Genomic DNA, 56,973 nt, shown 5'->3' with positions numbered 1-56,973 from the left:
GCGGAGAGTTTCAGCCCGCTTGTGGTGACCCAGCGGACGTCGGCGTGTAGGTCAAGCAGCACCGAGCGGACGGTGATCGGCAGCGTTCCTGGGTGACCGGAGTCGACGGGCGTTCCATTGGCGTTGGTGTCGTGCCGGTTGAGTGCGAGCGTGTCACCGGCGAGGTTGGCGCCGTCGATGTTCTCGATGGCGAGTTTCACGTCGTCGGCTTGGAAGGGCTGTCCGTCAGGTTTGGTTTCCACTCGCAGTACGTAGTCGCCGATGGGGGTGTCGACCTTTCCTGAGCCGCACAAGCCGCTCGAGCGCACCCCGGACAGGCCGACGACCACCACGGTGTGTTTCTCGCCGTCCTGGGTCTCGAAGAACCGCGGAAAGGCCCCGTAGCCGGTGGCGGTCATCTCGTTGATCTTGATCTTGATTCGCTGCTGACCCTCGGTGGCGATGGCGATCGGCAACGTGCCGTTGAGTACCCCGATGACCATCAGGACAACGACGACGAGTGTCGGGGTCAGTAGCCCGAGGAAGCGGCGCCACCGCGTATGTCCGGCTGTGACGGTCGTGCCCGCCGTGGTCGGATTCCCGGTCGTCATCGCGGCGCACCTTCCTCCACGCAAACGCGAGCGCGCGTGTCAACGCATCCACCTCGACAGGACCCAAACCTGGTGGTTCGATACTGCTAGTCTCGCACAGAGACTAGTGGTTCACAATCTAGGTCTGGTCGTGGGTGTTGGCGGCGACGAAGTCGTTGACGATGCGGGCGCAGAACGCTTCGTCGATCGGCTGGTCGGTGACCAAGCGGTTGAAGATGAGCGGTCCGACGAGCTGGGCCAAGGCGGTTCCGGGGTCCAGGTCGGAGCGCAGCGTCGCGCGCGCGTCGTCGCTGGTGAGGATGGCATCGAAGGGCTGCCTGTATTGCTCGATGATTCGGCGTCGCAGCAAACGCAGCCGTGGTCGCTCCTCGTCTTGCCCGCCAGCGCCGGGCTCGCTCTCGACCGAGCCCCGCAGACTCAGCCCCAGCCAGGACAGTACCGTGAGCTGGAGTGGCGCGTTTTCGATCAACTTCGCCTGACTGGTCAACAGTGTTAGTAACTGCTCGCGCACCGGGCCCTGCGGTGGAGCGGGCGGTACCGGTGGGATGAGGCGTTCAAAGGCCGCTGCGAGCAGTTCGGTACCGGTGCCGAAGTGTCTATACAGCGTTGCTCGCGCGACGCCCGCGGTTCGGGTCACCGCGTCGATGGTGACCGCGTCGATCCCGCCTTCGCCCAACAGCCTGGTCGCCGCGTCGATGAGCATGGCGCGAGACCGGGCGGGCCGCGGATCCTCGCCGGGACCCGCTGTTTCCGGTGTTGAGGGCATTGCGGCGTTTGGCGGCATTTCGTCCCCTCCTGGTGGAATTGTTGGCGGGTGGAAGCCCAGGGTGGCTCGGTCGTCCTGGTGTCCGCAGCTTATGAACGATCAGTCTATGACAGAGACTGACGGTCTCATATCAGCCAGTCTGGGCGTCCGATGAGAATGGCGGATTGCGAACCTCGTTTTGATCCCAGGTGCGAATCGCCGAACTTGTGGTCTACCGGGCCGGTCACCGTCGAATACGGCCGCGGCGGCGTAACCCCGTCGGCGGCACCAACGGCTACACCCTCGATCACCTCGTCGACGCACTCAGGCGCCGACCTCCACAGTCAGGGGCCTGAGTTGTTTCCGGATCAGTCCTCGTCAGCGAGTCGGTGCAGGACGAAGATGCCGCCGAACACGGGTTGGTCGCGGCGGGCTTCCTCAGTCTCGACGTACTCATCAAGGATCGCGCAGATTCGGCGATCCAACTCAGCGATATCCTCGGGCGAGAGGTGCAGCATGAACCGCGCGTAGGTCTGGACGGAGTCTGGACCCGCCTCCCGCAGTTCGTCCTGAAAGGCCTCGATAGGAGCTAGCGCGCCTTCGGCCTCCGTCTTCATTCGGGGAGCGGATAACCACCAGGTATTGGTCGCTGACCGGTAGGGCTTTTCCAAGGCGCCGCTGTCGCCGCTTCGTACCGGCGCTTGTTCCAAGAAGCCCGCGTCGACGAGTTGGCGGACGTGGTAAAGGACAGTCCCCGGGTCACGATCCAGCCGATCAGCCAGCTGCTTGTTCGTCAGTTCGCGCTGCCGGCATAGTCGCAAGATCCGTAGACGGAGCGGATGCCCCAGGGCCTTAGCCTCTTCCGCCGTTACCTCACGTCGCTCCCGTAGTTCAGGCACGACTCGCGTCGACGACTGCCGCTCACTGCCCTGATCGTCCATGCCCGCAGGATAGTACGGATCGATGGAGACATCATATCGATGGAATTTTCTCAATCGATGTGCGATTATCGATCAGCGTGATGGATGACGGTCTTATCGCCGGGAATGCTCCAACCGCGCCCCGGCCGGGACGAACGGTCTTGGGAACCAACTACTGGCGGTTGTGGACGTCGTCCGGCCTGTCCAACCTCGCCGATGGGATCATTTCGGTCGCGCTTCCCCTGGTAGCCATACAGTTCACGCGGTCGCCCACGCTGATCGCTGGGCTGACGGTCGCGGTGACGCTGCCGTGGCTGCTTTTCGCACTTCCCGCGGGTGCACTCGCCGACCGACTCGACCGCCGTAGGGCAATGCTCGGCGCCAACAGTGTCCGGGCCCTGTTGATCGCGGTGCTGGGACTAGCTGTCATCCTTGACGCCGGTTCGATTTGGGGGCTGTATGCCATCGCGCTCGGCCTTGGCGTGGCCGAGACGATCTATGACACGTCGGCCCAGTCGATCATGCCGCAGGTGGTGCCTCCTGACCTGCTACCGCGGGCGAATGGGCGCCTGTATGCGGCGGAGTTGACCGCCAACGAGTTCATGGGCCGCCCCTTGGCCGGTTTTCTGGTGGCGACAGGGACTGCTATCGCCTTCGCGGCTCCGGTAGCGCTGTGGGGCCTCGCGGTGGTGGCGCTGGTGTTCCTGCGTGGTTCGTTCCGGGTCGAGCGATCCCAGCGCACGAGCATGCGTCATGACATCGCGGAAGGGTTGCGCTTCCTATGGCGTCACCGGCTGCTCCGGACGTTTGCTGTCATGACCGGCCTGTTCAACTTCGCGACCAGCGCGATGTTCGCTGTCTTCGTGCTGTACGCGGTCGGGCCGAGTTCCGCGATGGGGTTGTCTGAGCAGGCGTTCGGCGTGCTGTTGGCGGCCGTCGCCGGGGGCAGTCTGTTTGGATCGTTCGTCGCCGAGTCAGTCGGCCGGGTGCTCGGTCGGGCCCGCGCGCTGGCACTGTCGATCTTCCTTGGAGCCCTGCTTGTCGGTATCCCGGCCGTGACGGCGAACCTCTTCGTCATTGGCGCCGCCTTCTTCTTGGGAGGTACCGGCATCGTGATCTGGAACGTCACCGTGGTGTCGCTGCGGCAGCGGATCACGCCCAACGGGCTGCTAGGCCGTGTCAACAGCGGCTATCGGCTCGTCGCATGGGGAACCAAGCCACTCGGAGCGCTCGCGGGTGGACTACTGGCGCAGCTGCTCGGACTGCCGCCCACGTTCGCGATCATGGCGCTGTTGGTGTTCACCATGCTTGTTGGCATGGCGATCGCGACTGACGACAGGATGGACGCCGCCGAACGTGCGGTCGCATGAGCCTAGCTCCACTCATACTGATCTCACTCAAGGTGAGCGAGCACGTTGATGATCGTGCCGCTCGGATCTTTCACGAAGAAGCGACGCACTCCCCATGGCTCGTCTGTCAGTGGGTAGACGACCGACAGGCCGCGTTCGACCGCCGCGGCGTGTGCGGCGTCCACCGCGGCCGGGTCACCGACGTCGACGCCGAAACGCGGTTGCGGGTTGTCCATGCCTGGTGGCGGGATGATGACCTGTGCTGTCGGATTGGTCGGCGAGGTCAACCCGAGCACCGGCTCGTGCATGGCGACCTGAAGTCCGAGCACCTCGACGTAGAACTCCCGGGAACCGTCGATGTCGGTTCCGTCGGCATACGGCACGATCCTGCTTGCTGACACGTGAGCGACCTCCTGGGTTGGTCTGGCTATGCGTTGGCGCCGTCGGTAACGAGACAGTGCTGGCCCGCCTGCCATGGTGATGACTAGACCTCGCGCGGGTCTTGGACAGATACGAAACGGCTTACGGGCGGTAAAGGCACGTGATTGAGCCGTTCGCCTCGGTGGCGCAGATACGTGGTGGGCGTGAGACCGCAGTGGGCGCGGAACTCCCGGATGAGGTGCGCCTGGTCGGAGTATCCGTGCTGCGATGCGAACGTTGACCAGCCGAGCCACGCGGCGTCGTCGATGCGCCTGAGCGCTGAGCGGAAGCGTTGCAGTCGCTGATAGGCCTTCGGTGACAGTCCCACATCGGCGCGGAAGACTTGCTCAATGCGACGTGGCGTGTACCCGAACCGCTCGCCAAGCTGGCCGACACCGTGCTGCGTTGGCGTGCCGGACAGGTAAGCGGTCGCAACGGCAGCTAACGGGTGTGCGACTCGTGTGGAATTGGTGAGTCGGTAGCTCAATGCGGATTCGAGTGTGCGGAGCCGCGTTGATGCGTCGGGCGCGGCGACCAGTTGCTCGCGCAGCCGATCGGCGTCGGCGCCCCATAGATCGTCCAACGCGACATGGCGATCGCGCAACTCGTGCACGGACACGCCAAGCAATGGCCGCGCTCCACCTGGATGGCACACCACCCCGAGAACACTCGACTGCTGAGCCGTGTCCAACACGTACGGGCGCTGGTATGGCCCTGCTACGACCGCGCTTGGACAAGTTCGGAGCGCCGGTTCTTTGCCAGGAAGCCTGAAGAAGTCCTCACGCAGGTTGAACAGGATCTCGACCGCACCCGTCGGGAGGCGCAACTCTTCCCGGGGTGCCGTGGTTTCACCCACGCAGTCACCCTCGAAAAGCCAGATCGACTTCACGGAGGTGGCAGTGGGGGCGCGGGGCACCAGCGATGTGAACATCGTGCTGGCCACGTTAGCGCTGATTCGTGGCCGGGACGAGCGACGGTCCGTGTTAGTAGCTTGGTGTCGCGGCTACGCCCGCGCCGCTGGCGGCAGTTCCGACGTGCTGGCGACATCCCAGTCGCGTGGATCGTCCGACAGTTCGCTGAGCGCGACGACCTGTTCATAGCACCACGGGGAGATGGTGAGCTCACCGCTGAGGACGCCCGAGACGAAGGTGTCCCACGGCAACCAAAGGGTGTCCGAGACCTCAGTCGGCTCGGGCCGTGGCATGTCGTCCGCGCGCACCCGAAAGACCGGGCAGATCTCGTTCTCGACGACGCCGTTGGGCATTTCTGCGCGATAGCGGAACGTCGGCAGCACAAGGTCGACCGCCGTGCTTGCCAACCCAAGTTCGTCCTGGAGCCGCCGGACTACGGCGTCGGGGAGTCCCTCGTTCGGTAGAGGGTGACCACAACAGCTGTTGGTCCAGGCGTGGGGCCAGGTTTTCTTCGTCGCGGCGCGGCGGGTGATCAGAAACTCACCACGTGCATTGAAGACGTACGCGGAGAAGGCCAAGTGCAGCGGAGTCTCGCGGTGGTGGACGGTGGCCTTGTCGGCGGTGCCGATCCGGTTGCCCTCGTCGTCGACGAGTACGACGTCCTCCACTGTCAGCTCCCTGCGTTCCGATCGACGTGGCCAACGGCCACGAACCGCCATCCATTGATGCCGTTGGTGCGCACGTGCGACTCCTGTGGGCTGCCGAGCGGACTCGGGATGGAACTCGAACAGACCAAGATACCGGGTGGCCGCGGGAAGGCACATGCCACGCGACATGCCAGGCGCATGTGCCGTCCCACCCCCTGGCATGCGAGCCGTGCGTGTTTCACGTGAAGCATCGCGTTGGGTGGGGTGCGCGACACTTAGGCAGCGACAGGCGGTAGCATCGGGCAAGTTCGGCGTAGTGCGGAGGAGGCGAAGCGGTCATGAAGAAGCTGCTGGTGCTGGCTGGTATAGCAGGCGTGCTCTTCGTGCTGAAGCGGAACAAGGACGCGAAGTCCGAGGCGGACCTCTGGCGTGAGGCGACCGCCCCGTCCGAGACACCGCTTGGTTCGGCTAGCACGAACGGCTCGGCTCCCGCGAAGAGCGCGCAGGGGGCGTCCGGCCAGAACTGATCCATCCGTGAGCGCACCGCTCACGGCGAGGGGCCGTAGCTCAATTGGTAGAGCGCCGCTTTTGCAAGGCGGAGGTCAGGGGTTCGATTCCCCTCGGCTCCACATTGTGTTACCTGGGGAAACGTGCCGATTGGTGGGCGAATCGCATCGAACGCCGGGAGCACGCCTGCATGTTCGGCGCCACCCGGGCGAGTTCAGCCGATTTGCGGTCTTCTCGTTTACGTCAACCGCAACAGAATAGGTTGTCGCAGGTCTGCCCAACTTCGCTGCCATAGGCCACGAAGTGTCGAATTGGCGCCAGGGCTTTCGCGGTGGTCTGGGAATCGAGCACCGGGTTGCTCTTCTTGATGGCTGACTGGCCCCACGCGGAGGGGGTCTCGTCCAGGTCGAAGCGTCTATCGCCATCTACGAACAAGGTCCACATCGGGTGGTCTGGGAAGGCGTTGAGGCGCAGGACCCACCACTGACCATCAACGAGCGCCGCGTGAGGGAAGTATGCGTCGCCCGTCCGGCACCACCGGGGTCGCTTGGACGGTTCCGGTTCATGGCCGAGGTGCCGCTGATCCATCAGCTCAGTGTGGCGTAGACGCAGTCCGGCAGACTGTGCGGCGGCTCACAATACCCCTTCCGCCGTTCGGACGCAGTTCACTCTAACGACGTAACGTCTGCTGCGTCGCGCGACGATACATCCCGATGGGCCGGGATGACCGCTTCTAAGGGGTTAACACGATTGGGTAAAGTGCGGGGTCGCGCGCGGACGAAGTGTGCTCGCTGCGGGGGGATCCGTAGCTGCCGGGGAGGAGTGTCAGAGGGTGCGACGCGTTCGACGACGCGGAGCGTCGCAGCGTGCCGTGACGAGCGCGGTTGAAGCTAGTGAGTTCCGGAAGCAGATTCCACAGGCGGGATTTCCCAGCGGCGTAGCCGTGCCAAGCGCCATCGCGCTGATTCTGCTCTTGGTGCTGGCAGGAGGCGGATGGCTGCTGGTCGGCGCCGATCGTTCCGATGAAGTGGTGGCCACGGCCGTTGTGGACTCTCAGATGGGTCTGACCCGTGACCTCGCGGATATGTTCACCGAGCAGGCGCAGGATGCGGTAACGGAGTTGCGGGCTGCGGTTGACGCGGCTGAAGACGCGCACTTTGCCCAGCCGGCACGGCTGGTTAAGAACGTGGCGCGCGGCGCTCAGTGGCACGGCGTCGCACTGTTCGGCCGCGAACGCGGGAAGCTGCGAGCCGGCCACGGCGCGCCGGTACCGCTCCCGCCATCGACGGCGCGGTCGCTTGACCGCCCGGCCATCATCCCGGCCGCCACTGGCGGATCCGCGGTGGATTTCGTTGTGGCTATGCCGCTCGATCGTCGCGCCGACTCGTCGCTGCTAGCAGCGATCACTCGTATCGACGTGACTTCCGACGCCCGATTGGTCGGCGAGGACCGCACGATGCTGCTTGTTTCCGAAGGTGAGGTGTTCGCCGCATCCGGGCTTACGCGTAAGCCCAGTGTGTCCGACCGAGCAGCGGGCCGCGTGCGTACCGCCGCGACGCGTGGGTCCGCGGGCAGCTTCGTCACCCCGTTGCGGGAAGGTGCACCGCCGGGGGACGCCGAGGACACAGGGGATGCGCCCGGCGAGCGCGCTCGGGTGACAACCTATGCAGCATTGGGTGACGCCGAGACCGCGGCGATCCATGTCGTGCTCATGGGTGACGTCGAAGCCCAGCGAGCACGCCAAGATGGCGACGCTGCCGCCGTGCTCGCGGTCCTGGCCGGCCTCGCGGTAGCGGGTTTCCTGGCCCTCCGGCTGTGCATCGTGCGGCCCGTGCGGAGGCTGCGGGCAGACTCACTTGTGGTCGCGGTTGGTGGGCTTGGCAACGCGATCCGTCGCTCCCGCATACGCGAGATCGACAAGCTCACCGGTGTGCTTGACCGGGTGCGCCTTGGGTTGGGTGGGACCGAGCGAACTCGTGATATGCGCTTTCCCTGGGTCCGGATATCCGCGAGTACGGTTGTCGTCGGCTTCGTCGTGGCCGCGCTCGGGTGGTCTTGCTACGTCTTGGTGGCGTTCGGTCGCGACCCGGGTGTCCCCGAGCGGTTGGTGACCGACACCGCCGATGAGGTGCGACGACTAAGTGCGTCCGTCTCTGACGTGCTCGATCGCGGGGTCGCGGACCTGCGCGACATCGCGGGGACTGACGCCGCCGCGCCGGACGACGTCGATGCTCCGTTGCGCGAACTGTCGCGCATGTCGCGATACCGATCGGTATCGGTGGTCGCCGACGAGGGCGACGTCGTTTCGGTGTGGGGTCAGCGGCCACGCTTCGCCGTGGACGAGGTACCCGAGGGCGACGGCGTCCGGCAAGCCAACACCAGTGGTCGTGTGCCGATCGTCTACGCGCACGCCTCGCTCGGAGACTCCGGACACGTGCTGGTAGCCGAATTCGATGTCTCGTATCTGCTCCACCTGGTACGGGAACGGCATGGTCACGTCCGGCTGGTCGACGCGGGTGAGCGCGTCATCGCTGACACGGATGGCTTCATCGCGTTCGAGCGGGTCACCAACGATGGCGTCGAGTCCCTGCTGGCCGAAGTAGCCGGCAGCCCCGTGGCGGCCGGTGTCTACGGCACCGGCATCGACGCCGAGATCATCGCTGTCGCGCCGATCGCCGATGGCGGCGCCGCCGAGCTGGGGTGGAGAGCGGTAGCGCAGAAGCCCATCGTGGAGTTGGCGCTGCCCGCCATCGAACAGCGCCGTGCGGCGTTGACCATCGCACTGCTCGTCGCGCTCGTCGCCGTCATCATCGGCGGCTGGCACTTCTTCGTGTTCGTCAGACCGTTGCAGGAGCTCGGTGCGTCGGCCGAAACGATGCTGCGGTCGCCGAGGGATATCGTGCTGTACCCGCAGCGGCACGATGAGATCGGTGCGGTCGCGGTTTGCCTCGAGGTATGTCGCCGAGCCCTGCTCCGCGGACCGGACCAGCTCGGCACGCTGCGCCAACTCGGGCCAGCGGAATTGCGTACCCGCCAGCTGCGACCGGTGCGGCCAGTGCGGCCGCGTGCTGACGCTGCCCCACGCCAGCAGGTGCCTCGCCCCGGCTATCCGCAGCCCCCGAGTCGCCAGCCCGCTGGCCCCGGAGCGTCCGCACCGCGTTCCGGGAGGTCACCCGCACCACCACCCCGTCGCCCCATGCGTGTTCCGCCCCGTGACGCGGGCGATCAAGGACGGGGATAGCCGAGATGTTGTTCCTCTACGTCGTGCTCCTTTCCGTGTCGGCCTGTCTGCTCGTCGCGGGCATCGTCGAGCAGCGCAGGCATTACACCCACCTTGAGTCGATTCCGCACCGCGTGCTCGTCAACGGCATCCGAGGCAAGAGCTCCATCACGCGATTGTGCGCGGGTGCCCTGCGCGGCGGTGGTATGACGACCGTCGCCAAGACGACAGGCACCGCGGCTCGCTTCATCTATCCGGACGCCAGTGAGGTGCCGGTGTATCGCAAGTTCGGCATCGCCAATGTCGTCGAACAAATCGGGATCGTCCGCAACGCCGCCGCGTACCGGCCAGCGGCGCTCGTCATCGAGTGCATGGCTGTCAACCCGGCATTGCAGGAAGTCAACCAGGAGAAGCTCATTCGCTCCACGATCGGTGTGTTGTGCAACGTACGGGAAGACCACCTGGACGAGATGGGCCCGACGTTGGACGATGTCGCCCGCTCGCTGAGCCGCTCGATGCCGATCGGTGGTGTCTGTGTCACCGCGGAACGTGAGCGGCTGCCGATCCTGCGCGAAGAGGCTAACGCCCGCGACTGCCAGCTGATCGCGGTGGATCCGGAATCGGTATCAGACGACGAGATGCGCGGTTTTCGCTCCATCATGTTCAAGGAAAACGTCGCTATCGCGCTGAAGGTGGCCGAGCTGCTTGGTGTCAGCAGGCGCGACGCGCTCATCGGCATGATCGCGGCGCCGCCGGATCCTGGTGCGCTGAGTGTCGAGGAGTACACCGTGCACGGCACGTCGCTGCGATTCGCCAACGTGTTCGCCGCGAACGATCCGGAATCCACGCTGATGAACATCCGACGGCTCCTCGCGCAGCGGGCCATCGCACGGCCGCTGCACGTCGTGATCAATTGCAGGCCCGACCGCATGGAGCGTAACCAGCAGATGGGCTCTCTCATCGCCGATATTGACCCAGACGGTGTGGTGCTGATCGGAGAGCCGGTCCGCAGCGCACGGAGCACCATCCCGAGCGGGTGGCAGGACCGTGTACTCGATCGCGGTGACAACCCAGACATCGACGCGGTGCTGGCTGACGTCGCGAACAGCCTCGGGTCGGCCGGGTCCCTCGTGGCGATCGGCAATATCCACGGGCAAGGCGAAGTACTGATTGAACGGCTGGCGGCGTCGAAGACCGTGGGAGAGCCGGTGCGGACGGGGGTGCTGCGGTGATCTCGGGGTCGCTCAGCCCGGAGGTAGCGACCTTGGGGCTGGCCATCGGGCTGGTGTTCTCGCTGGTGTGCTACCTGACGACCAACCTCTCGCCGGGAGGGATGATCACACCTGGCTGGCTAGGGCTGACCATGGTCGAGGACCTGCGCAAGATCGCGATCATCGTCCTGGTCACCGCGCTGACCTACGCCGGGACCCGCGTCTTGCAGCGGTTGGTGATCCTCTACGGTAAGCGGCTCTTCGCCGCCGTCGTGCTGCTCGGCGTGGTGTTGCAGACGACGTTCTTCATGATCGTGCAACAGGATTTTCCGTTGGTCTTCGCGCATCAGACGCTTGGCTTCGTAGTGCCAGGACTGATCGCGTACCAACTGGTAAGGCAGCCACCGGTCGCGACTCTGGCTGCCACGGCCACGGTCAGCCTCGCCGGGTACGGCGTGCTGGCTAGCGGAGTGCTTGTAGGCGTCCTGCCGACATTGTGATGCCGGCGGTGACGAGAAAGAAGGGAGAGCGGGACGTGCGTCGAGCGCGACGAGGCGGGGGCAAAGCCGCCGAGATCACGGTACTCGCGGTTGTCATCGCCGTTTCAGGCGTGGTGGTGACCATGCTGGGCGACGACGAGGAGCCCCAGCAGACGGCTGCGGTAATGGCCCCAGAAGGGCTGACGGTGAACCGGCAGCCGCAAGCCGAGTTCGCGGCGGCGAATGTGAGCGCGGGCGACTTCACCTACGAGCGGATCGCCGATCCGGCCAGGACGGTCGTGCGCGACGCCGATGGGAGAGTGCGCGCGACGTTGACTGACGGGGCGCGCACCGTAGTGACGTATGGCGCGCGGCGCAGGCTGGCGGAGGACCAGTTCCCTGGTGCGGCGGTCAACACGACCGCATACGTGCACCTGCTGCCGCGACCCTGGCAGCAGGGAATGCGATCCGAGCCGTGGTTTGGCGATTGGCTGCGGAAGAAGATGTCTGGTCGCCAGCCAGACTTGCTGGCTATCGGCATGCAGTACGTCGACGGCGTCCCCGACAAGCGCGATGCCAACGGCGTACGGACGCGGGGTGATGCCTCGTTCGGGCCGCTCAATCCGGAGAGCAGGATCGGTCGTGACCAGCAGAACGACTTCTACGACTACCTCGGCATCAGCTGGGACTTCGGTGCTGAAGGGGTGCAGTACCCGGAACGGCGTCGTTACGGCGCGGTGGACTGCTCAGGTTACGTTCGGCTGGTCTATGGCTACCGGGGCGGTTACCCGTTGTCATCCACCGCGACGGCCACGGCCGCGTTGCCGCGGCGGGCTCACGAGATCGGTACCGTCGGCCCCGGGATTCAGATCATCCCCGACCGGCAGGTCAAAGCCACCGCCTATGGCAGGCTTCAGCCGGGCGACCTGCTGTTCTTCGATAACGATCCCACCACAGGCCCTCGGCTGGACCACGTGGGCATCTATCTCGGCATCGACACCGAGGGGCATCACCGTTTCCTGTCCAGTCGCGCCAAGGTCGACGGACCTACCATGAGCGACGTCGGTGGGGCCTCGTTGCTTGACAGCGGTGGTTTGTATTCTCGCGCGTTCCGTTCGGCGAAACGGCTGTGAACGCCCTCCCCACGTGACCGCTGTTCCGACGCCGCCGAGGGCGGCATACGGCGTAGTCGCTCAGGCGATCGGAGTAACGATCTTCTGGTGAGAACGACATACGGGGTGAAGCGATCAAATCGATCAGCCCGGATCGTCGGGAGGAATCATGAGGAGCTCGGTCATGAGGGGCGCCGCGCGCGTCGCCGCTGTGTCCGCCACGGCCATCGTCCTCACCTTTGGTTTCGTGGCCGCGGGAGCGGGCGCGGAGCCAAGTGGCAACGGCAACGGCGCGGAGGCCTCGGCCTCAGCGCAGGGTAAGCCCGACGACACCGGCAAGCCCGACGAGAAGGGCAAGCCACGGTCCAATCGCGGTAAGGGGCAGTCACCGCAAGGCACGTCGTCCCAGGGCAAGCCGTCCAGCGAGGACACCAATAGCCCGCAGCCGCCGTCGAACGCCGACTACTCCGGTAATGGCGCCAATACCCACGGCCCGTATGACTCCACCCGCGACGGCTCGCCGTCGCGAAACGGCAACGGCGACGGCAAGGCGAAGGGCAAGCCCTGTGCTGGCTGCGTCGGTAAGGCCGACAACAAGAACCCGCCGGGGCAGATGCCAGGCGGCTCCGACCCGAACGCGGGCTACGAGTGCGACACCAACAGCGGAATCGGCAAGAGCAACCCCGCGCACACCTCGTGCCAGGAGCAGCCACCCACGACGCCGCCGGAAACCACGCCGCCGGAAACCACTCCACCGGAGACGACACCACCGGAAGGCACACCGACGACAACGACGGAACCACCCACCACGACGGACACAACGCCGCCTGAGACGTCGACTCCGCCAGCGCCAACGCCGCCGGGGGAAACCCAGCCGCCAGCAGGCGGGGAAGCGCCTGAGGCGGCTCCTGAGACGTTGCCGACGACGGGTGTGAACGCGACCCTGCCGGTGCTTGGTGGGCTGGCCGCCGTGCTCATCGGCGGTATCCTGCTGCTACTCGGCAGGCGCTGGGCGAGCGCTCGACAGCGCTAACGACACCACCTGATCGAGCCAACTAGCATGTCGCGAGCCCAGTAACGTACTACACACGCACGGTGACCGCGGCTGGGTACCCGCTTCGGGCGAGTTGGAGCCCTGTACTAGGTTGTCCCGCGCGCTCACACACTCGTGTGAGTTACCCCTCGTATAGCTTGTCAGCATCGGAAGGCGGGAATCCGTGACTCAAACGCTCAAGGCAGCATTGCTCGACTCGTCGAAGCGACCCCAGGTCGTCGCCGACTTCGCTCAGATGATCGACGACGAGGTCGACGACAAGGGCATCGCCATCAAGAGCGGCTACGGCGTCGTGAAGAAGCTCAAGCCGGGCATCATCTCGGACGCCGTTGACTCGCTGCTCGACGAATTCACCGAGAAGCTGGAGCCGTTCTACGCCGAGTACGCCGCATCGGGCAGCGGCTCGCTCGGTGACTACTTCAGCTCGCGTTCGGACGAGGTGGCGGACGCGCTGCTCTCCGTCACCGACGCGCGTGCCGAGCGCTCCAGCCGTGAGTCGATCAAGAAGGTCTACGACAAGCTGCGTCCGAGTGGGAAGAAGAACGTCGAGGAGGCGCTTCCCCGGCTCGGCGCGGTCATCGAGAAGCACACTGCCTGAGCGGCCCAAGTAGCACAGCCGCATCAGGCAACGCACAGAAAAGGGGCGGGAACCAACGTCGTTTCCCGCCCCTTTCGTATGCCGTCAGGACTGCTTGCCGGTCGACGCCTCCGTGTCCTGCTGGCCGTTGCGTTGCTGCGGCGCCTGCTGCGCACCGCTAGACGACGTGGCGCCGGACGTGCCTGTCGCCCCGTCGTCCGACCTCGGCGGCACCAGCGAGAGTGGTGGCTCTGACTTGGGCCGCATCGCGTAGGCCGCGCCAGCGGCGACAGCGCCGAGTCCGATGACGAGCGGCCAGCGGCGCTTCTTCGCGCCCTTGCCGGACGCCGCATCCTGGCCCTTCTTCGCCGCCTTGGCGGCCGCCTTCAGCTCCTTGGCCGCCGACTTGGCCTCTGACCTGCTCATCTCGTGTTCCTTGCGGCGCTTCTTCTGCTCCGCGGCTTGCTTCTTCAGGTCCTTGTAGGCCTTCTTGCGGTCCTTGCGGGACTTCGGCTGGGAGTCCTCCTGCTGCTTCCTGGCCTTCTTGCGGTCCTTACGGGAGCGCTTCTCGGCCTCCTCCTGCCATGCCGTCTTGCGGGTGTCCCACTCTTCCTGGAGCTGCTCACGTGCCTGGTGCGCCGCTTCCATCACGTCGGCCCTGATCTTCTCCGTGTCCTCCTTCGCGGCTTTCCTAGCCTTCTTGGCGCTGGTGGCGAGGTCCTTCTTGGTCTGCTTCGCCGCCTTCTTGAACTGCTTGCGAGCGCGGCGAGTCGTCTTTCCGGCCTCGTCACGCACCGATTCGGCGCCAGACGAGATAGTGCCGGCCAGTTTCTCCGTGGCCGTCGTCATGGCCTTCACCTCAACAATCGGTTGTCACGACGTATCTGCCAGTACCCATCCTGCCCGTTGACACGCTTCTTCGCTCGTGATGGCACGATGATTGGGTGACTGAAAGCAATCAATCGCCCGGCCGAGCGGTCAAGGCAACGCTGCATACCACTCTCGGCGACATCAACCTGAAGCTCTTTCCGGATCATGCGCCGAAAACGGTCGCGAACTTCGCAGGCCTCGCGGACGGCACGAAGTACTACTCGCAGCCGAATGCTAAAAATGAGACCGAAGGCCCGTTCTACGACGGTTCGATCTTTCACCGGGTCATCGAGGGCTTCATGATCCAGGGCGGCGACCCGACCGGCACGGGGCGCGGCGGTCCCGGTTACCGCTTCGGCGATGAGTTCCATCCCGAGCTGCAGTTCGACCGGCCCTACCTGCTGGCGATGGCCAACGCGGGCCCCGGTACGAACGGCTCGCAGTTCTTCATCACGGTCGCGCGCACGCCGCACCTGAACTTCAAGCACACGATCTTCGGAGAGGTCGCCGACCAGGAGTCCCGCGACGTCGTCGACTCGATCGCCACCACGGCGACCGGCACGGCGGACCGGCCTCTCGAAGACATCGTGATCGAGCGCGTCTCCATCGAGTACGAGGACTGACACGGCGGTGTCCGAGCAGGCGGAGCAGCACACGATGAACACCTGCTGGTGGCACCCGGATCGGCAGACCGGGCTGCGCTGTGCGCGGTGCGAGCGTCCAGCGTGCCCGGAATGCCTGCGGGAAGCGTCGGTCGGCTACCACTGTGTCGACTGCGTTCACTCGGCTCGTAAGCAGGCCAAAGCGCGGGCCGCGTCGTACCGCAAGGCTGGTTTCGGATATCGAACCGTCGCTGGCGCACGGGCGTCCTCCCGCGTCGTCGTGACGCCGGTGCTGATCGCGATCAACGCCATCGTGTTCGTCGTGACGGCGGCACAGGCGCAAAGCGTGATGGCCAACCAGGCGTCGCCGTTGTTCGCCGAGGGCACGCTGTTCACACCAGCCATCGCCGTCAACGGTGAGTGGTGGCGGCTGGTCACGTCGGGTTTTCTGCACTTCGGACTGCTCCACCTCGCGGTGAACATGCTGATGCTGTGGCTACTCGGCAGGGACCTCGAGCTGCTGCTCGGCAAGATCCGTTACACGGTCGTCTACCTGCTGTCACTGCTCGGCGGCAGTGTCGCGGTGTTCACGTTCGAGAGCCTGCTGAAATCGACGGCGGGCGCGTCCGGCGCGCTCTATGGGGTGCTGGGCGGGATGCTCGTCGCCGTGTTGCGGTTGAAGCTGAACGCGACGCCGGTCATCGGCGTCATCGCCATCAACCTGTTCATCAGCGTGCAGATCGAGGCGATCTCGCTGCTCGGCCACCTCGGTGGCCTCGTGATCGGCGCGTTGGCGACGGCGGCGATGGTCTACGCGCCGGAGCGGCGCAGGGTGGCGATGCAGACGACGGTGGCGGTGCTGCTGCTCGCCGCGATGGTCGGCATCGTGCTGACCCGCGACGCTCAGCTCACCACGGACTACATCTGTTCCCAGGTGAACTGCTTCGCGCCCGGCACTAACGCCTGAGTCGGTTGAGGTCGTCGAGGACGTCGTCTGGATCGGCGCCGAGATCGAGCCAGCCGAGGACGATGAGCCTCGGCTCCTCACTGACGTCGTCGAACTCCAACTCCAGGGTGGTGCCGTCCCTGCCGAGCCTGCGGGTGGTCACAAGGCGCGCGTGTACCGCGGGCCATGGGGCGAAGTCCGTTCCGGTGAGGGTGCGGACACGCACGCCGTCGGCGTCGGCGCGCAGCCGGGGACGCACCAGGGCGCCGTAGCCGGTCGCCATCGCAGAGGCGACAGCGAACACGCCGATCAGCAGCGCGCTCTGCGGGTCAGCGGTGGTCGCGAACCACACGGTCGCGGCCGCCGCGCACACCGTCAGAGCGGCCCCGACGCCAAGGAGTGATGGTTTCGGTCCCCAGGATGACCCTGGGTTATCCACATGGGTTCCCTGATCAGGGTGGTTATCCACAGGGCTTATCCACAGTGGGGATTCGACACAGTGGTGTAATTCACACTTCTCAGCGCCATCGCATGGTCATCAGCAACCCGGTGATCATCAGCGCGAAACCGATCGCGAAGTTCCAGTTGCCGAGTTCCGCCATGAAGTCGATCTTGTGGCCGGCCAGGTAGTTCACCACGATCCAGACGAGCCCGAGCAGCATCAGGCCAAACATCACGGCCAGGTAGACCGGGTGCGACGGACCCTGCGCGCGAACTTTGACCGCCGTGTTCTTGTTCGCGGGCGGTGTGTACGCCGTCTTCTTGCGTACCTTGGACTTAGGCATGCTCGTCAGTCTCCTTCACGCTTGACGGTGGGATGCTCGCACTCGTGCCAGTGGAAACTTTTCGCAGGTGCGCCCGCAACCGTCGTCTACCACCACGTTAACGTAACCGCGACGTTCCGAGAACGGGGGAGCCGAGGAGGAGAGGCCGTGGGAAGCAGGCAGCGGCAGCGAACCAGCGCCCTCGTCGTCGTGGTGCGGACGTTTGGCGAGCTCATGATCACCTTGGGCATCGTCGTGCTGCTCTTCGTCGTATACACGCTGTACGTCACCGACGTCATCGCGGCGAAGAAACAGGACAGCATCAACGACGAACTGGAGCAGTCCTGGACGGGCCCGGTCGCGGAGCAGCCGAGCCAACCCAAAAAGCAGGCGAAGCGTCCAGCGAAACCCCAGCAGGGTAGCGGCTTCGCGCGGATCTACATCCCCAGCTTCGGCACGGACTTCCAGTTCGTCATCGTCGAGGGTGTGGGGTCGGACGAGCTCGAGGTCGGGCCGGGGCACTATCCGGACACCGCGCTACCAGGGCAGCCCGGCAACGTCGGCATCGCTGGTCACCGGATCGGCAAGGGAGCGCCGTTCAACGACCTCGACAAGCTGAACTCATGCGACGCCATCGTGCTGGAGACCGAGACGGACTTCTTCGTCTACCGCGTCATGCCGATGCCTGAAGAAGTCGCCGACTGGAACACCGTCAAGCGACGTGACCCCAGGTGCGCCCGCGTGCCGTCGCTGCGCCAGCCGAACCAGCCGGAGGGCGGGCCGTACAGCCGGACGGTCGGCCGCCGGATCGTCACGCCCGACAGGGGCGACGCCGTCGCGCCGGTGCCGTACCGTCCGGATAACCCGCTGCCGAAGGCGCAGCAGGCGTCGCTGGTAACCCTGACGACCTGTCACCCCGAGTACGGCAACAGCGAGCGGATGATCGTCCACGGTGCGCTGGTGAACCAGGTGCCGAAGCAACAGGCGGGCAGCTACCAGACGCTGCTCGGGATGATCGGGGAGCCAGTATGACGGCTCGCGACGGCGCGGTCGCCCCGCCTTGGCATGCCGGTGTGAGCATCCGCGGCGATCTGTCGAAGGGAGCCTGATGTACGGCTGGATCTGGCGTCATCTGCCCGGGCCGCTCGTGGTCCGGTTGTTCACCGCGATCGCGCTGATCATCACGATCGTCGCGGTGCTGTTGTTCGTCGTCTTCCCGTGGCTTGAGCCGCAGCTGCCCTTCAACGACGTCTCGGTGTAGAGCGCGGCAGCCCCAACGTGGTCTCCGGCAGGCGCTCACGCGCGGGAGACGCGCACCATCTCCTCGCGCTCGACGACCTTCTTCCGCTCGCGGCCCTCGGCCTCGCCCAGCGAGCGCTCGTGCGCGTCGAGCTGGTACCAGCCGTCCCACGTCGTGTACTCGACGCCACGCTGCTCAAGGAACTCCAGCACCGCGTCCTCGTCCGGCTGGACGGCTGGGGTGAGCGAGTCGATGTCGGCGAGCAAACTGCGGATCGTCTCCTGCGCGTCGCCCTTGGTGTGGCCGATCAGCCCGACAGGGCCGCGCTTGATCCAGCCGGTGACGTACACGCCGGGCACCTGGTCGCCGTCGATGTCGAGCACGCGGCCCGCTTCGTGCGGCACGGTGCCGGTCTGGTGGTCGAACGGCACCTCGGGCAGCGGGGACGACAGGTAGCCCACCGCGCGGTAGACGGCCTGAACGTCCCAGTCGTGGTGCTCGCCGGTGCCGCGCACGTTCCCGTCGCCTGTCAGCTCGGTGCGCTCGGTCCGCAGTCCGGTGACCGAGCCATCGCCGAGCACCTCGACGGGCGAGTGGAAGAAGTGTAGGTGCAGCCGCTTGGGCCGGTCGCCCTCGTCGCGGATGGCCCACTCCTGCAGTGTCTTGACGACCATGTCGACCTGCTTGTGTGCGCGCATCTCGGCGATCGAGCCCTCGTCGAACTCGATGTCCTCCGGGTACACGATGACCTCGACGTTCGGCGAGTGGTCCAGCTCCCGCAACTCCTGCGGCGTGAACTTCGCCTGCGCGGGGCCGCGACGGCCGAAGACGTGGACATCGGTGACCGGGCTGGCCTTGAGCCCGGCGTAGACGTTGTCCGGGATCTCGGTGGACGCCAGCTCGTCTGCCGTCTTCGCGAGGATCCGCGCGACGTCGAGCGCGACGTTGCCCGCGCCGATCACTGCCACACTCCTCGCGGTCAGCGGCCACTCGCGCGGGACGTCAGGGTGACCGTCGTACCAGGACACGAAGTCGGCCGCGCCGTAGCTGCCGTCCTTCTCGATACCGGGGATATTCAGATCGCGGTCGGCGGCGGCACCGGTGGAGAAGATGACCGCGTCGTAGAACTCGCGCAGGTCGTCCAGCTTCAGGTCGGTGCCGAAGTCGACGTTGCCGAGCAGTCGGATGCTCGGCTTGTCAAGCACCTTGTGCAGCGCCGTCACGATGCCCTTGATGCGCGGGTGGTCCGGCGCGACGCCGTAGCGAATCAGGCCGAACGGCGCGGGCATGCGCTCGTACAGGTCGATGCTCACGTCCGTGTCGGACTTGTCCAGGATGTCGGCGGCGTAGACCCCGGCCGGGCCAGCACCGACGATCGCAACACGCAGGGCTCTGGTCATATACACCAGAGTAAGTAAGGGTGCCCTAAGTGAAAACGTGATGCACGTGACAGGTCCACCAGGTGGGAAACCCACGCATGGCGGTTCACGCCCGCCGACGTCAGCCGAGCGTCACCTGCCGTGACGGAGGATTCACCGGCTTGCCGGCGAGCACCTCGAACCGGATACCCGCCCTGCGCAGTCGATCGATCAGCGCGTCACCCATCGCGGCTGCCGGGGTGAGCTGGCCCGCCCGCTCCGGCAGATCGTCGAACGCCAGGCACAGCGCGGACTCCGCCAGCATCTTCGACGTCTCACCGTAACCGGGATCACCGCCGGAGACCTCGGTGACGACCTCGGCGTCGCCCGCCGTGCCGTGGAACCGCACCGTGAACCATGACTTCGAGCGCTGCTCCTCGCTCGGTCCCTCGCCTGGCTTGCGAAGCGAGCTCAGCCGTTCGCGAAGCGGCCCGATCTGTGCCAAGCCAGCCAGCGCGCCGACGCCGATCGCGCCGCCCGCCAGCACCGGCAGGCGCTTGATCGCCGCGTAGTGGCTGTAGGTGAAGTCGGGGCCGTAGACGTCGAGGGTGCGGGCGGAGCGCGCCACGATCTGCGGGTCGATGGTGGGCAGTGGCACCACCCATGACCGTGCGATCTCGTCCCGCCTCGGCTTGCCTGCCACCGCGCGCGCCCGCCGGCCGGACGGTGTCGGCTCGATCTTCTTGCGCTGCTTGGCGGCATCGCGGGTCTGCGTGGTGCGAGACAGGATGTCCAGCGCGGAGGCGAGCGTGCCGCCGGACGGCTGACCACCGCCACGCACGAAGCCGTCGACGTGGATCGGCCGGTCGTGCGGCAACTGCCGCACCGTGAAGTACGCGCCGAGGTCGTGCGGAACGGAGTCGAAGCCGCAGGCGTGAATGATCCGTGCGCCTGACGCGACGGCCTTCGCCTGGTAGCGGACGTACATCAGGTCCGCGAACTCCGGCTCGCCGGTGAGGTCGAGGTAGTCGGTGCCAGTCTCGGCACACGCGGCGACCAGTGGCTCGCCGTAGGTCATGTACGGGCCGACCGTGGTGATCACGACACGGGTGTTGGCGGCGACCTCGCGCAGCGACGCGGGATCGCTCGCGTCGGCATGCAGCAGCGGCAGCTTCTCGCAATCCGGGTTGATCTCGGAGAGCCTGGCCCGCACTGCCTCCAGCTTGGTGCGGTTGCGCCCGGCGAGCGCCCAGCGGCAGTCGGATGGTGCGTGCGCGGCGAGGTATTCGGCCGTCAGTCGCCCGGTGAACCCGGTCGCTCCGAACACCACGATGTCGTGGGCGCGCTCAGCTGTCATTCTCGCTCCTCGCTCGACGACCAGGGAGCCGCGCGGCTCCCATTGCCCCGGACAGTCCCCAGTATCGCGGCGTGGCCGACGTCGCGCCCGTCGCGCGGCCTGAGAAGTCGGTCACTCCCTCGATAGGGTTCGGGCCCCGGCGCGGCGATTATGTGATGACACGGCGTATACGCTGGTCGCATGCGCGTGCTCGTTGTCGACAACTACGACAGCTTCGTTTACAACCTTGTCCAGTACCTCGCCCAGCTAGGCGCGGAGTGCACGGTGTCGCGCAACGACGTCGTGGACGTCGACCTGCTTGACGACGTCGATGGGGTGCTCGTCTCGCCAGGCCCCGGCACGCCGGAACGCGCCGGTCAGAGCATGGACGTCGTCCGCGAGTGCGCGCGGCGGGAGCTGCCCGCGCTGGGGGTGTGCCTCGGCCATCAGGCGATGGCGGCGGTGTGGGGCGGCACCGTCGATCGCGCGCCCGAGCTGCTACACGGCAAGACCAGCCAGGTGCTGCACTCCGGCGTCGGCGTACTCGCCGGGCTGCCGAGCCCCTTCACCGCGACCCGGTACCACTCGCTAACCGTGTTGCCGGAGACCGTGCCCGACATCTTCGACGTCACCGCGCGTACCGAATCGGGCATCGTCATGGGCATGCGCCACCGTGAGCTACCGATCGAGGGCGTGCAGTTCCACCCGGAGTCGGTGCTCACCGAAGGCGGGCATCGGATGCTGGCCAACTGGATGGCGCTCGCTGGTCATCCGGTGCCGGAAGGCCGGGTGACCGAGCTGGAAGATGCCACCCGGACGCTGCAGCAAGCCGCCGTCGCCGGCTAGCGCGGAACTCGCGACACCACAACGCGGGACTCGCGGCCGAGCGCGCGCGTGGCGTCAGCCGTCTTCCCCTCGGCCGTCGCCCGGCAAGATGCCGTTGCCGTCGCCCCCGCCGTTACCGTTGCCGCCATCACCGCCGTCCTCGGTGTACTCGTCCACGTAGAGGGTCACGGAGTCCGACCGGCGCATGTCGTTACCCACCTCTGGGTTCGACGAGCTGACCAGCCCGTTCCGGTCAGGGTCGTCCACCGGGTTCTTGACTACCTCGACGTTGCCGGTATGCCCAGCGTCGGCGAGAATCTGCTTCGCCTCGTCCTCCGTCTTGTCGATGACGTCCGGCATCTCTATCTTCTGTTGCGAGCCATTGGACACCTCGACGGTGACGACCGAGCCCTTCACGGCCTTGCCGTCGTTCGGGTCCTGGCCAACAACGGTTCCTTCCGGCTGGTCCGAGTCGACGTCGACCCGGTTGACTTCGAAACCGACCGCGCGCAGCCCGGCGTCCGCCGTCTCGAATGACTCTCCGGTGTAGTCGGTGACCTCCACCATCTCCGGTTTGGCGAACACCGACAGCGTGACGACCGAGCCCTCGTCGACGAACTCGTTCGCCGCAGGGGTCTGCTTGGCGACCTTGCCGGTCTTGTTTGGATCGGTGTTCTCGACCTTTTTGACGTTCGGGTCGAGCAGCAGGTTGTTCTGTTCGATGATGCGCTCCGCCTCGGCCTGCTTCTTGCCGACGAGCTTGGGCATCTGGATTTCCTCCGGCAGCAGCCCGTACTTCAGCGTGATGGTCTGCGTGACGTCGACCATGGTGTTCTCGGCTGGGTTGACCTCGATCACCCGCTGTACATCAGTCTGCGGGTCACACGGGGCCGCCTCACCGAAGGCGGTCGGCATGCATTTGACGCCTTCCTTCTCGATGTCGGAGAAGCCCGCTTCGCGCAACGCGATCTCGGCCGGGTCGACCTTCTGCCCGACGATGTTGGGCACGGCGGCGACGTCGCTGTCACTGCCGAAGGGGTCGGCCAGCCACAGGATGGCGGCCAGTATGGCGACGCCGAGTAGCGCGAGCAGGCCGATCATCCGCCTGCGGCGCCGTTGGCGTTCCTCAGCCTCGATGGCGGCGTAGTCGTCGTAGTCGTAGCCTTGTGCGTACTCGTCGTAGTCTTCCTGGTGTGAGCTACCCGCGCCCATCACCTGCGTGCGGTCGGCAGGGGTCATCACCATCGGTGCCGCGGGTCGCTGCTGGGAAAGCACCCGCACCAGGTCGGTGCGCATCTCGGCAGCGGATTGGTACCGGTTGGCTGGCCCTTTGGTGAGCGCCTTGAGCACGACAGCGTCGAGTTCGGGGCTGATGTTCGGGTTGAGCAGCGACGGTGCGGACGCGTCCTCTCGCACGTGCTGATAGGCGACGGCGACAGGGGAGTCGCCGGTGAACGGTGGCTGACCCGTGAGCAGTTCGTAGAGGACACAGCCCGCCGCGTAGACGTCGCTGCGGGCGTCGACGGACTCGCCGCGCGCCTGCTCCGGTGAGAGGTACTGCGCGGTGCCGATGACGGCAGCGGTCTGCGTCATCGCGGCCTGGCCGTCGTGGATGGCGCGCGCGATACCGAAGTCCATCACCTTCACGGCACCGGTCTTGCTGATCATCACGTTCGCCGGTTTGACGTCGCGGTGCACGATGCCGTGCCGGTGCGAGAAGTCGAGCGCGGCGCAGACGTCCGCCATGACCTCCATGGCGCGCCTCGGCTCCAGCGGACCCTCTGTCTTGATGATGTCCCGGAGCGTGCGACCCTCGACGTACTCCATGACGATGTAGGGCAGCGGACCGTACTCGGAATCCGTCTCGCCGGTGTCGTACACGGCGACGATCGCGGGATGGTTGAGCGCGGCGGAGTTCTGCGCTTCGCGGCGGAACCGCTCCTGAAACACGCTGTCGCGGGCGAGGTCCGCGCGCAGGATCTTGACGGCGACCTCCCTGCCGAGCCGCACGTCATGGCCGTGATGAACCTCGGACATCCCGCCGTAGCCGAGGGTGTCCCCCAGCTCGTAGCGATTCGAGAGCAGGTTCGCCGTACTCATCGCCGTCCTCGTTTCGCGATTGGCGCCGACGTGGCAGGGTCAGGTGTCCGGTACGTCGCGGTGCCGTGCGTGTCGTGGTTCATCGCACTGTCGTCCTGTTCATCATGCGCCATGCCGAGCCTCATCGGGGTAACGCTCATTGTCGTCCGCTGGGGTGACCGCGAGGCCGAAGGGCCTGACCTCGGTGGGCTCGGCACCAGCACCAGTCGGTTGCTGTTCAGCGGGCAGGGTAGTGGGCGCCGTCGCCGGTGTGTTCTCGTCACCGCCCGAACCGATGTTGTCGATCAGCATCGGCACGATGAGCGCCGCCATCACGATGAAGCCGACGCTGATGATGGCGAGCAGCACCCACAGCAACGGGCTGCGAGACGCCCCACGCTGCGAGGGCTGCGGCATGGGGAACGCACCGCTTGGCACGGGCGCCACCGGGTGCATCCTCGGCCGCGAACCGGGGCCCGGCTGCGTCGGGATTCCGCGCGGTGGCGTCGTCGTCGCCCCGACGGGCAGTGGCGGTGGGTGGCCGTGCCGGACGGCGGCGACGGCGTTGGCGAACTCCCCGCCGTCGGCGTAGCGCAGCGCGGGGTCCTTGACCAACGTGGACTCGATCAGTGCCCGTACCGTCGGCGGGACGTCGGGCGGCAGCGGTGGTGGCAGGTCGCGGATGTGCATCATCGCAACGGTGACCGCGTTCTCCGACAGGAACGGCCGTCTTCCCGCGAGGCATTCGTAGCCACACACCGCGAGCGAGTAGACGTCGCTCGCGGGCGACGCATCCTTGCCTGTCGCCTGCTCGGGGGCGATGTAGTGCGCGGTGCCCATCACCATGCCGTTGCGGGTCACCGGTGCGGCATCGGCGGCCTTGGCGATGCCGAAGTCAGTCAGCTTGACGGTGTCGGTGCCGTCGCCGCCCCTGACGACGAGGATGTTGCCTGGCTTGATGTCACGGTGCACCAGCCCGCGCTCGTGGGCGGCGTTCAACGCCCTACCCGCTTGCTCCAGTATCGGGAGCAGCCGGTCGGCGGTCATCCGGCCCGCGCGGGCGAGCAGCGTGGCGAGGGGTTCGCCGTCGACAAGCTCCATGACGAGGTAGGCAAGGTTGTCCTCGGCGCCGTCGGTGCCGGGCACGCCAGACGCCGCCTCGCCGTAGTCGTGCACCGCCGCGATACCAGGATGGTTCAGCGAGGCCGTCGTGCGTGCCTCGGTACGGAAGCGGTGCAGGAACTCGGCGTCCCCTGACAGCTCCGCCTTCAGGATCTTGACGGCGACGGTGCGGTCCAGCCTGGTGTCGCTGGCCCGCCACACTTCGCCCATGCCGCCGACGGCGATCCGACTGTCCAGTCGGTACCGCTCGGCGAGCAGCTGCCCCGAGGTGATCGCCATCTAGCCTTCCCCCAGCGCCGCGTCGATGGTCAGGCGTCCGATCGCGGCGGCGACGGTGCCGCCGGTGGCCGCGAGCCCCCTGTCACCGCCGCTTTCCACGATCACCGCGACCGCGACCTGCGGGTCTTCCGCCGGCGCGAAGGCGGTATACCAGGCGTGCGGCGGGGTGTTCTTCGGGTCGTTGCCGTGCTCTGCCGTGCCGGTCTTGGACGCGATGGTGAGGTCGGAGCGCTTGCCCTCTCCGCTGGTGTTCGCCTCCGATGCGATCATCATGTCGCGAAGCACGTCGGCGTTCTCGCTGCTCAGAGCGCGCTCGCCGGTCAGCTCCTCCGGGTCGAACTCCTCCAGCGTCGACAGGTCCGGCGCGAGCAGCTCCTTTACCAACTGCGGCTTCATCGCGATGCCGTCGTTGGCGATCGTCGCGGCGAGCATGGCGTCCTGCAACGGCGTGAGCCGGACGTCGCGCTGGCCGATACCGCTCTGATAGAGCACAGCGGACGAGTCGAGCGGGCCGAGGTGCGACTCCTCGACGTCGAGCGGGATCGAGAGGTCGTCCATCCCGATGCCGAACTGCTTGGCCGTCGAGCGCAACTTCTGCGCGCCGAGTTCATCGGCGAGCTTGGCGAACGCGGTGTTGCACGAGTACGCGAGAGCGTCCTTCAACGTCGAGCCGGGGCAGGTCGCGCCGGCGAAGTTCTCCAGCGTGATGTTGTTGGTGCCCGGCAACACGACGTTGCTCGCGCTCTCGACCGGGGTGTCCGCCGTCGCGCCATCCTCCAGCGCGGCCGCCGTCACGACGAGCTTGAACGTCGAGCCGGGCGGGTAGGTTTCCTGGATGGCGCGGTTGCGCATCGGGTTGTTGTGGTTACAGTTCGGCGCCGACGTATCGCAGTTCCACGAGGCCCACGCCTGTTCCTGCTTATTGCCGTCGTGCGAGGCCAGCTTGTTCGGGTCGTACGAGGGCGTCGACACCATCCCCAGGATTTCGCCGGTGTCCGGCTTGAGCGCGACGACCGAACCGGTGAATCCCCGCGACGTCATCGCCTCATAGGCGGCCTGCTGCACAGTCGGGTCGATGGTGACCTGCACGTGGCCGCCGCGCGGGTCTCGTCCCGTGATGATGTCGGACAGCTTGCGCACGAACAGCCGTGCGTCCTCACCCGTGAGGATGTCGTTCTTGGCGCGCTCGATGCCCGCCGAGCCGTAGCGCCACGAGTAGTAGCCGGTGATCGGCGCGTACATCGGTCCGTTGCGGTACTCGCGCAGGAACTGTAGCCGGTCGTTCGTTTTGCTGCTCTGCGCGAGGATCGTGCCGCCGAACTGTGACACGATCTGTCCCCGCTCGCGGCTGTACTCGTACAGCAGTTGCCGCTGGTTACGGGAGTCGTCGCGGTAGTCTTCCGCCTTGACGACCTGGATGTAGGTGGCGTTGGCGAGTAGCAGCACCACCATGGCGAGCATCGTGAGCCCCACCCGGCGCAGGGGAGTGTTCATGCCTTTGACTCCCCCTCCGTGCCGTTGCCGTGATCAGTACCGCCCGCCGAGTCGGCGCCTGGTCCGTTGCTGGTGCCGTTGGCTGCTCCGGAGTGTCCGCCACGATTCGACGGAGTGGCGGGGCCCGGCGCGGGGGCGCCATCCGAGCCTGGACCCGGATACGTCGCCGGACCAGAGCCGTTAGGTGGCGGGGGCGGTGGGGCAGGGGGTAGGTCGGATTCACCGACACCGCCACCTGCGCTGGGCGCCTGCACCATGACGGTGTGCGCCTCCGCGATCGGCGGCTGCTGTTGCTGCGGACGCTGCCTGGCCTGTGGCTGCGGCCTGCGAGCGGCGTCCGAAATGCGCAGCAGCAAGGCCACCAGGATGTAGTTCGCCAGTAGCGACGACCCGCCGTAGGACAGGAACGGCGAGGTGATGCCGGTCATCGGGATCAGCTTGGTGACCCCGCCTGCCACGACGAACACCTGCATCACCAGCGCGAACGCGAGACCGCCGCCGAGCAGCTTGCCGAAGGTGTCGCGGACGGCGAGCGCGCCGCGCATACCCCGCATGCCGAGTATCAGGTACACCATCAGCACCGCGGCGAGGCCGATGAAGCCCAGCTCCTCGCCGATGCCGGCGAGGATGAAGTCGGTGTTGGCCTCCGGCACCGTCTCGGGACGGCCCGCGCCCAAGCCGGTGCCCATCACGCCACCGGTGCCGAGCCCGAACAGCGCCTGCGCGACCTGGTAACCGCCACCCGGCTCGTCGTAGGTCTCCAGCGGATCGATCCAGTTCGCCACGCGCTGCTCGACGTGAGTGAACAGGGTGTACGCGAGTAGGCAGCCCGCGCCGAACATGCTCAGGCCGACCGCTACCCAGATGAACCGCTCGGTCGCGACGTAGAGCAGCATAAGCACGACGCCGAAGAACAGCAGTGCGGGACCGAGGTCCTTCTGCAGCACGAAGATGCCGAGGCACACGCCAGCGGCGATGATGATCGGTCCGAGGTCTCGCGCGCGCGGCAGCTCGACGCCGAGCACCCGTTTCCCCGCCACCGTGAACAGGTCGCGTTTCGCGACGAGGAACGACGCGAAGAAGATCAGCAGCAGGATCTTCGCGAACTCACCCGGCTGGATGCTGAAGAGGCCGAACTTGATCCACACTTTCGCGCCGTTGACCTCGGAGATCGCGCTGGGGAGCACGGCAGGCAGCGCGAGCAGTACGAGGCCGATGAGGCCCGCGGTGTAGGAGTACCGGGTCAGCGTGCGGTGATCTTTGATCACCATCAGCACGGCGAGGAACAGCGCGAGTGCCAGCACCGTCCACATCACCTGGCGGGGAGCCACCCCGGTGAAGTCCCTGCCGACCTGTGTCGCCCGCTCGGCGAGCGCGAGGTCGATGCGGTAGATCATGACGAGGCCAATGCCGTTGAGCAGCGCCACGCACGGCAGGATCAGTGGGTCGGCATAGGGTGCCCACCGCCGTACCGCGAGGTGTGCCGCGGCGAAGATGCCCAGGTAGGCGAGCCCGTACCACACGATGGCCAGGGTGAGTTCCTGCTCCTGGTTGGCGTCGACAAGCACGAGCGCACCCGTCATGATGACGGCGGCGAACGCCAGCATGAGCAGTTCCGTGCCGCGTCGGGTGGTGGGGGCGGCACCGCCAGGATTGGTCGCTGCCGCCTCGGATTCCCGCCCACCGACCAGACCCACTGGCCGGTTCATCAGCCACCGCCATCCTGGTCGGCGCCGGTCGTCTGCCCACCGGTCCGGTCGTCGGCGTCGGTCGTGGTCGGCGCGGGGAACGGTCCGGGGATCGGCGATGGCGAGGCCACGGTCTCGTCCTCCGAATCCCGGTGGAAGCTGGAGCGCGAGCGCAGCGTGTGGATGTAGGTCTTGGCGTCGTCGAGGCTGTCCTTCTCGACCCCGTTGCGCAGCACGTCCTGCACGTTCTCGACTAGGTCGTCCGCCATAAGCGGTTCGCACGCCGCGCTCAGGCCCGCACAGGAGTCGGCCTCGGCCGAGCTCAGGTCTATGCCGAGGATGCTGCCCTTGATGCCACGGAAGACGGTGACCTCACCCGTTTCGTCGACGCCGACGTAGTACTGCTGCATCACGAAGAACCGGGTCGTTATCGTCGCGGCGGCGAGGACTAGCAGCACCAGCGCCAGCCCGACGATCAGCTTGATGCGCTTGCTGCGTTGCGCTTTTGGGTCGGGTGGCTCCGGTTGCTCGACGGGCCGAGTCGGCGGGGGCGGATTCAGCGCTCGGGCTCTGGCGGCGGGCGAGTCACCCTGATGACCTTCGTCGCTGCCGTCACCAGCGGCCCCACCGATGATCGGGGCGTCATCGCCATAGTCGACATCGACGACGTCCGCGACGATGACGGTGACGTTGTCCGTGCCGCCACCCTTGAGCGCGAGTTCGATCATCCGGTCGGCGCACTCTTGCGCGTCGGTGATCTTGATGGCCTCTTCGAGCGTCTGCCTGCTGACCATGCCGGAGAGACCGTCGGAGCAGAGCAGATAACGATCGCCTGCCCGTGCTTCGCGGATCGTCAGGCTGGGCTCAACCTCGTGGCCGGTCAGCGCCTTGAGCAGCAACGACCGTTGCGGGTGCGAGTCCGCCTCTTCCTCGGTGATGCGGCCTTCGTCCTGCAGCTTCTGCACGAACGTGTCGTCGTGAGTGATCTGGGTGAGCTGACCACCCCGCAGCAGGTAGGCGCGGGAGTCACCGATGTGGACGAGGCCGAGGGTGCTGCCGGAGAACAGGATCGCGGTCAGCGTGGTGCCCATGCCCTCGAGTTCGGGCTCGTTCTCCACAAGTTCGGCGATGGCGTTGTTGCCGCCGATCACGGATTCGCGGAGCTGGCTGAGCAGGTCGTCGCCCGGCTCGTCGTCGTCGAGCGGGGCCAGCGCTGCGATGACGACCTTGCTCGCGACCTCCCCTGCCGCGTGGCCGCCCATTCCGTCGGCGAGAGCGAGCAGGCGAGGGCCTGCGTACACGGCGTCCTGGTTGTTGGAGCGAACCAGACCCCGGTCGCTGCGGGCTGCGTAGCGAAGCACAAGCGTCATGGGCGAAGCTCGATCACCGTCTTGCCGATCCGGATGGGGACACCGAGGGGTACTCGGAGTGGTGCTGTGACCTTAGCCCGATCCAAGTACGTTCCGTTCGTCGATCCCAGATCTTCGACGTACCAATCGGTGCCACGCAACGAAAGGCGTGCGTGTCGCGTCGACGCGTAGTCGTCGTCGAGCACGAGCGTCGAGTCGTCCGCCCTGCCGATCAGGATCGGTCGGCCGTCAAGCGCGATCCTGGTACCAGCAAGCGCGCCGTGGGTGACGACCAGCTTGCCCGGTGACTTGCCGCCGCCGGCTTTCTGGGGTTGTGGTTTCTTTCGGAAATGCGGGATGTCGACCTTGAGGCCGGACGCCGCGTAGAGATCGGAGCGCACCACCCGCAGAGCGGCCAGCACGAATAACCAGAGCAGGGCCAAAAACCCTGCTCTGGTCAACTGCACGACAAGCTCTGGCACCTGAGTAAGTCCACTCCCGCTTCCATCATCGCCCGGTCAGGCCAGGAACCTCGCGTCAGCCCTGTGTTCGGAACGTCAGGGAGGAGTGCCCGACGCGGATCACATCGCCATCGGCGAGCTGCCAGGTCTGCACCGGCGTCCCGTTCACGGTAGTCCCGTTGGTCGAGCCGATGTCAGCCAGTGTCGCGCTCTGGCCATCCCAGGTGATCTCGAGGTGCCTGCGCGACACACCGGTGTCCGGCAACCGGAAGTCGGCGTCCTGTCCACGGCCAACGACGTTGCTGCCCTGCTTGAGGGAATAGCTGCGGTTGGAGCCGTCATCGAGCATGAGCGTCGCGGCCATCGGCCGGGCGCCGGTCTGCACCGGAGGCGGCGCGTAGCCGGGGTCGTAGGCCGGCTGCCCGCCGGGGGGAGTGCCGGGAGGTGGCGCGTAACCGCCGGGGTCATACCCGGGCTGACCACCCGGAGGGGGCGGAGGCGGTGGTGCGCCGTAGCCACCGGGGTCGTAGCCGGGTTGTCCGTAGCCGGGGTCGTAGCCAGGTTGCCCACCGGGTTGTCCGTAGCCGGGGTCGTAGCCGGGCTGGCCGTAACCGGGGTCGTAGCCAGGTTGCCCACCGGGTTGTCCGTAGCCGGGGTCGTAGCCGGGCTGGCCGTAACCGGGGTCGTAGCCAGGTTGCCCACCGGGTTGTCCGTAGCCGGGGTCGTAGCCGGGCTGGCCATAGCCAGGGTCGTAACCTGGCTGCCCGCCCTGCTGGTCGTAGCCGGGTTGGCCGTAGCCGTACTGGCCGTACGGATCGCCCTGGTCGTAGTGGCCGTAGCCGGGTGGCTGACTCATTGCTCGGTCTCCTGCGTTGCGGGGTGGTGCTTCCTGTCCTGAGCGTCCCATGTTGGTTGCCGCGATATCGGGGTCCACGGACGATCGGGTCCGGAACTGCCCAGTATGCAGCGCGTCGTTGCGCTCTAGCGAGACTACGACGTCACCATAGGTGTCCCAACCGTGCTCTGCGAGATGTTCCGCCACAGCATTCGCGAGCACCCTGGTAACACGGCGCTCGTCACCGGACATCCGGTCGTGGTCGGTAGGACCGAGGGACACGATGTAGTGGTTAGGTGCGAGTAACCGCCCACCAGCGAGCTCGCGGACATTGTCCTCGCTTTCACGCTCAAGGGCTTGCGCCACCTCCTGGGTGACGACATTGCCACCGAACATGCGCGCGAAGGTGTTGCCCACGATGCCCTCAAGACGCCGGTCAAAGCGCTGTATACGGCCCACCGGGACTCGCCCTCCTTCGCGCGCTCCTTCACGGTCCGATCGTATCTGTGTGCGGCCGGTTCGGCACTCGCCATCCTGGAAACACTCTGTGGTGACGCTCTCGTTGTCCCACTGTGCCAGTGCGGGGTGATACCGCTGTCAACCCGAGTTGGGGCTGGTGTTGCGTGCGCCACTGTGGGTGGTGGGTCGGTGGCCCTGGCTCACTGGAACACCCCCTGAAACGTGCTATCGAAGCCATTGCTAAGCTAGTTCAGCACTCAGGGCGAGTGGCGGAATGGCAGACGCGCACGGTTCAGGTCCGTGTGTCCGAAAGGACGTGAGGGTTCAACTCCCTCCTCGCCCACATCGAAGGGCCCCGCTTCGGCGGGGCCCTTTTCGCTTGTCTGGGCCGCTTCTCGGTCTCCCAGCGTTTCGGCTCGCGATGATCTGAAGACGTTTACGTCGCAATGACGACCGAAGTGTCTTCAGATCAACTTCATCCGGCCGGGAAGGTGAGACACGCGCGGCAGGGCCTCGCGCGCTACCGAGCGGTAACCACTCGCAACGCGGCGTGATCATCTGGCCCTGCTTGGTGCGAATGGCGCAGGCAAATACCGATGTTCGGACGTTCCGTGACGTGCGGAATTGACGAGAATGGATGAGGGTCACGAGCGAGGAGGGCGAAGCCGATGGGTCGACACGCCTCGGCGGGTCCCCCGCGTGCGCGCGTGATCGTGCTGAGCACGCTGCTTGTGCTCACCCTCGTCGGTTGGTTCGCCTTCGATTTCCTCGTCGACGAGCTGCGCGCGGCTGGCTGCGGATCGGACACCGCTATCACGGTCACCGCGGCCACCGACATCGCGCCGGTGGTGCGGCAGGCAGCGCGTACGGTGTCGCAGCAGGAAGGCGACGACTGCTATCGCGTGCACGTCACCGCGCGGGAATCCGAAGTCGCCGCCGAGTCACTCGTGCTGTCGCGGGGGACGAAGCCGCCGGACGTCTGGATTCCCGAATCCACGATGTGGCTCCAGCACGCCAACGACAAGGGCGCCTGGGACGTCCCCGTCAACGGCACGTCGATCGCGAGTACCCCAGTCGTGCTCGCGCTGACCGATGACGCCGCGACGCAGCTCGGCTGGCCAGCCGTCGCGCCGCGCTGGTCGGCGGTGGTCGGGCCGGACGCGGGGGACTTCGACGTCGGCATCGCGGACCCGGCGTGGGATCCGGCCAGCCTGTCCGCGCTCATCGCGCTCAAGCACCTCGCCGGTGACGCGCCGCGACCGGGCAAGGCGTACACGTCCTCGCTGCGGCACGTCGCGGCCAACGTAGCCGAGGAGCCGTCCACCCTTTACCAAAGGCTGCCGGGCAAGTCGGGCGACACCGAGCCGCTGGACGCCTTCCCGACAACGGAGTTCGACCTGCTCACCCACAACGTCGAGGCGCGCACCGCCGATCTGGTCGCCAGCTATCCCGAGCAGCCGATCCCCGCGCTGGACTTCCCCTACATCGTGCTGCCGGACACCACCGGCGAACGGCGCGCCGCCGCCAAGGACTTCCTCGACCGTCTGATCAGCCAACGGTTCTCGGAGGCGTTCGCCGACGCGGGGTTCCGCACGCCGGAGGGCATCGCGCTGCGGAAACGTGGCGAGCGGACGTCGTCGCGTGCGGTGCGGCCGGTCGCGCTGCCGGACGCCGGTGAGGTGCGGCAGTTGTTGAACGAGTGGGCTGGCGTGAACCTCAGTGCCCGCATCCAGGTGCTGCTCGACGTCTCCGGCTCGATGGGCGCCGTCGTGCCGGGCACCGGCAAGACCAGAATGGCCGCGACGATCGAGGCGGCGGAACTCGGCCTGCGGCTGTTCAAACCGACGACCAAGATCGGGCTCTGGCTGTTCTCCACCTACTTGGACGGCACCAAGCCGTACCGCGAGCTGCTGCCGGTGCGCCAGGTGCGGGAACACCTCAGCGGCGACGGCATCGCGCGACTGCGCTCCGCCGCGGACCAGATCGGCGGCAACACCGGGCTTTACGACAGCACGCTCGCCGCGTACCGCGAGGCAACCGAGAACTGGGAGGCGGGCCGCATCAACATCGTCGTCGTCCTGACCGACGGCGAGAACGCCTACCCGGAGGGCATCACCCGGGAGAAGCTGCTCACCAAGTTGCGCAAGCTCCGCGACCCGCGTCGTCCGTTGCAGGTCATTGGCATTGGCATCGGTCCGGACGTCGATAAGAAGGAGTTGGAGCAGATCGCGGCGGCGACCGGTGGTGAGGCGTTCACGACGCCCGACCCCAGCAAGATCAAGGACGTCTTCTACGCGGCGCTGTCGAAGTTGTTGTGCCAGCCGCCCGCGTGCAAACCGGACTCGGGACGCTGACGCGTGTGGCGTAACCACGGCGCGGTGCACTGTGCCGCGATGATCGCCGCGATCGTGCCGTTCGGCGTGCACGCTTGGTATGCGCTTCGGGGGTTCTTCGCCCACGACGACTTCTTGATCACCTACCGCGCCGCCACCGAAGGGCTGGACCTGGCGTATCTGTTCCAGGACTACAACGAGCACCTCTCGCCGGGTGTGTTCGCGCTGGCCTGGGTGGTGACCGAGGTGGCGCCGCTGAACTTCGCGGTCGCGATGCTGCCGTTACTCGCCATGCAGGCGGCGACGTCGGTCGTGTTGTGGCTGCTGCTCGTGCGGTGGTTCGGACCTCGGTGGCCACTGTTGCTGCCGTTCGTGGTCTTCACCTGCTCGCCCGTTGTCCTGACGCCGACGATGTGGTGGGCCTACGGGGTTCAGCTGTTGCCAACGATGCTGGCCATGGTCAGCGCGCTGTTCGCCCACACCGGATATCTGCTGGACGGTCGCACCAGCCAGGCCGTCGCGGGACTGCTGTGGGCGGGTGTCGGTCTCCTGTTCTACGAAAAGGCAGGCCTGATCCCATTGGTGCTCTTCGGGATCACCGTTCTGTTGGCGCCCGCCGGGAACCGCACACCGATCGCCTGGGCGGTGCGCTCACACCTGCGCCTGTGGCTGGCTTACGGCGCGCTGCTGGCCGCTTATGGCGGGCTCTATCTCGCGGTGACCACCGGTTCGTCGCAGGCGCCGGTGGCGGAGGATGGCCTGCCGCGACTGGCATGGCGGATGATCGTCGACAGCCTGCTCGTGCCGTCGCTTGGCCTGCCGGTGAGCGCGCCTGATGGGGAAGGCGTTCCTCAGTTGACCATGCCGCCACTGGCGTTCGAAGTGCTCGCCGTCGTGGTTGCGGTCGGCGTGCTGGTGGCCGGGTGGTGGCGGGGCCGCCGACGCGCGATCTATGCCTGGGCACTGCTTGGCACGTACCTGGTCATCGACGTCGGGCTGGTCGCCGCCAAGCGCTTGGCACTGCTCGGACCGGCCATTGGGATGGACATGCGCTATATCGCCGACGCCGTGTTGGTGATGGTGCTGTGCGGGGCGTTCGCCTTCCTCACGCCGCGTGGCCAGCACGCGACGTCTCCGGTGCCGACGCGGAGGGTGCGTCTCGGTGCCCCGGTGCTCGTCGTCGTGGTGCTGGCGGTAGCGATCGGCGCGACGGCCAGCACGGCACAACTGGCACCCGACATGCGGTTCTCGACCTCACGTGACTACGTCACCACCGCGCGCGCCGCGTTGGCGGCGCGCGGCGACATCGTGCTGTACGACACCCCCGTGCCGCGCGATGTGATGACGCCATGGTTCGGTTCCGATGGGGTCACGTCACGAGTGCTTGGGCAGTTCGAGAACTCCCCCCGATTCGACGAACCCGACGATGAGATCTACCTCCTTGACCGGGCTGGCAGGCCGACGGAAGTGACCGGGATCGTCGATGGCGTTCCTGGGATGCCTGGGCCGGTCGACGAGTGTGGCTACGCGGTGCGGGACCGCTGGAGCGTGATTCCGCTGACGTCCACTGTCGATGGCAGGCGGTTGGCGCGATTGCGGTACTTCACGGCGCGAGGTGGGCCCGCCACCGTGATCGCGGGCGGCACGAGAATCCGCGTTGATCTCGACAAGGGCGAGAATCGGCTGTACATCCCGATCGACGGCGTGGTGGGCCGGATCGAGATCAAGCGGAACACGCGGGTCGCCGCGGTGTGCGTCACAGACGTCGTCGTCGGACGGCCGGTGATCTGATGTCGCTGGTGGCGGTGTGGCGGAAACCGACAGCGTGGGTGCTGCTCGCGCTTACCGTGCTCTCGTTCCTACAACTGCCGGGCAGGACGACGTTCGACACCAAGCTCGACCTCGTCGTCAATCCGGTCGACTTCCTCGCCCGCTCGCTGCACCTGTGGAACCCGGAAGCCTCGGGCGGCGAGTTGCAGAATCAGGCCTACGGCTACCTGTTCCCGATGGGCCCGTTCTTCGCGGCGGGGGACCTGCTGAACATTCCGCCGTGGATCACGCAGCGGCTGTGGTGCGCGCTGCTGCTGTGTGTGGCGTTTCTCGGCGCGCTCGCGCTGGCGCGGGCGTTGCGGATCGGCTCGGAGCCCGCCCGCTACGCCGCCGCGCTCGGCTACGCGCTCGCGCCGAGGATGCTCACCGAGATCGGTCCGGTCTCCGCCGAGATGTTGCCAGCGGTGATGTTGCCATGGGTGATGTTGCCGCTGGTCAACGTCGACCGCATCGGCTCGCCACGCAAGGCCGCCGCGCTGTCGGCGCTCGCGGTGCTGTGCATGGGCGGCGTGAACGGCGCCGCTGTGGTCATGGCGCTGGTACTGCCCGGCCTGTGGCTGTTGACGCGGCGCTGGACCCGCGAGCACGTGCGGCTGTTCGCTTGGTGGGCCGGGTCGGTGACCCTCGCCGCGCTGTGGTGGTTCCTGCCGTTGCTGCTGCTAGGCCAGTACAGCCTGCCGTTCATCGACTACGTCGAGTCGTCCGCGAACACCACGTCACCGACGTCGTTGTTGCAGGTGCTGCGCGGCACGAACCAGTGGGTCGCCTACGTCTACGAGGGCACGGCGTGGTGGCCGTCGGGTTATCTCCTTGTCGACAACCCGGTGCTGATGCTGGCGACGGCGTTGCTGGCGACGGTCGCGGTGTTCGGGCTACTACGGCCGGGCCTGCCGGAGCGGCCGTTTCTGATCCTCGGCGTGTTCGCCGGTGTCACGCTGCTGACCATCGGCTACGTCGGGACGCTGGACAGCCCGTTCGCCGAGACCGTTCGCGACCTGCTGGACGGCCCGCTCGCCCCGCTGCGCAACGTCCACAAGTTCGAGCCAGGCCTGCGCCTGCCGCTGATGCTGGCCTTCGCGCACGCCATCACGGGGGTGCTGCCTGCCATGGCTCGGGGAGCGGCGCGCGGGACGGCGGCGGTGTGGGCGCGGCGCGCGCGGCTCGGCGTCGGGTTCCTGCTGGTCGCGATCGTGGCGACCCCGGCGTGGACCGGCACGCTGCGGCCCGGCCCCGGTTGGCAGGAGATCCCGGAGTACTGGACGACCGCGATGGACTGGCTCGGCGAGAACAGCGAGGGCACCCGCACGCTGCTGGTGCCAGGCACCGGGTTCGGGGAATACGACTGGGGCAAGACTGTCGACGAGCCGGTGCAGCCGCTCGCCGCGTCGTCCTGGGCGATGCGCAGCCAGATCCCGCTCGGCTCCGAGGGCAACACGCGGCTGATGGACGCGGTGGAGAATACGCTCGCCAATGGTAGGGGCAGCGACGGCCTCGCGACGTTCCTCGCCAGATCCGGCCACGGCTTCCTGTTGCTGCGCAACGACATCGACCGCGAGACGACCTCCGCACCACCGCTGAGCGTGCTGCGTGCCGCGCTGTCCAGATCGGACGGCGTCGAGCGGGTGACCGCCTTCGGGCCGGAGCTGCGGCCGTCGGAACTGCCGATCGTCAGCGGCATCGACCTGGACGCCGAGCCGGCGCGCGCGATCGAGGTCTACCAGGTCACCCGGCCCGTGCCGACCGCTACGGCGGTGCGGTTGGACGACGTCGCCACGGTCAGCGGCGGGCCGGAGTCGGTGCTGCGACTGCTCGACGCCGGACTGCTCCGCCCCGGCGAGCCCACCATCCTCGCCGGGGACGCCGACGGCGTGCGGACCGGCCGGTGGCTCGCGACGGACGGACTGCGACATCGGGAACGCAACGTCGGCAGGGTCCGCGCCAACCTCAGCCAGACCATGACCGTCGACGAACAGCCACGGCAAGATCGGCCCGCGCTCGACCTGCTGCCGGTGTCGGACCTGAGCCACAAGACGTTGGCGGACTACCAGGGCATCCGCGGGGTGACGGCGTCGTCCTCGGTGAGCTACGCCGACGCCGTGCGGATGAGTGACCCATCCGGCCAGCCGTTCGCCGCCATCGACGGCAACGCCTACACCGCGTGGCAGTCGTCCAGTTTCTACGGGCCGCAGGGGCAATGGCTCGACGTCGAGCTCGACACCCCCCGGCTGGTTGAGGAGGTGACGCTGCGACTGGTCGATGACCGCAGGGTCGGTTGGCCGGTGACGCGCGTGCGGATCACCACCGACACCGGGTCCGTCGAGCACGACGTGCCCACCAACGAGCCGGTGGCGCGATTCCCGGTCGCGCGCGGGCTTACTGGCAACGTCCGGGTGACCATCCTCGACGTCGCCGCCAACCGCCAGACCGGCAACGTCGGCATCGCGGAGTTGGCGATCCCCGGTGTCACACCGCAGCGGGCGTTGCGCGTGCCCGGCGACGTCGATCCTGCCGAGGACCAGCCGCTCGCGTTCTCGTTCAGTCGGGGGCCGTTGCCGCGCTACGCCTGCGTGACCGGCACCGGCGGCCAGCGCTGCGACGCGGGGCTGACCCGGTTCGGCGAAGAGCCGCACGGCCTGCACCGGCTGCTGCGGACACCGGTGACGACCCGGTACGAGTTCGGCGGCTCGGTGTTGCCGTCGTTCGGCGGTAACCACCCGGTGTCACTGCCCGGCGTCGAGCTGTCGGCGTCGACGACGTTGGCCGGTGATCTGGCAGCCGGGCCGCTCGCCGCCGTCGACGGCAACCCGAGAACGACCTGGATCGCCGACGTTACCGACACCAAGCCGACACTGCGGCTGCGCTGGCAAGGCCCGAGGAAGTTGACTGGGCTGCGACTGCGCACCGACGAGTCGTCCGGCGCCGCGCGGCCGGTCGAGGTCGTACTGAGCACGCCGACCACCAACCGGACCGTCCAGTTGGACGAGCGGGGCCGCGCGCCGATCGACCTCGTCACCGACCAGCTGGACATCCACCTGACCGCGCCCCCGCCGCGGCCGAACGACGCGGGCATCACGTGGCCAGACGGAACGACCGGCATCACCGAGCTGTCGCTGGACGGCGCCGGCGACCTGCTCGGCGGGGTCGGCCCGGACACGCCGTTCACCGTGCCGTGCGGGTCGGGCCCACCGGTGACCGTGGACGGCTTCCAGTACGCGACGTCGGTGTCCGGCACCGTCGGCGACGTCAACGCCCATCGCGAGCGGCGGTTCGACACCTGCGAGGACAGCGCGGGCGGGATCGAACTCGCCCCGGGCGCGCATGAGGTGCGCGGCGGGGAGTCGCCGTCGTTCGTGGTGCAGGACCTGTGGTTGCGTCCGGCGCGGTCCACCGGGCCGGATGGTGTGGCCGGGTCCGACCCGGCGGCGTCCGATGGGCCCGTCGTCACCCGCGCCGTCACCGTGCGGCAGTGGGACATCGCGCATCGGGAATTGGACGTCGCGGCGGGGAAGGTCGCGGTGCTGACCGTGCCGGAGAACGCCAACGAGGGCTGGGTCGCCACCGTGGACGGCGAACCGTTGCGGCGCACCAGGGTCGACGGCTGGCAACAGGCGTGGCTGCTGCCAGCGGGCGACGCGACGACGGTGACGTTGAGCTTCGATCCGGACACCCACTACCGGCAGGCGTTGTTGATCGGTGCGCTCGCCGCGATGGCACTGCTGGTCGTGCTGTTCGTCCCGGTTCGGCGGTTGACGTCGATCAGCACCGCACCCGGCGGCACGCGGGCGATCACGGTGGCGCTCGGTGTGCTGCTCCTCGCGATCGGCGGCGTGCCCGCCGTCATCGCACTGCTCGCGTGCCTGCTCGCGGCGGCGTTGTGGGCGCGGGCACCGAGGGTGCTGGCCGTCGCCGGGATGGTGACGGCGGCACTGACGGCGGTCACCGGGCGGCTGCTGGGCAACGGCCAGGAGTGGGCGTACGGCTGGCTGGCCCAAGGCGCGATGCTGGTCGCTCTCGCGGCCGTCGTCGCCGCGTGCGTTGAGCGGTATCTGCCGCCACCGCTGGGCAACGCCGAACCGCGTGAACCACCCGCCGCGCCGAGTGGATCATGAGACGTCAGAGCCGCGGCGTCTGGGGTATGGCGAAGTTGCCGTGGCGCGAGAGGAGGCTGTGACGCAGCTCGATGAGCGCGCTCGTCAGCACCAGTCCCGCTGTCGTCGCGACCGCCGCGGTGACGATCTCCAGCAGCGAGTCGTGCAGCCAGACGGTGACAAGGGCGATCTCGATGCCGACCGCGACCCACACCAGCACCGTCGAGCGACGGTCCGCGCTGGCGATGCGCGAGTACAGCAGGATCTGCACCAGCGACAGCAGGGAGCCGACCAGCGCGAACGCCCACAGCGGGAGGGTGCTCGCCGCGTAGCCGCCACCGCCGATCAGCGTCACGATGTCGCTGCCGAACACGACGGCGACCAGCACGACGAGCGCGTTCAGGCCGGCGCAGAACCCGAGCGTGATCGGTACGACACGACGTCGCTGCTCGGCGTCGGCGAGCCGGGGCAGCGCGACGACGGCCATCGCGTACGGCAGCCAGTAGGCCATGCGGGTCATCACCCAACCGACCGCGTACTCGCCGCCCGCGTCCGGCGGCAGGTGATGCCGCGCGAGGATCAGGTCCAAGTTGACAAGCAGAACAAGCCCGAGCAGCGCCTGACCAGCGTGGAAGACCTCACTCACGTGTCCCGGCTGCCGTTTGACCAGCGGCGGCCTGCCGCACATCAGCCAGCCGGTCGTCGCGACGAGCAGTGTCCCGACGACCATCGTGCCGAGCGCCCCGGTTGGCGTGCCGAACACCAGCAGTCCGACCAGCGCGGCGCCGGTGCGGCCGAGGCCGTCGATGATGATCAGTCGCGCCAGCGCGCCGAACCGCTGCGCGCCTTGCAGCATGCCGAGGAAGATGCCGTTGCAGGTCACGCCAGTCAACGCGACCGCTACACACAACGTCGGCCACGGCGTTGAGAAGTGCAGCAGCATCATCAGCAACGGTGTCGCGGCGATCAGGAGTCCGGTGACGGCAGCGCTCGCGGTGAGCGCCATGGTGAAGAGTTGACCGAGGTCACGTTGTGGCAGGTCACGCAGGTGGGTGCTGGTCGTCTCGCCGGTGCGGAGCTTGGCCACGCGCAGCGCGGCGAACGTCTGCAGCCCCAGTGCGGGTACCGCGCCGACCACGAGGATCGCGAGCAGCGACCCGAACTCGCCCCATTGGGCCTGGCTGAGCAACCGGGGCGCGATGACGTTGAGCAGATACGCGCCGATATTGCTCGTGCCGAACGCGATGGCGACGATCAGCGTGTCGACCTGCGCTCGCTTAGCAGTACCGCGGAGTCCCGCAGCAACTCGCGTCATATCGGACCTCTGTTACCAAAGGGTAGTTCCACGAAACTCTAACCGCGAGATCATCGGAGGCAAATCTAGTGCGGAATTCGGGTCCAAACGGTGCAGGATCGCTGCATCGAATGGTCTTGCCGATCTGTTCCGTTGGTATTGCCCTGCTCGCGCTCGCGCCGGTACTGCCCGGTGGTTTCGTACTCCATTACGACATGGTGTTCACACCCAGGCAACCGCTGCTACCGGATGTGATTGGCGTCAGCTCCGCGTTGCCTCGATCGGTACCCGCTGACGCGGTGCTCGCGCTCGCCACGACGATCATTCCCGGTGACGTCTTGCAGAAACTGATCCTGTTCGGTGTGTTCGTCGCCGCGCCGCTGGGCGCTGGCAGGTTGGTGCCGACGATGTCCACCGGCACGCGCCTTGTCGCCGCCGTCGCCTACGGCTGGACGCCATACGTCGCGGAGCGGCTGTTCATCGGGCACTGGCCGTACCTGATCGCCTACGCCTGCTTGCCGTGGATCGTGGCGTTTGGGCTGGCGCTACGGCGAGGCGAGCCGCGCGCGCTGCCGAAACTGGTGCTGGCGATCGCGCCTGCCGTGCTGACGCCGTCCGGAGGCGTCATCGCATGCTTGGTCGCGCTCGCCGCGTCCGGTATCCGCCGCGCCCCCGTGGTCGGCGGTGTCGCCGCCGTGCTGAACGCGCCATGGCTCGTCCCGTCGCTGTTGCGCGGTGGTGACGCCTTGTCGAGCCCGGACGCCGTCGCCGCGTTCGCCGCGCGTGGGGAGAACTGGGCCGGTCCCGTGGTGAGCGTTCTTGGCCTCGGCGGGTTGTGGAACGCCGACGTCGTGCCTGCCAGCCGTGCGGTGCCGCTGGTACCGGTGTTCACGCTGGCGCTCGTCGTCCTCGCGCTGCTGGGGCAGCGGGTACTGGCCAGTCGCATCGGCGTCACGCCCGCGCGGTCGTTGCTCGCACTCGGTGCTGCCGGGGTGCTGCTCGCACTGCTCGGGACGCTGCCGTACGGGGCCTACCTGCTGCGCTGGCTGGTCGAGGCGGTGCCGGGCGCTGGGCTGCTGCGGGACGGCCAGAAGTGGGTCGCGCTGTGGGCGGTGCCGTTCGCGCTCGGTCTCGCGCTCGCCATCGAGCAGGCCGCGCGGTACCTGCGCGTGCGATGGCAGCGGGTGGCGTTGTTCGCGGTGGCCGCGGTAGCACCGTTCGTGCTGCTGCCCGACCTCGCGTTCGCCGGGTTCGGACGGCTGGAGCCGGTGCGTTATCCGGACGACTGGCGGATCGTCACCGAACGTCTGGCGGACGATCCGCGCGAGGGAGACGTCGTCGCGTTGCCTTTCGCGTCGTACCGCGCGTTCGCCTGGAACGACCACCGCCCGATGCACGACCCCGCGCCTCGGTTCCTGCCGCGCGGCGTGGTCATCGGTGACACCCTCTACGTCGACGGCGCACCGATCCCCGGCGAGGACCCCAGAGCGGAGCAGATCCGTCGCACCCTGGCCACCGACGGCGACCTCGGCGCGGTCGGCGTCGGCTGGGTGCTCGTCGAGCATGGCACGCCCGGTGACGTCGAGCCCGCGCTGCTCGACCGGCTCACACCCGAGTACCGGGGCGAGTGGTTGTCGCTCTATCGGGTGCCCGGCGATATCGGCCGGCCGCAGCAGTTCACGCCGCCGCTGGTACCAGTGTCGCTCGCGCATGGCGTAGCCGCACTACTCATCGGTAGTTCTCTGCTCGTCGCATATTGTCCCTGGCCACGCGGTCGCGATAGATTGTCCGCCACGTCCGAAGTCGAGGGGGTCAAGTGGCCAAGCTCGTAGGTGTCCTGACGTCGGTGCTGGCAGGACTCGCGGTCGCCATTGCCGCCGGTGTTGGCCTGACGGCTGCTGGAAATCCGGATGCCAATGTCGATCTGAAGAACAATATCGGCGCGAACAACGTCTACAACGACATCGACTACGGCACCCGCTCAGCGGGACGGTGACACGGACCGAGACGGTGCTCGCGCATGGCGGGGACACCTCAGTGTCCTGGAGCATCCTGCTGCAAGCGCGGCTGACGCATCCGGTTGATCCGGACAAGGTGGCGCAGCGGCTCGTCGCGACCATGGTGGAGCATCCGCACCTTGGCCCGGCGCCCGATGTGACCCCGGTGACCGAGGCGACGCTGGGCTCGGTACGTACGGTGCTCGCCGACACGCCGTACCACCACGGTGATCCGCTCGTGCGTGTCGCGGTGGGGGAGTCGGAGCCGCTGCTGCTACTCGCCGCGCACCACAGCGCGGTAGACGGGCTCGGGCTGCTCGCGCTGCTCGGCCGTGCGCTCGATGTCCCTGTCGCCAGCAGTGTGGCCGGGCTCAGCGCGAACGTCGCCGCGACGTCGTTGGCTCGCGCGGCTGCCCGCAGGCTCGCGGATGCCGTGCTGCGCCCGACCGCACGGATCGCGCCTGGTGTCGGGCTGGCCGGTGACCGCGGTATCGATCCGAGCGCCACGTTTTCATCCACAGTGGACACCGTCGACGGCGACACCCTCGTCGCGGTGCGCACCCCCGAGGTTGGACTGCGCACGCCAACACTCACGGCGGCCGTCGCCCGCACCGTCGCGGGCTGGAACCGTTCCCACCGCAGGGAGAACGGCAGGATGGTAGCTGGTATCGGTGCGTCTCGTCGTGCGGGCGGAGTGCTTGATCCGGTGGACGCCAGCGCGTACCTGCTGCTGCCCGTGGGGCAGGACACCGACGCCGAGCGGATTGGTGCCGCGCTCGCTCACACTCCGATCGAGCCGGAGCCGCCCGGGACGCCGCTTGTCCGCACGGTGTGTCGACTGGCACGACCGCTCACCGACCGGATCGCCGCCACCTTCCTCGTGTCCAATGTGGGCAGTGTTAGCGCGGCGGGGCGGGTGACGGAGCTGGCCTTTTTCCCGATCGCGCGGGGTGGATCGGGGGTCGCGTTCGGTGCGGTGACCGCGGCCGGCACGACGACGGTGACCATGCGGACCCGCCGCTCACATTTCGACACAACGACCGCAGCTGGGTTCTTGACCGATGTGATGCGGCATTTTCCTGGCAAGTGAAAGGCCCGGTGCGAGATGATCGCGGCAGCCAGCGAGAAAGTGATGAACCTATGGTGACATTGGCGCCACATAAGGCGAATCTCCGCCGGTCAGTCGAATTGTTTCGCGCGTTTCGCAGCGAGCAGTCCGACCCGGACTTGTTTTATGGCGCGCTTGCTGACGATTCCGCGCGACAGGTGGCGTCGTATGCCCGGCTGTCCGGTGCGACGCTGCTCGACGTCGGCGGCGGACCCGGCTACTTCGCGGACGCTTTCGAGGCGGTGGGCGCACGCTATGTCGGGCTCGACCCCGACGTCGGTGAACTGTCGGCACGGGGCGACATGCGGCCGGGAATGCTGCTCGGTAGCGGCACCGAGCTGCCGATACGCACGTCCACAGTAGACGTCTGCTACTCGTCGAACGTGCTGGAGCACGTGGCACGCCCTGATGCGATGCTCGCCGAAATGGTTCGGGTGACCAAACCGGGCGGCATCGTGTTCGTCTCCTACACGACATGGCTTTCGCCGTGGGGCGGGCACGAGACGTCACCATGGCACTTCCTCGGCGGCCATTACGCGCGTCGCCGCTATGTGCGCCGTCACGGCCACGAGCCGAAAAACCGTTACAGCGAAACGCTTTTCGCGGTCAGTGTCGGCTCGGTATTGCGATGGGCACGCCAGTGTTCCGATGTGATCGTGGTGGACGCGCTGCCGCGCTACCACCCATGGTGGGCGCAATGGATCGTGCGCATTCCTGGATTGCGGGAAATCGCGTCGTGGAATCTCGCGATGGTGCTGCGAAAGCGGTAGTGCCGGACGCGCTAACCGCGCGCCCGGCACCGAACCGCGCTACTCGAGCCGGTGGTTACCTGCCTCTGGACGTGGCTCGCGGGAGCGGAGGAGCAGCACCACCGCGACGGCGATCAACACCCCACCAACGACCCACAGGATGATCGGCAACGTGGTTAGCAGCCACAGTTTGCCACCGCTCTCTTCGGCGTCCGCGACGTTCTTGGTGACGGTCTCGTCGTCGAGTGCGAGGGTGCCGTCGAAGACGATCGTGCCATCCTCGTAGTCCTCGTCGTCCCGCACCAGTTTCTGCGTCACGGACTGCTCGAGCGCGATCACCGCGCCCGTCACCGGGTCTATCCACATTGTCCGATCCGCCTCGTAGTAGAGGTCGGCCTCGATGCTCGGTGTGTCCGGTTCGTCGAGCAGCGAGCCGGGTACCTCGCGGCTTCCGATCCGCTGTGGCTCGATGTGGTACGCGAACTGGTACACATCGAGGTCCTTAACGGTGTCCTCGCGCTGGAACGTGAGGTCCACCGTGTCCTTGATCCGTAGGTCATACCACGGGTAGGTGGTCTTCTCCGTGTCGAACGGCAGCTTGAAGCCGAAGCCGGGTTGCTGCACCCGGTCGCGCTCCTCCTCGACGCGGTCTTCCTCCTTGTCCCCGGTGTGGTCTGTCTCAGTGAACTGCGTCTCGCACGGTGCGACCGCCTCGCCGGTGTGCCGGTCGACGCAGAGCTGCCGCACGCTGGCCGACAGCGGTCCGATGTCGGGGTTGTCGGTCGCGACAATCTTCGTCGCCTCGATGTAGGCGGCGACGTCGCCGCCCTCTTCCATCTCCGGCGCGGTGGGATCGGCGGTGACCTTGGTCGTCGATGTGATGGGCAGGTTGTCACGGAACTCCGGCACGTGTTCGTCGGGGCCGTTCGCCACGAAGACGAGCGCGCGGTCGGCCGTGCCGGTGGCGACCGAGAGCGAGTCGAGGTCGAGCGGCATCTTGGCGAGTTGCGGGTACGTGTACAACCGCAGCACCAGGCCAAGGGCGACTGCGAACACGCCCAGCCCAAGCGAGATGTATGTCAGTGCGCTGCGCAACCGATCCTCCTAGCGGCTCAGCCGCGGTCGCGGCCTGATGTGCTCTCGTTGTGGGACTGCTTCCCCGAGCAGTCGTTCGACGTCGTCCGCTGCCCTGACGGCGACCTCGGTCGCGCCCGCCTCGTGCAGCGCGGTCACCAGGTCGCCGGCGGGGTACTGCTCGGCGATCACCCAGCCGTGGTCGCCGTCGGTGCCGAATCGGGTACCGACGCCGATCCGCGCGACAGCCCACTTCAGCCACTGGTGATCGCACGGCAGCCGGAATTCGGCGACGATCGCCTCATGCTGACCGCGATGCCAGCCAGCGGCGGCCTCGCCGTGCAGCAGGTTCGCGACGACGCCGACGAACCGCTCGCCGGTCGACGTCCAGTCGAACCGCGACGCCCAGTTCCGGCACGCCTCGGCGACGTCGTTGGCCGACGGCGGGTCGGCGATCTTGCCGAGGTACTGGTCCAGCGTGGCCACGACGTCGTCGTCGGGCTGCATGCGCCAGCCGGTTTCGCCGTGGCGGACGGAGTCGCACAGGCCGTCGACGTCGCGGCATACCGTCGGCACGCCGTGCGCGGCCGCTTCGAGGACCGCGAGGCCCCAGCCTTCGCCATCCGACAGCGTCACATGCAGCCACGCCTGGTTGAGCAGCCGCGATTTCGTCGCGTCGTCAACGTAACCGTGCACCATGATCGCGCCATCCAGGTCGGCCGTCGCCGCGCGCAGCGAGTGCTCCAGTGGGCCGCTACCGATCAGGTGCAGTCGCAGTCCGGGCCAGCGTTGCCGCAGCCGCAGCACCGGGTCGATCAGTTGCTCGACGCGCTTGTGGGTGACCAGCCTGCCAAGACAGACCAACGTCGGTTCCTCCGTGCGCGTGGCGGGGACCTGCGGCGGTGACGTCATTCCGTTAGCGACAACGAAGATCGGGCCACGCCAGCCGAGGCGGGAACGCATCGCCCGCACGGTCGACGGTGACACGGTGACGGTGATGGCCTTCCGATACAGCCACCGCGCGACAGGGCCTTCCAGCCAGGCACCGAACCGTGCAAGCAGGGGCGAGTAGTGCACCGCGAACTGCTCGGCGTGCACATGGTGGATCAGCAACACCGTCTTCGTGTGCGCGCTGGTGACAAGGGGGCTGAAGAACGGAATGCCGTTGTGGCAGTCGATGACGACGTCGATGCTGTTCCTGTGCCGTGCCAGCCAGGCGAGCGTGAGCGGGTAGACCGTCAGACGTCCACCGAGGCGCACGATTCGCACCTCGCCGTCCCTGCCGCGCCGGGACTGGCCGCGATCGCGCGCGGTCACGAACGTGACACGGGCGCCAGCCTCAACCAGCGCGTGCGCGACTCGCATCGCGTATTCCTCCGCACCGCCGCCTTGGCTGTGCTCCCGGTCGCGCCAGTTGAGCATCGCCACGCGGACTTCTCGGAGTGGCAGGATTCGGTTGTCGCGGTGTTCGGTTGTCGTTCTAGGCACTCCGCAATGCACCTCGAGCCAGCTCGGGAGTTGTCCTGTCCAGCACGCCGGGGGTGCTCGGCGTTCGGTGTGGACGTGCCGCCGCCTCGTTGGCGAGCACGGCACGGATACGGGCCAGTGACGCGAAGCTGTCGTAGCCGTCGCGCACCGGGTTGAAGGTGGAGCCGGGGACATCGGTCCAGGTCACCGGGATCTCGGCGAGTAGCGCCCCCGCTCGTTGCACGCGGGCGAGTACTTCGACGTCGAAGGCGAAGCCCTGCGTGCGCAATGGCCGGAACGCGGCTTCCGCCGTCGCCCTGTCGAAGAACTTGAATCCGCACTGGGTGTCGGCGATCCCTGGGACGAGCTGTCGTGTCGCGAACCGGAACAGGGACGCGCCGGTGCGGCGCGTGATGCCGTGGTGTGCCGCGATCTTGGAGTCACGATGTGCCCGTGAGCCGATGACGGCGTTCACGCCTGCGTCGAGTTGGGCGAGCATAGGCGGGAACGCACTGACGTCAGTGGCTAGGTCGGCGTCGCAGAACCCGACGTACTCATCGCTCGTCGCGAGCACACCGGTCCTTACGGCGGCGCCCTTGCCTGGCGTCACGCAGGAGAGCAGGCGGACCGGCACCGCGGTGTCGCGATAGGACAGTGCGACGGCCGCGCTGTCGTCCGTGCTGTCGTTGTCCACGACGACGATCTCCGCCGGGTGCCGCAGCCGCGCGAGCGCGTCGATGAGCCCGTCGAGGGTCGTCCGCAAGCGACGTGCCTCGTCGCGAACCGGGACGACGACCGATAACCGAGTAGTCACAGTCCCCCTCCTCGTGACGGTGTTCAAACGCGAACCGCGCTCGCTTCGCAGTGAGTGGGGTCACCGTAATCGCTTATGTTGTCCCTGGATAGAGGCTTGGGACTAGCGGAGCAGGCAGGTTGCGCTGAACGGTCGAGGGCGATGAGCCGACTCGCTCTGTCACCATGGAGACCCGCCCTACCGGGTGGTAACTGGCGCGAAGGAGGATCATGAACTGGTCGGCACGAACGAGGGCGGTCAACTCAGGCAGACAGGACGGCGAGGGCGACCCGGCCAACGTGCCGATCACCCCGACCAGCCACCTCGGGCTTGGTTATGCACGCGAGGACGGCACCGACACTTGGCGAGCGTTCGAGGACGCCGTCGGTGATTTGGAAGGCGGATACGCGACGTCGTTCGCGTCCGGCATGGGGGCGATCTCGGCCGTGTTCGATCTGCTGCCCGCGGGCGCTGAGGTCGTCGTTCCGACCGACAGCTACGCCGGGATGCGCCATCTGCTTGGGCACGCCGAGACGTCCGGCAGGCTCAGCGCGCGACGGCTCGACCCGCGCGACACCGACGCCTGGCTGACCGCGGCGAGCGAGGCCGACCTGCTCTGGCTGGAGTCGCCGACGAACCCGAGCCTGTTCGAGATGCCGATCGCAGAGATCGCCACGGCGGCCGCGGCGGCCGACGATCCGCCGCTCGTCGCCGTGGACAACACGTTCGCGACACCGCTCGGCCAGCAACCGTTGTCGCTCGGCGCGGACATCGTGATGCACAGTGCCACCAAGCTGATCGGCGGACACAGCGACCTGCTGCTTGGCGTCACGGTCACGTCGTCGGACCGCCTCGCCGAGCAGCTACGGGAGGCCCGGATGCGTGGCGGTGCGACGCCCGGCGCGCTGGAGGCGTGGCTAGCGCTGCGGGGGATGCGGACGTTGCCGGTGCGGTACGCGGCGGTGTCCGCGACAGCGGCTGACCTGGTTGCGCGCCTGCGTGAACATCCGTCCATCGTGGACGTCCGGTACCCGTCGATCGGTGGTGGCGTGATCTCGTTCGAGCTGGCGGACGCGGCAACGGCGGACGCCTTCTGCGCTGCGCTGCGGCTGATCCGGCATGCCACGAGCCTCGGCGGCGCGGAGAGCACCCTGGAGCGGAGGGCCGCCCGGCCAAGCGACGCGCACGTCCCCGCCGGGGCGCTGCGGTTCTCTGTCGGCCTGGAAGATCCGGACGACCTCTGGGCGGACATCACCCAGGCGCTGAAGCAGGCGAGGTAAGGGCGCCCCGCCGGCAGACGTCAGCCGCGGGCCTCGATCGCCTCAGCCAGCGCCAGGATTCGCCGGGCGTTGTCGACGTGCAGGTTCTCGATCATCCGGCCGTCGACGGTGACGACGCCCTTGCCCTCGGCCTGGGCCGCGTCGAACGCCTCGATCACCCGCCGGGAGTGCGCCACTTCCTCCTCGGATGGCGCGAAGATCCGGTTGCACGGCTCAAGCTGCGCGGGGTGGATCAACGTCTTGCCGTCGAAGCCCATCTGGCGCCCCTGCCGGCATTCCGCCTCGAAGCCCTCGGCGTCCTTGACGTCGTTGTAGACGCCGTCGAGGATCACCTTCCCTGTCGCGCGGGCGGCGAGCAGCGCCAGCGACAACCCGCCGAGCAGGGGCGCGCGGCCCGGCACGAACTCGGCGTGCAGTTCCTTGGCGAGATCGTTCGTGCCCATCACCAGCACCGTCAGCCGGTCGCTCGCGGCGGCGATGTCGGCCGCGCGCAGCATGGCGATCGGCGTCTCCACCATCGCCCAGATCTTGGTGTGGTCCGGCGCACCGTTGAACTCCAGCGCGCGCTCGATGGTCGTCACCTGCTCCCGCGAGTTCACCTTCGGGACGACGATGGCGTCCGGGCCTGCCTTCGCGGCCTCGCGCAAGTCGGCCTCGTGCCAGTCGGTGTCGAGACCGTTGACGCGGATGGTCACCTCGCGCGCGCCGTACTCGCCGGACGCCGCGGCGGCGCACACGCGCTCACGGGCCTCGTCCTTGGCGTCGGGCGCGACGGCGTCCTCGAGGTCTAGGATGAGCGCGTCGGCATCGAGGGTCTTGGCCTTCTCTAGTGCGCGCTCGTTCGCGCCCGGCATGTACAGCACGGACCGACGGGGCCGCGGCGTTTGCCCCACCTGCGCGCTGGCCTTCTCGGTCGCCTGGTCAGGCTGCGTCTCATTCACCAGTCATGGCCTCCGAATCTGACACTGTAGCCGCGTCGTAGGCGGCGGCGAGTTCCGGATCGCGGGCGGCAAGCTCGTCGGCCAGCTCCGCGACGACCTTGCACTGCTTGTAGGTCGCGTCGTCCTGCATTTTGCCGTCGATCATCACCGCGCCGGTGCCGTCGCCCATCGCCGCGATGACCCGCCGCGCCCACGCGACGTCCTCGGCGGCGGGCGAGAAGACCTTCTTCGCGATGTCGATCTGGACCGGGTGCAGCGTCCAGGTGCCGACGCAGCCGAGCAGGAAGGCGTTGCGGAACTGGTCCTCGCAGCCCACGACGTCCTTGATGTCACCGAACGGCCCGTAGTACGGCAGGATGCCGTGCATCGCGCAGGCGTCGACCATGCGCGCGACCGTGTAGTGCCACAGGTCCTGCTGGTAGGTGGTGCGGCCCTCGTGCACGTCGTCGCCGGTTGGGTCGGTGCGCACCAGGTAACCGGGGTGTCCACCGCCGACGCGTGTCGTCTTCATGCGCCGGCTCGCGGCGAGGTCGGCCGGGCCGAGCGAGATGCCCTGCATCCGGGGGCTGGCGCCCGCGATGTCCTCCACGTTGGCGACGCCGCTCGCGGTCTCCAGGATCGCGTGCACCAGTAGCGGTTTCGTCAGCCCAGCGCGAGCCTCCAGCTGAGCGAGCAGCCGGTCGACGTAGTGGATGTCTTGGGCGCCCTCGACCTTGGGCACCATGATGACGTCGAGCTTGTCGCCGATCTCGGTGACCAGCGTGATGAGGTCGTCGAGCACCCACGGCGAGTCGAGGCTGTTGATGCGCGTCCACAACTGCGTCTGTCCGAAGTCGTTCGCCTTGCCGACCTCGACCAACCCGTTGCGCGCCGCTTCCTTGTTGTCAGCGGACACGGCGTCTTCGAGGTTACCGAGCAAGACGTCGACCTTCGGCGCGATCGACGGCACCTTGGTGCGCATCTTCTCGTTGCTCGGATCGAAAAAGTGGATCATCCGCGAAGGGCGAAACGGGATCTCGCGGACCGGCTCCGGCGCGCCAAGTGCCAGGGGCGCGAAGAAGTCCTTCGGTGAGCGCATGCGGCCTCCAATGTGTCAGCGGCGTTGCTTACCTTACGGCGCGTCGCGGGGGGAGGGGTGGCCGAAAACCGGTGTCGTGAGATATACCTCTCGCCACAACATCATCGCGGACGCCGCGAGTGAGCGCTGGTGCCGAATTACCGCTCAACGTCGGTGAGCGGCGACGAGCGGTCGCCCGGCAAGGCTCCGGTAGATGGCTGAACACAGCGATCACCGTACGGTGACCACGAGTCGACGACGTAACGCCTGGTCGTGCTGGGTGTATGTTGCGCTGTGTAACAGGTATCGCGCTACCCGGCTACTAATGGTCTAATCCGGTCACCCATCCGGCCGCACTGCCCGGCAGAAGTTGGTTGACCACTCATCGACCGGTCACCGACAACTCCGTGCCGCCGATCGCAGGCGGACCGCCAAGGTACAGACGTGGGCACATCCCGCTTGTTATCCAGGAAAGGTGCCGCTCACATCGAGCGGTCCCTGCTGGCTGTGACAACTAGGGAGGCTGACCACGTGGCGGCAACACCGGGACGGACAGGTTCTGATGCTGCGACCTCGGCGGCGCACCGTGCGCGGACGAACCCGACCCGGGTCGTGCCCCCCGGCCCGCTTCCGACGAGCACGCTCGACATCGCGAAGGAAGTGGCCGCGGTCCTCGGCAAGGACGGCGTCGTCCTGCCGCGGATGACGCTGCTCGGTCGCAAGGTGCATGTGGTGGCGCGGCTGCGGCCGGACGCCCACGCCGAACGGATCGCCACCGGCGTGCCACCGGTGATCGACCGCGCGAGCGTGTCCACCTGGACCTGGCCGGAGCTCGCGCACGAGGCGCCCGCCCCCGCGGCGGAGGTCCTCAGCGTCATCGCGGTGGCGCGGCACTGGCGCACCGGACTGGCGTGGGCGGTGCCGTTCGCGCGGTACTACGACGCCGCGATGGTGCTGCCCGACACCGTCATGCTCACCCACGACTACGTCAACAACTGCCTTCCGCGTGCCCGCGCGTACGGGCTCGACGTCCTCTCCGTCGACGACGACACCGTCGTCCGCCCTGACCTGGCCGGTAGGCCGGAGCGCGTCATGATGGCCGACGACGCGCTATCGCGGTGGATGAACGAGATGGTGTACGAGCAGCTGCTGGCCGTGGACGAGGTCCCGGCCGGGGTGGATTGAGCCTTCCTGGCGCTGGCCCGCGCCGCCGGAGCGCTAGACGTCGCAGGCTATTACGCTGCCTGACATGCGCGTAGTGATCGCTGGCGGTCACGGCAAGATCGCCCTCCGGCTGTCCACATTGCTCTCCGCGCGCGGTGACGAGGTCATCGGCATCGTGCGTGACCCCGACCACACCGCAGACCTCGCCGACGCGGGTTCGCGGGCCGCCGTCGTCGACCTGGAAACAGCAGGCGTCGCCGAGGTGGAGAACACGCTGCGTGGTGCGGACGCCGCCGTGTTCGCCGCGGGCGCTGGCCCCGGCAGCGGTGTCGCTCGGAAGGAGTCCGTCGACCGGGCGGCAGCGGCGTTGTTCGCGGACGCGGCCGAAGCTGCGGGCGTGCGGCGGCACGTCCAGATCAGTGCGATGGCGTTGGAGCGTGCGGACGACCCTGAGGTCGGCGAGGTGTTCGCCGCCTACTTGCGCGCGAAGGCGGCGGCCGAGGACGACCTCCGGGCGCGCGATCTCGACTGGACGATCCTGCGACCCGGCAGGCTCACCGACGACCCGGGCACCGGCCGCGTGCACTTGGCCGAGCACACTGAACGCGCCGACATCCCGCGTGACGACGTCGCGGCGGTGCTGCTCGCGCTGCTCGACGAACCGGCAACCATCGGTAAGACATTGGAGCTGGTCTCGGGCGACATCCCGGTCGATGACGCCGTGGCGGCCGTGCGTAGCTGAGCGCGCCCGTGCGCGCCGCGGCCGAGGCCGGTTCGCGGGCAACCTCCGGTGCGCGCCAGCGGCGCTCACGGCCCGCCGAGCACCCGATCCGTATAGGCGTTGCCGAACCGGCCATCCGGGTCGACCTCGGCGCGCACGCGTAGGAAGTCGTCGAATCTCGGATACCGCTCGCGAAGTGCCGTCGCGTCGAGCGTGTGCAGCTTGCCCCAGTGCGGCCTGCCGCCGACCGCGTTCGCGATCGACTCGAACGCCGCGAAGTACTCTCGATACGGCATCCCGATGTACTGGTGCACCGCGACGTACGCGGTGTCGCGCTCGTAAGCCGTAGACAGCCAGACGTCGTCGGCGGCGGCGAACCGGACCTCGACCGGGAACGCCACCGGGTCGGACAGCCGCGCCACGGCCCGCCGTAGCTCGGCCAGTACCTCGGGAAGCGCCGCACGAGGCACGGCGTACTCGGATTCGACGAACCGGACCGCCCGGTTCGTCACGAAAACGCGGTGTGAGACGTCGCTGTAGTCGCGTTCGGACAGTGTCGCCGCGATGAGGCGCTGCGCGGGCCGGACAAGTGCCGGGATCGCGCGTTCCGCCCGGCACACCGCGCCGAACAGCCGGTTCTCGATCAGCTCATACTCCACCCAAGAGCGCAGCGGGCTCAGCGGCCGCGGTTCAACCCCCTCAGGTAGCCGGTTGTTCTGCTTGGTCAGCACGGTCTCGTCGTGCGGGAACCAGTAGAACTCGAAGTGGTCATTGCCGTCGACGTCGTGGTCGAGCCGGTCGAGGACGTCGGCGAGCGCGCCTGGTGCCTCCCGCGCGGCGAGCACGAACGACGGTACGCACCGCAGCGTCACGGTGCTGATGACGCCGAGCGCACCGAGGCCGACCCGTGCCGCCGCGAACAGCTCCGGTGACTCCGACGCCGAGCATCGCACCACAGAGCCGTCCGCGAGTATCAGCTCTAGTGCGCTGACCTGCTTCGCCAGTCCGCCGAGCGCGGCGCCGGTGCCGTGGGTGCCGGTGGACAGCGCGCCAGCGATGGTCTGCTTGTCGATGTCACCCATGTTGACGAGTGCGAGTCCGTGCGCGTCCAACGCCGCGTTCAGCGCGAGCAGCGTGGTGCCAGCGCGCACCGTGACCTCGTTCGTCGCGCGGTCGACACGCGTGATGCCGCTGTAGCCGGACAGATCGATGGCGTGCTCGTCAGCCACCGCTATCGGTGTGAAGGAGTGAGCACTTCCCCAGGTTCGGATGCGCTTGCCGTCGGCGGCCGCCGACGCGACGGCCGCTGCGATTTCCTCGGCGGTCAGGGGCCGGTGGACGACATCGGGCGTCGCGCTCGCCGTTCCCGCCCAGTTTGTCCAGGTCAACGCGCGCGATGCGGTTTTCCCCGCCGAGCCGTCGTGTGGAGTACACTCGTCCATAGTATGTGAATATACTTCATGTTAACGCGGACAGAGAGTGACATTTCGCCCTATGGCCAGCCCAGTCCAGCCACGCGCGTCGCGCGATGACGAGCGATCGCGACACGCCTACGATCGCGCGACCGATGGCCTCGACGCGCCGCTGGCGATCGTCGACATCGATGCGTTCGACGCCAACCTCGACGACCTCGTGCGGCGCGCCAGCGGCGTCCCGATCCGGCTGGCCAGCAAGTCGTTGCGGTGCCGCTTCTTGCTGGAACGCGCCCTGGCCGCACCGGGAACGGCGGGCGTGCTCGCCTACACGCTCGCCGAGGCGCTGTGGCTGCACGAGCAGGGCATCAGCGGCGACATCGTCGTCGCCTATCCGACGGTGGACGCGGGAGCGCTGCGCGGCCTCGCGGCGGACGCCGATGCGCGCCGCGCCATCACGATCATGGTCGACGCCGCCGACCACCTCGATCTCGTTGACCGACTGCTCGGGCCGGACCATCCGACGCTGCGGGTTTGCCTCGAACTCGACGTCTCCTGGCGGCCGGTGCCAGGCGTGCACGTGGGTCCTCGCCGCTCGCCGATCCACACACCGGAGCAGGCGGCGGCGTTCGCCCGCCATATCTCCGCGCGCGACGGCTTCGAGTTGGTCGGGTTGATGGGTTACGAGGGGCAGATCGCTGGGGTGGGTGACGACGCGGGTAATCCGCTGTCCTCGCTGGCGGTGCGGGTGATGCGGCAGCGCTCCGCCGCGGAACTCAGTGAACGGCGCGCCGCGGCGGTGCGGGCGGTCCGCGAGATCACTGACCTGGAGTTTGTTAACGGCGGCGGCACCGGCAGCATCGAGACAACCATCGCGGACACGTCTGTCACCGAGGTGGCCGCGGGGTCCGGGCTCATCGGCCCCACGTTGTTCGACACCTACCGCGGCTTCCAACCGAGTCCCTCGGTGCTGTTCGCGCTGCCGGTGGTGCGTAAACCGGCTCCCGGTATCGCGACGCTGTTCTCCGGCGGTTATGTCGCATCCGGCCCGGCTGGCCGGTCGCGGCTGCCAACGCCGTATCTGCCAGCGGGTCTGCGGTTGCTCGACCTGGAAGGCGCCGGTGAGGTCCAGACTCCGGTCACCGGCGCGGCGGCCGATGGTCTCGCCATCGGGGACAAGGTCTGGTTGCGCCACGCCAAGGCCGGTGAGCTGGCGGAGCGCGTCGACGTCTATCACGTCGTCAGCAGGGGACAGCGGGAACAGACCGTGCTCACCTACCGGGGTGAAGGTAAGAACTTCGGTTGAGCCGCACCGATGCGGCTCAGGCGCCGAAGCGGCTTTCCAGGTACACCTTGATCAGGTGTTTGGTCTCGTCAACGATCTGCGCATCACCCTGCGGGTCCCGCCGGAAAGCCAGCTTGAGCAGGGCGTCCGCCGACTCCACCGCGATCGAGACCGGCATCGCGATCTCCTCTTCCGGCAGGTCGATCTGCGCGCCGACCAGCGCGGTCAGCGAATCGGCTACGACGGTGTTGTTGTCGCGCCGTGAATCGAGGAGCCGGGTGTCGACGACGTCCCCGAAGTGCACCTTGGAGAAGCCCGGCTGTTCGCGGTGCATGCACAGGTAGACGTCGAGCAGCCCGTCGACGACGTCCCACCAGTGGTCTGGATCGACCGCGCTCATGCGCTCCTGCACCGACGCCATGAACTGTTCGAGGTTGCGCTGGGTCAGCGCTTGCACGACGGCACGCTTGTCAGGGAAGAACTGGTACAGCGAACCGACGGCGACCTCGGCCCGCTTGGCGATGAGCGTTGTCGTCAACGCGTCGTAGCCGATCTCGTCGAGCAGCTCCGCGCAGGCGTCGAGCATCTTCTCCACCCGCTTCGCGCTGCGCTGCTGCACCGGCTTCCTGCGAAGAGGGGTGAACTCGGGTGGTAGCACCACTGGTTCCACCTTAGGGACCGTACGGACTGTGTCGAGATCGGACACGCACATCTCCTCTTGCTTTCGCACCCTGCGATATTCCCCCCACCGCGGCGTGGTGCGCCACGAACTCCAGACTCGGCATGGGTGTTACCGGCAGTCTCAGTTACTACAACGCAGGACAGGTTTTCAGGTTACGCCATGCGGACTAGCGCCGAAACGGGACCGCGAGCCGGTGCCGGTCGGGGGAAGGGGGAGCGCGGCACCGGCTCGCGGGGTTGGGGGATGGGT

The 56,973-nt window shown here is 67.5% G+C and carries 51 protein-coding genes and 2 tRNA genes (1 of these 53 only partly in view); 26 read left to right on the top strand and 27 right to left on the bottom strand.

All coding sequences use genetic code 11. The annotated features are described in order from the left end of the window. From ACFQGD_RS00795 to ACFQGD_RS00785, 3 genes are all read right to left on the bottom strand, one after another. Positions 1-590, bottom strand: partial view of a DUF6230 family protein gene (locus ACFQGD_RS00795; protein ID WP_345392206.1) — the 5' portion only. 43 nt of this gene lie to the left of the window's left edge; only the first 590 of its 633 coding nucleotides appear in the window; its start codon is at positions 588-590; its stop codon lies beyond the left edge, outside the window. A gap of 118 nt (positions 591-708) precedes the next feature. Beyond that, positions 709-1,293 (bottom strand): TetR/AcrR family transcriptional regulator, encoded by a 585-nt coding sequence (locus ACFQGD_RS00790; protein WP_345392203.1) that lies wholly within the window; start codon positions 1,291-1,293, stop codon positions 709-711. A gap of 410 nt (positions 1,294-1,703) precedes the next feature. Then, positions 1,704-2,276, bottom strand: a complete 573-nt coding sequence (locus ACFQGD_RS00785; RefSeq protein WP_345392200.1) for a winged helix-turn-helix domain-containing protein — start codon at positions 2,274-2,276, stop codon at positions 1,704-1,706. Positions 2,277-2,416: 140 nt separating this feature from the next. On the opposite strand from ACFQGD_RS00785, the gene ACFQGD_RS00780 reads away from it, so the two are divergent. Then, positions 2,417-3,625: an MFS transporter gene (locus ACFQGD_RS00780; RefSeq protein WP_345392197.1), complete on the top strand. Its 1,209-nt coding sequence runs from the start codon at positions 2,417-2,419 to the stop codon at positions 3,623-3,625. A gap of 23 nt (positions 3,626-3,648) precedes the next feature. Here the strand turns inward: ACFQGD_RS00780 and ACFQGD_RS00775 are convergent, their stop codons facing one another. The 3 genes from ACFQGD_RS00775 to idi all read right to left on the bottom strand — a co-directional run bounded on the left by ACFQGD_RS00775 (position 3,649) and on the right by idi (position 5,603). Continuing rightward, positions 3,649-4,005: a VOC family protein gene (locus ACFQGD_RS00775; RefSeq protein ID WP_345392194.1), complete on the bottom strand. Its 357-nt coding sequence runs from the start codon at positions 4,003-4,005 to the stop codon at positions 3,649-3,651. 83 nt (positions 4,006-4,088) lie between these two features. Next, on the bottom strand, positions 4,089-4,955 hold the full coding sequence (locus ACFQGD_RS00770; protein ID WP_345392466.1) for a DUF6597 domain-containing transcriptional factor: 867 nt from the start codon (positions 4,953-4,955) through the stop codon (positions 4,089-4,091). Positions 4,956-5,027: 72 nt separating this feature from the next. After that, the gene (gene idi, locus ACFQGD_RS00765) at positions 5,028-5,603 is read right to left on the bottom strand and encodes an isopentenyl-diphosphate Delta-isomerase (RefSeq protein WP_345392191.1); all 576 of its coding nucleotides are present in this window, start codon (positions 5,601-5,603) and stop codon (positions 5,028-5,030) included. Between the two features lie 317 nt (positions 5,604-5,920). On the opposite strand from idi, the gene ACFQGD_RS00760 reads away from it, so the two are divergent. Both ACFQGD_RS00760 and ACFQGD_RS00755 read left to right on the top strand, forming a co-directional pair. After that, complete coding sequence (locus tag ACFQGD_RS00760) at positions 5,921-6,109, top strand: DLW-39 family protein (RefSeq protein WP_345392188.1); 189 nt, start codon at positions 5,921-5,923, stop codon at positions 6,107-6,109. A 29-nt stretch (positions 6,110-6,138) separates the two neighbouring features. Continuing rightward, positions 6,139-6,211 (top strand) — tRNA-Ala (locus tag ACFQGD_RS00755). A gap of 121 nt (positions 6,212-6,332) precedes the next feature. Here ACFQGD_RS00755 and ACFQGD_RS00750 read toward each other — a convergent pair. Continuing rightward, the gene (locus tag ACFQGD_RS00750; protein ID WP_345392185.1) at positions 6,333-6,677 is read right to left on the bottom strand and encodes a hypothetical protein; all 345 of its coding nucleotides are present in this window, start codon (positions 6,675-6,677) and stop codon (positions 6,333-6,335) included. A gap of 283 nt (positions 6,678-6,960) precedes the next feature. On the opposite strand from ACFQGD_RS00750, the gene ACFQGD_RS00745 reads away from it, so the two are divergent. From ACFQGD_RS00745 to ACFQGD_RS00720, 6 genes are all read left to right on the top strand, one after another. After that, the gene (locus ACFQGD_RS00745; protein WP_345392182.1) at positions 6,961-9,330 is read left to right on the top strand and encodes a cache domain-containing protein; all 2,370 of its coding nucleotides are present in this window, start codon (positions 6,961-6,963) and stop codon (positions 9,328-9,330) included. Between the two features lie 5 nt (positions 9,331-9,335). Next, on the top strand, positions 9,336-10,541 hold the full coding sequence (pgsB, locus tag ACFQGD_RS00740) for a poly-gamma-glutamate synthase PgsB (protein ID WP_345392179.1): 1,206 nt from the start codon (positions 9,336-9,338) through the stop codon (positions 10,539-10,541). Then, the gene (locus tag ACFQGD_RS00735; RefSeq protein ID WP_345392176.1) at positions 10,538-11,020 is read left to right on the top strand and encodes a poly-gamma-glutamate biosynthesis protein PgsC/CapC; all 483 of its coding nucleotides are present in this window, start codon (positions 10,538-10,540) and stop codon (positions 11,018-11,020) included. Before pgsB ends, ACFQGD_RS00735 begins: the two co-directional genes overlap by 4 nt. An 8-nt stretch (positions 11,021-11,028) precedes the next feature. Further along, a complete protein-coding gene (locus ACFQGD_RS00730; RefSeq protein WP_390220999.1) occupies positions 11,029-12,132 on the top strand; it encodes an NlpC/P60 family protein in 1,104 nt (367 codons plus the stop codon). A 163-nt stretch (positions 12,133-12,295) separates the two neighbouring features. Further along, entirely contained in the window at positions 12,296-13,144 is an 849-nt protein-coding gene (locus ACFQGD_RS00725; protein WP_345392170.1) for a hypothetical protein, read from the top strand. A gap of 184 nt (positions 13,145-13,328) precedes the next feature. After that, complete coding sequence (locus tag ACFQGD_RS00720) at positions 13,329-13,763, top strand: DUF6918 family protein (RefSeq protein ID WP_345392167.1); 435 nt, start codon at positions 13,329-13,331, stop codon at positions 13,761-13,763. An 84-nt stretch (positions 13,764-13,847) separates the two neighbouring features. Here the strand turns inward: ACFQGD_RS00720 and ACFQGD_RS00715 are convergent, their stop codons facing one another. Then, positions 13,848-14,591: a hypothetical protein gene (locus tag ACFQGD_RS00715; protein WP_345392164.1), complete on the bottom strand. Its 744-nt coding sequence runs from the start codon at positions 14,589-14,591 to the stop codon at positions 13,848-13,850. A gap of 95 nt (positions 14,592-14,686) precedes the next feature. Between ACFQGD_RS00715 and ACFQGD_RS00710 the strand changes: the two genes are divergently transcribed. Continuing rightward, the gene (locus ACFQGD_RS00710) at positions 14,687-15,235 is read left to right on the top strand and encodes a peptidylprolyl isomerase (protein ID WP_345392161.1); all 549 of its coding nucleotides are present in this window, start codon (positions 14,687-14,689) and stop codon (positions 15,233-15,235) included. A 7-nt stretch (positions 15,236-15,242) separates the two neighbouring features. Continuing rightward, positions 15,243-16,181, top strand: coding sequence for a rhomboid family intramembrane serine protease (locus ACFQGD_RS00705; protein ID WP_345392158.1), 939 nt, complete (start codon positions 15,243-15,245; stop codon positions 16,179-16,181). Here ACFQGD_RS00705 and ACFQGD_RS00700 read toward each other — a convergent pair. Both ACFQGD_RS00700 and crgA read right to left on the bottom strand, forming a co-directional pair. Continuing rightward, the gene (locus ACFQGD_RS00700) at positions 16,171-16,599 is read right to left on the bottom strand and encodes a PH domain-containing protein (RefSeq protein WP_345392155.1); all 429 of its coding nucleotides are present in this window, start codon (positions 16,597-16,599) and stop codon (positions 16,171-16,173) included. The two genes, ACFQGD_RS00705 and ACFQGD_RS00700, sit on opposite strands and share 11 nt — an antisense overlap. A 79-nt stretch (positions 16,600-16,678) precedes the next feature. Then, positions 16,679-16,945, bottom strand: coding sequence for a cell division protein CrgA (gene crgA, locus ACFQGD_RS00695; protein WP_345392152.1), 267 nt, complete (start codon positions 16,943-16,945; stop codon positions 16,679-16,681). A gap of 147 nt (positions 16,946-17,092) precedes the next feature. Here crgA and ACFQGD_RS00690 point away from each other — a divergent pair, with 147 nt between their 5' ends. After that, positions 17,093-17,956 carry a class E sortase gene (locus tag ACFQGD_RS00690; protein WP_345392149.1) on the top strand — a complete coding sequence of 288 codons (864 nt, stop codon included), beginning with the start codon at positions 17,093-17,095 and terminating at the stop codon, positions 17,954-17,956. Between the two features lie 76 nt (positions 17,957-18,032). Next, positions 18,033-18,185, top strand: coding sequence for a hypothetical protein (locus ACFQGD_RS00685; RefSeq protein ID WP_345392146.1), 153 nt, complete (start codon positions 18,033-18,035; stop codon positions 18,183-18,185). 35 nt (positions 18,186-18,220) lie between these two features. Here the strand turns inward: ACFQGD_RS00685 and ACFQGD_RS00680 are convergent, their stop codons facing one another. Together ACFQGD_RS00680 and ACFQGD_RS00675 are read right to left on the bottom strand one after the other, a co-directional pair. After that, positions 18,221-19,564 carry an FAD-dependent oxidoreductase gene (locus ACFQGD_RS00680; protein WP_345392143.1) on the bottom strand — a complete coding sequence of 448 codons (1,344 nt, stop codon included), beginning with the start codon at positions 19,562-19,564 and terminating at the stop codon, positions 18,221-18,223. A 100-nt stretch (positions 19,565-19,664) separates the two neighbouring features. Next, complete coding sequence (locus ACFQGD_RS00675) at positions 19,665-20,879, bottom strand: saccharopine dehydrogenase family protein (RefSeq protein WP_345392140.1); 1,215 nt, start codon at positions 20,877-20,879, stop codon at positions 19,665-19,667. A 180-nt stretch (positions 20,880-21,059) separates the two neighbouring features. On the opposite strand from ACFQGD_RS00675, the gene ACFQGD_RS00670 reads away from it, so the two are divergent. After that, positions 21,060-21,704 (top strand): aminodeoxychorismate/anthranilate synthase component II, encoded by a 645-nt coding sequence (locus tag ACFQGD_RS00670; protein WP_345392137.1) that lies wholly within the window; start codon positions 21,060-21,062, stop codon positions 21,702-21,704. Between the two features lie 54 nt (positions 21,705-21,758). On the opposite strand, the gene pknB is transcribed toward ACFQGD_RS00670, so the two are convergent. The 7 genes from pknB to ACFQGD_RS00635 form a co-directional block, all read right to left on the bottom strand. Beyond that, complete coding sequence (gene pknB / locus ACFQGD_RS00665) at positions 21,759-23,783, bottom strand: Stk1 family PASTA domain-containing Ser/Thr kinase (protein WP_345392134.1); 2,025 nt, start codon at positions 23,781-23,783, stop codon at positions 21,759-21,761. A 102-nt stretch (positions 23,784-23,885) separates the two neighbouring features. Next, the gene (locus ACFQGD_RS00660) at positions 23,886-25,163 is read right to left on the bottom strand and encodes a serine/threonine-protein kinase (protein WP_345392131.1); all 1,278 of its coding nucleotides are present in this window, start codon (positions 25,161-25,163) and stop codon (positions 23,886-23,888) included. After that, positions 25,164-26,657: a peptidoglycan D,D-transpeptidase FtsI family protein gene (locus ACFQGD_RS00655; RefSeq protein ID WP_345392128.1), complete on the bottom strand. Its 1,494-nt coding sequence runs from the start codon at positions 26,655-26,657 to the stop codon at positions 25,164-25,166. It lies immediately after the preceding gene. Continuing rightward, positions 26,654-28,366 carry an FtsW/RodA/SpoVE family cell cycle protein gene (locus tag ACFQGD_RS00650; protein WP_345392125.1) on the bottom strand — a complete coding sequence of 571 codons (1,713 nt, stop codon included), beginning with the start codon at positions 28,364-28,366 and terminating at the stop codon, positions 26,654-26,656. The genes ACFQGD_RS00655 and ACFQGD_RS00650 overlap by 4 nt, the downstream gene beginning before the upstream one ends. After that, the gene (locus ACFQGD_RS00645) at positions 28,366-29,715 is read right to left on the bottom strand and encodes a PP2C family protein-serine/threonine phosphatase (RefSeq protein ID WP_345392122.1); all 1,350 of its coding nucleotides are present in this window, start codon (positions 29,713-29,715) and stop codon (positions 28,366-28,368) included. The genes ACFQGD_RS00650 and ACFQGD_RS00645 overlap by 1 nt, the downstream gene beginning before the upstream one ends. Continuing rightward, entirely contained in the window at positions 29,712-30,176 is a 465-nt protein-coding gene (locus ACFQGD_RS00640) for an FHA domain-containing protein FhaB/FipA (RefSeq protein WP_345392119.1), read from the bottom strand. Before ACFQGD_RS00640 ends, ACFQGD_RS00645 begins: the two co-directional genes overlap by 4 nt. A 55-nt stretch (positions 30,177-30,231) precedes the next feature. Continuing rightward, positions 30,232-31,449, bottom strand: coding sequence for a DUF3662 and FHA domain-containing protein (locus tag ACFQGD_RS00635; RefSeq protein ID WP_390183407.1), 1,218 nt, complete (start codon positions 31,447-31,449; stop codon positions 30,232-30,234). Positions 31,450-31,709: 260 nt separating this feature from the next. Here ACFQGD_RS00635 and ACFQGD_RS00630 point away from each other — a divergent pair. The 4 genes from ACFQGD_RS00630 to ACFQGD_RS00615 all read left to right on the top strand — a co-directional run bounded on the left by ACFQGD_RS00630 (position 31,710) and on the right by ACFQGD_RS00615 (position 39,721). Continuing rightward, positions 31,710-31,792: transfer RNA gene (locus ACFQGD_RS00630), tRNA-Leu, on the top strand. Positions 31,793-32,117: 325 nt separating this feature from the next. Continuing rightward, entirely contained in the window at positions 32,118-33,803 is a 1,686-nt protein-coding gene (locus ACFQGD_RS00625; RefSeq protein WP_345392113.1) for a substrate-binding and VWA domain-containing protein, read from the top strand. A gap of 39 nt (positions 33,804-33,842) precedes the next feature. Continuing rightward, positions 33,843-35,573: a hypothetical protein gene (locus ACFQGD_RS00620; RefSeq protein ID WP_345392110.1), complete on the top strand. Its 1,731-nt coding sequence runs from the start codon at positions 33,843-33,845 to the stop codon at positions 35,571-35,573. Then, positions 35,573-39,721: an alpha-(1->3)-arabinofuranosyltransferase gene (locus ACFQGD_RS00615; protein WP_345392108.1), complete on the top strand. Its 4,149-nt coding sequence runs from the start codon at positions 35,573-35,575 to the stop codon at positions 39,719-39,721. The genes ACFQGD_RS00620 and ACFQGD_RS00615 overlap by 1 nt, the downstream gene beginning before the upstream one ends. Positions 39,722-39,725: 4 nt before the next feature. Here the strand turns inward: ACFQGD_RS00615 and ACFQGD_RS00610 are convergent, their stop codons facing one another. Beyond that, on the bottom strand, positions 39,726-41,015 hold the full coding sequence (locus ACFQGD_RS00610; RefSeq protein ID WP_345392105.1) for a lipopolysaccharide biosynthesis protein: 1,290 nt from the start codon (positions 41,013-41,015) through the stop codon (positions 39,726-39,728). 110 nt (positions 41,016-41,125) lie between these two features. Between ACFQGD_RS00610 and ACFQGD_RS00605 the strand changes: the two genes are divergently transcribed. The 4 genes from ACFQGD_RS00605 to ACFQGD_RS00590 are packed head-to-tail and all read left to right on the top strand — an operon-like array spanning position 41,126 to position 44,869. Then, positions 41,126-42,826, top strand: coding sequence for an MmpA family trehalose lipid delivery protein (locus ACFQGD_RS00605; RefSeq protein ID WP_345392102.1), 1,701 nt, complete (start codon positions 41,126-41,128; stop codon positions 42,824-42,826). Then, positions 42,811-42,990, top strand: a complete 180-nt coding sequence (locus tag ACFQGD_RS00600; protein ID WP_345392099.1) for a DUF2613 family protein — start codon at positions 42,811-42,813, stop codon at positions 42,988-42,990. Before ACFQGD_RS00605 ends, ACFQGD_RS00600 begins: the two co-directional genes overlap by 16 nt. Beyond that, positions 42,987-44,081 carry a hypothetical protein gene (locus ACFQGD_RS00595; protein ID WP_345392096.1) on the top strand — a complete coding sequence of 365 codons (1,095 nt, stop codon included), beginning with the start codon at positions 42,987-42,989 and terminating at the stop codon, positions 44,079-44,081. Before ACFQGD_RS00600 ends, ACFQGD_RS00595 begins: the two co-directional genes overlap by 4 nt. 50 nt (positions 44,082-44,131) lie before the next feature. After that, complete coding sequence (locus ACFQGD_RS00590; protein WP_390183408.1) at positions 44,132-44,869, top strand: class I SAM-dependent methyltransferase; 738 nt, start codon at positions 44,132-44,134, stop codon at positions 44,867-44,869. Between the two features lie 39 nt (positions 44,870-44,908). Here the strand turns inward: ACFQGD_RS00590 and pgfA are convergent, their stop codons facing one another. Genes pgfA through ACFQGD_RS00575 form a run of 3 tightly spaced genes read right to left on the bottom strand, consistent with a single transcriptional unit; the run spans position 44,909 to position 48,203 of the window. Continuing rightward, positions 44,909-45,943 (bottom strand): cell envelope lipid trafficking protein PgfA, encoded by a 1,035-nt coding sequence (gene pgfA, locus ACFQGD_RS00585; protein WP_345392090.1) that lies wholly within the window; start codon positions 45,941-45,943, stop codon positions 44,909-44,911. A gap of 9 nt (positions 45,944-45,952) precedes the next feature. Next, positions 45,953-47,410 (bottom strand): glycosyltransferase family 4 protein, encoded by a 1,458-nt coding sequence (locus ACFQGD_RS00580; protein ID WP_345392088.1) that lies wholly within the window; start codon positions 47,408-47,410, stop codon positions 45,953-45,955. Next, positions 47,403-48,203: a glycosyltransferase gene (locus tag ACFQGD_RS00575; RefSeq protein WP_345392085.1), complete on the bottom strand. Its 801-nt coding sequence runs from the start codon at positions 48,201-48,203 to the stop codon at positions 47,403-47,405. The genes ACFQGD_RS00580 and ACFQGD_RS00575 overlap by 8 nt, the downstream gene beginning before the upstream one ends. A 209-nt stretch (positions 48,204-48,412) precedes the next feature. Here ACFQGD_RS00575 and ACFQGD_RS00570 point away from each other — a divergent pair, with 209 nt between their 5' ends. Next, positions 48,413-49,462, top strand: a complete 1,050-nt coding sequence (locus ACFQGD_RS00570; RefSeq protein WP_345392082.1) for a trans-sulfuration enzyme family protein — start codon at positions 48,413-48,415, stop codon at positions 49,460-49,462. Positions 49,463-49,482: 20 nt separating this feature from the next. Here ACFQGD_RS00570 and ACFQGD_RS00565 read toward each other — a convergent pair whose 3' ends face one another. Both ACFQGD_RS00565 and ACFQGD_RS00560 read right to left on the bottom strand, forming a co-directional pair. After that, positions 49,483-50,355 carry an HpcH/HpaI aldolase/citrate lyase family protein gene (locus ACFQGD_RS00565; RefSeq protein WP_345392463.1) on the bottom strand — a complete coding sequence of 291 codons (873 nt, stop codon included), beginning with the start codon at positions 50,353-50,355 and terminating at the stop codon, positions 49,483-49,485. A gap of 40 nt (positions 50,356-50,395) precedes the next feature. After that, the gene (locus ACFQGD_RS00560; protein ID WP_345392079.1) at positions 50,396-51,481 is read right to left on the bottom strand and encodes an HpcH/HpaI aldolase/citrate lyase family protein; all 1,086 of its coding nucleotides are present in this window, start codon (positions 51,479-51,481) and stop codon (positions 50,396-50,398) included. Positions 51,482-51,991: 510 nt separating this feature from the next. Here ACFQGD_RS00560 and ACFQGD_RS00555 point away from each other — a divergent pair. Then, complete coding sequence (locus tag ACFQGD_RS00555) at positions 51,992-52,645, top strand: hypothetical protein (protein WP_345392076.1); 654 nt, start codon at positions 51,992-51,994, stop codon at positions 52,643-52,645. Between the two features lie 64 nt (positions 52,646-52,709). Next, positions 52,710-53,366, top strand: a complete 657-nt coding sequence (locus ACFQGD_RS00550; RefSeq protein WP_345392072.1) for an NAD(P)H-binding protein — start codon at positions 52,710-52,712, stop codon at positions 53,364-53,366. Positions 53,367-53,431: 65 nt separating this feature from the next. Here ACFQGD_RS00550 and ACFQGD_RS00545 read toward each other — a convergent pair whose 3' ends face one another. Next, entirely contained in the window at positions 53,432-54,787 is a 1,356-nt protein-coding gene (locus tag ACFQGD_RS00545; RefSeq protein WP_345392069.1) for a D-arabinono-1,4-lactone oxidase, read from the bottom strand. A 52-nt stretch (positions 54,788-54,839) separates the two neighbouring features. On the opposite strand from ACFQGD_RS00545, the gene ACFQGD_RS00540 reads away from it, so the two are divergent. Next, positions 54,840-56,063: an amino acid deaminase/aldolase gene (locus ACFQGD_RS00540; RefSeq protein WP_345392066.1), complete on the top strand. Its 1,224-nt coding sequence runs from the start codon at positions 54,840-54,842 to the stop codon at positions 56,061-56,063. A 16-nt stretch (positions 56,064-56,079) separates the two neighbouring features. On the opposite strand, the gene ACFQGD_RS00535 is transcribed toward ACFQGD_RS00540, so the two are convergent. Beyond that, positions 56,080-56,712, bottom strand: a complete 633-nt coding sequence (locus tag ACFQGD_RS00535; protein WP_345392063.1) for a TetR/AcrR family transcriptional regulator — start codon at positions 56,710-56,712, stop codon at positions 56,080-56,082. Between the last annotated feature and the right edge of the window lie 261 nt (positions 56,713-56,973).

This window comes from Haloechinothrix salitolerans (assembly GCF_042662605.1).
GTDB lineage: Bacteria > Actinomycetota > Actinomycetes > Mycobacteriales > Pseudonocardiaceae > Haloechinothrix_A > Haloechinothrix_A salitolerans.
This window is presented reverse-complemented; position numbering and strand designations above follow the sequence as displayed.

What these genes read in the sequence shown, in the direction of transcription:
- ACFQGD_RS00645 (WP_345392122.1), bottom strand. Translation starts at nt 29,715, where the DNA reads ATGACGCTTGTGCTTCGCTACGCAGCCCGCAGCGACCGGGGTCTGGTT.
- ACFQGD_RS00790 (WP_345392203.1), bottom strand. Translation starts at nt 1,293, where the DNA reads ATGCTCATCGACGCGGCGACCAGGCTGTTGGGCGAAGGCGGGATCGAC.
- ACFQGD_RS00590 (WP_390183408.1), top strand. Translation starts at nt 44,132, where the DNA reads ATGGTGACATTGGCGCCACATAAGGCGAATCTCCGCCGGTCAGTCGAA.
- ACFQGD_RS00540 (WP_345392066.1), top strand. Translation starts at nt 54,840, where the DNA reads ATGGCCAGCCCAGTCCAGCCACGCGCGTCGCGCGATGACGAGCGATCG.
- ACFQGD_RS00715 (WP_345392164.1), bottom strand. Translation starts at nt 14,591, where the DNA reads ATGACGACGGCCACGGAGAAACTGGCCGGCACTATCTCGTCTGGCGCC.
- crgA (WP_345392152.1), bottom strand. Translation starts at nt 16,945, where the DNA reads ATGCCTAAGTCCAAGGTACGCAAGAAGACGGCGTACACACCGCCCGCG.
- ACFQGD_RS00545 (WP_345392069.1), bottom strand. Translation starts at nt 54,787, where the DNA reads ATGGACGAGTGTACTCCACACGACGGCTCGGCGGGGAAAACCGCATCG.
- ACFQGD_RS00750 (WP_345392185.1), bottom strand. Translation starts at nt 6,677, where the DNA reads ATGGATCAGCGGCACCTCGGCCATGAACCGGAACCGTCCAAGCGACCC.
- ACFQGD_RS00685 (WP_345392146.1), top strand. Translation starts at nt 18,033, where the DNA reads ATGTACGGCTGGATCTGGCGTCATCTGCCCGGGCCGCTCGTGGTCCGG.
- ACFQGD_RS00785 (WP_345392200.1), bottom strand. Translation starts at nt 2,276, where the DNA reads ATGGACGATCAGGGCAGTGAGCGGCAGTCGTCGACGCGAGTCGTGCCT.
- ACFQGD_RS00655 (WP_345392128.1), bottom strand. Translation starts at nt 26,657, where the DNA reads ATGAACACTCCCCTGCGCCGGGTGGGGCTCACGATGCTCGCCATGGTG.
- pknB (WP_345392134.1), bottom strand. Translation starts at nt 23,783, where the DNA reads ATGAGTACGGCGAACCTGCTCTCGAATCGCTACGAGCTGGGGGACACC.
- ACFQGD_RS00680 (WP_345392143.1), bottom strand. Translation starts at nt 19,564, where the DNA reads ATGACCAGAGCCCTGCGTGTTGCGATCGTCGGTGCTGGCCCGGCCGGG.
- ACFQGD_RS00620 (WP_345392110.1), top strand. Translation starts at nt 33,843, where the DNA reads ATGATCGCCGCGATCGTGCCGTTCGGCGTGCACGCTTGGTATGCGCTT.
- ACFQGD_RS00660 (WP_345392131.1), bottom strand. Translation starts at nt 25,163, where the DNA reads ATGGCGATCACCTCGGGGCAGCTGCTCGCCGAGCGGTACCGACTGGAC.
- pgsB (WP_345392179.1), top strand. Translation starts at nt 9,336, where the DNA reads ATGTTGTTCCTCTACGTCGTGCTCCTTTCCGTGTCGGCCTGTCTGCTC.
- ACFQGD_RS00605 (WP_345392102.1), top strand. Translation starts at nt 41,126, where the DNA reads ATGGTCTTGCCGATCTGTTCCGTTGGTATTGCCCTGCTCGCGCTCGCG.
- ACFQGD_RS00650 (WP_345392125.1), bottom strand. Translation starts at nt 28,366, where the DNA reads ATGAACCGGCCAGTGGGTCTGGTCGGTGGGCGGGAATCCGAGGCGGCA.
- ACFQGD_RS00675 (WP_345392140.1), bottom strand. Translation starts at nt 20,879, where the DNA reads ATGACAGCTGAGCGCGCCCACGACATCGTGGTGTTCGGAGCGACCGGG.
- ACFQGD_RS00670 (WP_345392137.1), top strand. Translation starts at nt 21,060, where the DNA reads ATGCGCGTGCTCGTTGTCGACAACTACGACAGCTTCGTTTACAACCTT.
- ACFQGD_RS00570 (WP_345392082.1), top strand. Translation starts at nt 48,413, where the DNA reads ATGAACTGGTCGGCACGAACGAGGGCGGTCAACTCAGGCAGACAGGAC.
- ACFQGD_RS00610 (WP_345392105.1), bottom strand. Translation starts at nt 41,015, where the DNA reads ATGACGCGAGTTGCTGCGGGACTCCGCGGTACTGCTAAGCGAGCGCAG.
- ACFQGD_RS00760 (WP_345392188.1), top strand. Translation starts at nt 5,921, where the DNA reads ATGAAGAAGCTGCTGGTGCTGGCTGGTATAGCAGGCGTGCTCTTCGTG.
- ACFQGD_RS00725 (WP_345392170.1), top strand. Translation starts at nt 12,296, where the DNA reads ATGAGGGGCGCCGCGCGCGTCGCCGCTGTGTCCGCCACGGCCATCGTC.
- ACFQGD_RS00615 (WP_345392108.1), top strand. Translation starts at nt 35,573, where the DNA reads ATGTCGCTGGTGGCGGTGTGGCGGAAACCGACAGCGTGGGTGCTGCTC.
- ACFQGD_RS00560 (WP_345392079.1), bottom strand. Translation starts at nt 51,481, where the DNA reads ATGCGCTCACCGAAGGACTTCTTCGCGCCCCTGGCACTTGGCGCGCCG.
- ACFQGD_RS00770 (WP_345392466.1), bottom strand. Translation starts at nt 4,955, where the DNA reads ATGTTCACATCGCTGGTGCCCCGCGCCCCCACTGCCACCTCCGTGAAG.
- ACFQGD_RS00550 (WP_345392072.1), top strand. Translation starts at nt 52,710, where the DNA reads ATGCGCGTAGTGATCGCTGGCGGTCACGGCAAGATCGCCCTCCGGCTG.
- ACFQGD_RS00625 (WP_345392113.1), top strand. Translation starts at nt 32,118, where the DNA reads ATGGGTCGACACGCCTCGGCGGGTCCCCCGCGTGCGCGCGTGATCGTG.